Origin of the sequence: Streptococcus parasanguinis CC87K, assembly GCF_000507765.1 — a bacterium.
Taxonomy (GTDB): domain Bacteria; phylum Bacillota; class Bacilli; order Lactobacillales; family Streptococcaceae; genus Streptococcus; species Streptococcus parasanguinis_J.
Genome location: NZ_KI669402.1, coordinates 57,672 through 115,342, shown reverse-complemented (window position 1 = coordinate 115,342; position 57,671 = coordinate 57,672). Strand labels below are relative to the sequence as shown.

Annotated in this window: 56 protein-coding genes and 5 pseudogenes (2 of these 61 cut by a window edge); 51 read left to right on the top strand and 10 right to left on the bottom strand. The window is 36.0% G+C overall.

Features of this window, described 5'->3' with window-relative positions; genetic code table 11:
- The 5 genes and pseudogenes from HMPREF1195_RS07075 to HMPREF1195_RS11115 form a co-directional block, all read left to right on the top strand.
- A protein-coding gene (locus HMPREF1195_RS07075) for a C39 family peptidase (RefSeq protein ID WP_023919417.1) crosses the window boundary here: on the top strand, window positions 1-523 show its 3' portion. 182 nt of this gene lie to the left of the window's left edge; the window shows 523 of its 705 coding nt (coding positions 183-705); its start codon lies beyond the left edge, outside the window; it ends in the stop codon at window positions 521-523.
- A gap of 25 nt (window positions 524-548) precedes the next feature.
- On the top strand, window positions 549-1,682 hold the full coding sequence (locus HMPREF1195_RS07070; protein WP_023919415.1) for a hypothetical protein: 1,134 nt from the start codon (window positions 549-551) through the stop codon (window positions 1,680-1,682).
- 14 nt (window positions 1,683-1,696) lie between these two features.
- Window positions 1,697-2,587: a C39 family peptidase gene (locus tag HMPREF1195_RS07065; RefSeq protein ID WP_023919413.1), complete on the top strand. Its 891-nt coding sequence runs from the start codon at window positions 1,697-1,699 to the stop codon at window positions 2,585-2,587.
- A 36-nt stretch (window positions 2,588-2,623) separates the two neighbouring features.
- Window positions 2,624-3,754, top strand: coding sequence for a hypothetical protein (locus HMPREF1195_RS07060; protein WP_023919411.1), 1,131 nt, complete (start codon window positions 2,624-2,626; stop codon window positions 3,752-3,754).
- 69 nt (window positions 3,755-3,823) lie between these two features.
- A pseudogene (locus HMPREF1195_RS11115) lies at window positions 3,824-3,962 on the top strand (IS30 family transposase); the annotation flags it as partial.
- Here the strand turns inward: HMPREF1195_RS11115 and HMPREF1195_RS07055 are convergent.
- The 4 genes from HMPREF1195_RS07055 to HMPREF1195_RS07040 form a co-directional block, all read right to left on the bottom strand.
- Window positions 3,952-5,169 carry a site-specific integrase gene (locus tag HMPREF1195_RS07055; RefSeq protein ID WP_023919409.1) on the bottom strand — a complete coding sequence of 406 codons (1,218 nt, stop codon included), beginning with the start codon at window positions 5,167-5,169 and terminating at the stop codon, window positions 3,952-3,954. The pseudogene HMPREF1195_RS11115 and the gene HMPREF1195_RS07055 sit on opposite strands and share 11 nt — an antisense overlap.
- Window positions 5,170-5,238: 69 nt before the next feature.
- Complete coding sequence (locus HMPREF1195_RS07050) at window positions 5,239-5,499, bottom strand: helix-turn-helix transcriptional regulator (protein WP_003013637.1); 261 nt, start codon at window positions 5,497-5,499, stop codon at window positions 5,239-5,241.
- Window positions 5,500-5,732: 233 nt separating this feature from the next.
- Window positions 5,733-7,079, bottom strand: a complete 1,347-nt coding sequence (locus HMPREF1195_RS07045) for a hypothetical protein (protein ID WP_003010082.1) — start codon at window positions 7,077-7,079, stop codon at window positions 5,733-5,735.
- Between the two features lie 150 nt (window positions 7,080-7,229).
- Window positions 7,230-8,195 carry a phage integrase N-terminal SAM-like domain-containing protein gene (locus HMPREF1195_RS07040; protein WP_023919407.1) on the bottom strand — a complete coding sequence of 322 codons (966 nt, stop codon included), beginning with the start codon at window positions 8,193-8,195 and terminating at the stop codon, window positions 7,230-7,232.
- 574 nt (window positions 8,196-8,769) lie between these two features.
- Between HMPREF1195_RS07040 and HMPREF1195_RS11235 the strand changes: the two genes are divergently transcribed.
- Both HMPREF1195_RS11235 and HMPREF1195_RS07035 read left to right on the top strand, forming a co-directional pair.
- Window positions 8,770-8,934, top strand: coding sequence for a hypothetical protein (locus HMPREF1195_RS11235; RefSeq protein ID WP_023919405.1), 165 nt, complete (start codon window positions 8,770-8,772; stop codon window positions 8,932-8,934).
- Window positions 8,935-8,970: 36 nt separating this feature from the next.
- A complete protein-coding gene (locus tag HMPREF1195_RS07035; protein WP_023919403.1) occupies window positions 8,971-9,384 on the top strand; it encodes a hypothetical protein in 414 nt (137 codons plus the stop codon).
- A gap of 68 nt (window positions 9,385-9,452) precedes the next feature.
- Here the strand turns inward: HMPREF1195_RS07035 and HMPREF1195_RS07030 are convergent, their stop codons facing one another.
- Window positions 9,453-9,779 carry a helix-turn-helix domain-containing protein gene (locus HMPREF1195_RS07030; protein ID WP_003010093.1) on the bottom strand — a complete coding sequence of 109 codons (327 nt, stop codon included), beginning with the start codon at window positions 9,777-9,779 and terminating at the stop codon, window positions 9,453-9,455.
- Between the two features lie 160 nt (window positions 9,780-9,939).
- Here HMPREF1195_RS07030 and HMPREF1195_RS07025 point away from each other — a divergent pair, with 160 nt between their 5' ends.
- The 13 genes and pseudogenes from HMPREF1195_RS07025 to HMPREF1195_RS06975 all read left to right on the top strand — a co-directional run bounded on the left by HMPREF1195_RS07025 (window position 9,940) and on the right by HMPREF1195_RS06975 (window position 24,676).
- Window positions 9,940-13,770 carry an SEC10/PgrA surface exclusion domain-containing protein gene (locus HMPREF1195_RS07025; protein WP_023919401.1) on the top strand — a complete coding sequence of 1,277 codons (3,831 nt, stop codon included), beginning with the start codon at window positions 9,940-9,942 and terminating at the stop codon, window positions 13,768-13,770.
- A gap of 141 nt (window positions 13,771-13,911) precedes the next feature.
- Window positions 13,912-14,283, top strand: coding sequence for a hypothetical protein (locus tag HMPREF1195_RS07020; protein ID WP_003004846.1), 372 nt, complete (start codon window positions 13,912-13,914; stop codon window positions 14,281-14,283).
- Window positions 14,284-14,490: 207 nt separating this feature from the next.
- Window positions 14,491-15,427 (top strand): annotated as a pseudogene (locus HMPREF1195_RS07015) (IS30 family transposase).
- A 469-nt stretch (window positions 15,428-15,896) separates the two neighbouring features.
- Entirely contained in the window at window positions 15,897-16,757 is an 861-nt protein-coding gene (locus HMPREF1195_RS07010) for an Rgg/GadR/MutR family transcriptional regulator (RefSeq protein WP_023919397.1), read from the top strand.
- Window positions 16,758-16,835: 78 nt separating this feature from the next.
- Window positions 16,836-16,943, top strand: coding sequence for a streptosactin (gggA, locus tag HMPREF1195_RS11455; protein ID WP_023919395.1), 108 nt, complete (start codon window positions 16,836-16,838; stop codon window positions 16,941-16,943).
- Window positions 16,944-17,000: 57 nt separating this feature from the next.
- Complete coding sequence (gene gggB / locus HMPREF1195_RS07005; protein ID WP_023919393.1) at window positions 17,001-18,200, top strand: streptosactin maturase GggB; 1,200 nt, start codon at window positions 17,001-17,003, stop codon at window positions 18,198-18,200.
- Window positions 18,193-19,734 carry a streptosactin export ABC transporter GggC gene (gene gggC / locus HMPREF1195_RS07000; protein ID WP_023919391.1) on the top strand — a complete coding sequence of 514 codons (1,542 nt, stop codon included), beginning with the start codon at window positions 18,193-18,195 and terminating at the stop codon, window positions 19,732-19,734. Before gggB ends, gggC begins: the two co-directional genes overlap by 8 nt.
- Before the next feature lie 176 nt (window positions 19,735-19,910).
- A pseudogene (locus HMPREF1195_RS10515) lies at window positions 19,911-20,062 on the top strand (IS630 family transposase); the annotation flags it as partial.
- 92 nt (window positions 20,063-20,154) lie between these two features.
- Window positions 20,155-21,027, top strand: coding sequence for a helix-turn-helix domain-containing protein (locus tag HMPREF1195_RS06990; RefSeq protein WP_023919388.1), 873 nt, complete (start codon window positions 20,155-20,157; stop codon window positions 21,025-21,027).
- Window positions 21,028-21,230: 203 nt separating this feature from the next.
- Window positions 21,231-21,368: a hypothetical protein gene (locus tag HMPREF1195_RS11105; RefSeq protein ID WP_155167719.1), complete on the top strand. Its 138-nt coding sequence runs from the start codon at window positions 21,231-21,233 to the stop codon at window positions 21,366-21,368.
- Between the two features lie 145 nt (window positions 21,369-21,513).
- Window positions 21,514-21,807, top strand: a complete 294-nt coding sequence (locus HMPREF1195_RS06985; RefSeq protein ID WP_023919386.1) for a hypothetical protein — start codon at window positions 21,514-21,516, stop codon at window positions 21,805-21,807.
- A 6-nt stretch (window positions 21,808-21,813) separates the two neighbouring features.
- Window positions 21,814-24,015: an ABC transporter permease gene (locus HMPREF1195_RS06980; RefSeq protein WP_023919384.1), complete on the top strand. Its 2,202-nt coding sequence runs from the start codon at window positions 21,814-21,816 to the stop codon at window positions 24,013-24,015.
- Window positions 24,016-24,019: 4 nt separating this feature from the next.
- Window positions 24,020-24,676, top strand: a complete 657-nt coding sequence (locus HMPREF1195_RS06975) for an ABC transporter ATP-binding protein (protein ID WP_023919382.1) — start codon at window positions 24,020-24,022, stop codon at window positions 24,674-24,676.
- Window positions 24,677-25,582: 906 nt separating this feature from the next.
- Here the strand turns inward: HMPREF1195_RS06975 and HMPREF1195_RS06970 are convergent.
- A complete protein-coding gene (locus tag HMPREF1195_RS06970; protein ID WP_023919380.1) occupies window positions 25,583-26,482 on the bottom strand; it encodes a tyrosine-type recombinase/integrase in 900 nt (299 codons plus the stop codon).
- A 92-nt stretch (window positions 26,483-26,574) separates the two neighbouring features.
- Between HMPREF1195_RS06970 and HMPREF1195_RS06965 the strand changes: the two genes are divergently transcribed.
- Window positions 26,575-27,816, top strand: coding sequence for a hypothetical protein (locus tag HMPREF1195_RS06965; RefSeq protein ID WP_023919378.1), 1,242 nt, complete (start codon window positions 26,575-26,577; stop codon window positions 27,814-27,816).
- Window positions 27,817-27,838: 22 nt separating this feature from the next.
- Here HMPREF1195_RS06965 and HMPREF1195_RS06960 read toward each other — a convergent pair whose 3' ends face one another.
- From HMPREF1195_RS06960 to HMPREF1195_RS06950, 3 genes are read right to left on the bottom strand one after another with little or no spacing between them, the layout of a single operon-like run.
- On the bottom strand, window positions 27,839-28,819 hold the full coding sequence (locus HMPREF1195_RS06960; protein WP_023919376.1) for a caspase family protein: 981 nt from the start codon (window positions 28,817-28,819) through the stop codon (window positions 27,839-27,841).
- A gap of 10 nt (window positions 28,820-28,829) precedes the next feature.
- On the bottom strand, window positions 28,830-29,207 hold the full coding sequence (locus HMPREF1195_RS06955; RefSeq protein ID WP_023919374.1) for a TIR domain-containing protein: 378 nt from the start codon (window positions 29,205-29,207) through the stop codon (window positions 28,830-28,832).
- Window positions 29,208-29,264: 57 nt separating this feature from the next.
- Window positions 29,265-29,828 (bottom strand): hypothetical protein, encoded by a 564-nt coding sequence (locus HMPREF1195_RS06950; protein ID WP_023919373.1) that lies wholly within the window; start codon window positions 29,826-29,828, stop codon window positions 29,265-29,267.
- 247 nt (window positions 29,829-30,075) lie between these two features.
- Here HMPREF1195_RS06950 and pezA point away from each other — a divergent pair, with 247 nt between their 5' ends.
- The 17 genes and pseudogenes from pezA to HMPREF1195_RS06870 all read left to right on the top strand — a co-directional run bounded on the left by pezA (window position 30,076) and on the right by HMPREF1195_RS06870 (window position 43,391).
- On the top strand, window positions 30,076-30,552 hold the full coding sequence (gene pezA, locus HMPREF1195_RS06945; RefSeq protein ID WP_023919371.1) for a type II toxin-antitoxin system antitoxin PezA: 477 nt from the start codon (window positions 30,076-30,078) through the stop codon (window positions 30,550-30,552).
- Window positions 30,552-31,319, top strand: a complete 768-nt coding sequence (pezT, locus tag HMPREF1195_RS06940; protein ID WP_023919369.1) for a type II toxin-antitoxin system toxin PezT — start codon at window positions 30,552-30,554, stop codon at window positions 31,317-31,319. Before pezA ends, pezT begins: the two co-directional genes overlap by 1 nt.
- A gap of 268 nt (window positions 31,320-31,587) precedes the next feature.
- On the top strand, window positions 31,588-31,845 hold the full coding sequence (locus HMPREF1195_RS06935; protein WP_023919367.1) for a type II toxin-antitoxin system Phd/YefM family antitoxin: 258 nt from the start codon (window positions 31,588-31,590) through the stop codon (window positions 31,843-31,845).
- A complete protein-coding gene (locus HMPREF1195_RS06930) occupies window positions 31,842-32,213 on the top strand; it encodes a type II toxin-antitoxin system death-on-curing family toxin (protein ID WP_023919365.1) in 372 nt (123 codons plus the stop codon). Before HMPREF1195_RS06935 ends, HMPREF1195_RS06930 begins: the two co-directional genes overlap by 4 nt.
- Before the next feature lie 634 nt (window positions 32,214-32,847).
- The gene (locus HMPREF1195_RS10775) at window positions 32,848-33,150 is read left to right on the top strand and encodes a TMEM175 family protein (protein WP_004240734.1); all 303 of its coding nucleotides are present in this window, start codon (window positions 32,848-32,850) and stop codon (window positions 33,148-33,150) included.
- Entirely contained in the window at window positions 33,075-33,416 is a 342-nt protein-coding gene (locus HMPREF1195_RS06925) for a hypothetical protein (protein WP_000397556.1), read from the top strand. The genes HMPREF1195_RS10775 and HMPREF1195_RS06925 overlap by 76 nt, the downstream gene beginning before the upstream one ends.
- 13 nt (window positions 33,417-33,429) lie before the next feature.
- On the top strand, window positions 33,430-33,753 hold the full coding sequence (locus tag HMPREF1195_RS06920; protein WP_001253404.1) for a potassium channel family protein: 324 nt from the start codon (window positions 33,430-33,432) through the stop codon (window positions 33,751-33,753).
- A pseudogene (locus tag HMPREF1195_RS06915) lies at window positions 33,750-34,800 on the top strand (DUF389 domain-containing protein). Before HMPREF1195_RS06920 ends, HMPREF1195_RS06915 begins: the two are co-directional and overlap by 4 nt.
- A gap of 487 nt (window positions 34,801-35,287) precedes the next feature.
- A pseudogene (locus HMPREF1195_RS06910) lies at window positions 35,288-35,878 on the top strand (IS256 family transposase); the annotation flags it as partial.
- A 180-nt stretch (window positions 35,879-36,058) separates the two neighbouring features.
- Window positions 36,059-36,337 (top strand): DUF6110 family protein, encoded by a 279-nt coding sequence (locus HMPREF1195_RS06905; protein WP_002893755.1) that lies wholly within the window; start codon window positions 36,059-36,061, stop codon window positions 36,335-36,337.
- Between the two features lies 1 nt (window position 36,338).
- Window positions 36,339-38,402 carry a heavy metal translocating P-type ATPase gene (locus HMPREF1195_RS06900; RefSeq protein ID WP_023919359.1) on the top strand — a complete coding sequence of 688 codons (2,064 nt, stop codon included), beginning with the start codon at window positions 36,339-36,341 and terminating at the stop codon, window positions 38,400-38,402.
- A gap of 299 nt (window positions 38,403-38,701) precedes the next feature.
- A complete protein-coding gene (locus tag HMPREF1195_RS06895; protein WP_002911684.1) occupies window positions 38,702-39,316 on the top strand; it encodes a CadD family cadmium resistance transporter in 615 nt (204 codons plus the stop codon).
- Between the two features lie 11 nt (window positions 39,317-39,327).
- Window positions 39,328-39,666, top strand: a complete 339-nt coding sequence (cadX, locus tag HMPREF1195_RS06890) for a Cd(II)/Zn(II)-sensing metalloregulatory transcriptional regulator CadX (protein WP_000711078.1) — start codon at window positions 39,328-39,330, stop codon at window positions 39,664-39,666.
- Window positions 39,667-40,630: 964 nt separating this feature from the next.
- Window positions 40,631-40,834: a hypothetical protein gene (locus HMPREF1195_RS06885; protein WP_003010127.1), complete on the top strand. Its 204-nt coding sequence runs from the start codon at window positions 40,631-40,633 to the stop codon at window positions 40,832-40,834.
- Entirely contained in the window at window positions 40,827-41,813 is a 987-nt protein-coding gene (locus HMPREF1195_RS06880) for an ABC transporter ATP-binding protein (RefSeq protein WP_003010129.1), read from the top strand. Before HMPREF1195_RS06885 ends, HMPREF1195_RS06880 begins: the two co-directional genes overlap by 8 nt.
- Entirely contained in the window at window positions 41,810-42,604 is a 795-nt protein-coding gene (locus HMPREF1195_RS06875) for an ABC transporter permease (RefSeq protein WP_003010132.1), read from the top strand. The genes HMPREF1195_RS06880 and HMPREF1195_RS06875 overlap by 4 nt, the downstream gene beginning before the upstream one ends.
- A 1-nt stretch (window position 42,605) precedes the next feature.
- Window positions 42,606-43,391, top strand: coding sequence for an ABC transporter permease (locus HMPREF1195_RS06870; RefSeq protein WP_003013947.1), 786 nt, complete (start codon window positions 42,606-42,608; stop codon window positions 43,389-43,391).
- Window positions 43,392-44,188: 797 nt separating this feature from the next.
- Here the strand turns inward: HMPREF1195_RS06870 and HMPREF1195_RS06865 are convergent.
- Complete coding sequence (locus HMPREF1195_RS06865) at window positions 44,189-44,392, bottom strand: CsbD family protein (protein ID WP_023919356.1); 204 nt, start codon at window positions 44,390-44,392, stop codon at window positions 44,189-44,191.
- A 310-nt stretch (window positions 44,393-44,702) separates the two neighbouring features.
- Here HMPREF1195_RS06865 and HMPREF1195_RS06860 point away from each other — a divergent pair, with 310 nt between their 5' ends.
- From HMPREF1195_RS06860 to HMPREF1195_RS06800, 13 genes are all read left to right on the top strand, one after another.
- Window positions 44,703-45,293, top strand: a complete 591-nt coding sequence (locus tag HMPREF1195_RS06860) for a rhomboid family intramembrane serine protease (RefSeq protein ID WP_023919354.1) — start codon at window positions 44,703-44,705, stop codon at window positions 45,291-45,293.
- Window positions 45,294-45,437: 144 nt separating this feature from the next.
- Entirely contained in the window at window positions 45,438-46,559 is a 1,122-nt protein-coding gene (locus HMPREF1195_RS06855) for a VanZ family protein (RefSeq protein WP_023919353.1), read from the top strand.
- Between the two features lie 283 nt (window positions 46,560-46,842).
- On the top strand, window positions 46,843-47,109 hold the full coding sequence (locus tag HMPREF1195_RS06850) for an ACT domain-containing protein (RefSeq protein ID WP_003004214.1): 267 nt from the start codon (window positions 46,843-46,845) through the stop codon (window positions 47,107-47,109).
- An 18-nt stretch (window positions 47,110-47,127) separates the two neighbouring features.
- Window positions 47,128-48,465, top strand: a complete 1,338-nt coding sequence (locus HMPREF1195_RS06845) for a PFL family protein (RefSeq protein ID WP_023919351.1) — start codon at window positions 47,128-47,130, stop codon at window positions 48,463-48,465.
- Window positions 48,466-48,546: 81 nt separating this feature from the next.
- A complete protein-coding gene (locus HMPREF1195_RS06840; protein ID WP_023919350.1) occupies window positions 48,547-49,236 on the top strand; it encodes a histidine phosphatase family protein in 690 nt (229 codons plus the stop codon).
- Window positions 49,237-49,359: 123 nt separating this feature from the next.
- The gene (locus HMPREF1195_RS06835; protein WP_023919348.1) at window positions 49,360-50,061 is read left to right on the top strand and encodes a histidine phosphatase family protein; all 702 of its coding nucleotides are present in this window, start codon (window positions 49,360-49,362) and stop codon (window positions 50,059-50,061) included.
- The gene (locus HMPREF1195_RS06830) at window positions 50,051-50,824 is read left to right on the top strand and encodes a M15 family metallopeptidase (protein WP_023919346.1); all 774 of its coding nucleotides are present in this window, start codon (window positions 50,051-50,053) and stop codon (window positions 50,822-50,824) included. Before HMPREF1195_RS06835 ends, HMPREF1195_RS06830 begins: the two co-directional genes overlap by 11 nt.
- A 168-nt stretch (window positions 50,825-50,992) precedes the next feature.
- Window positions 50,993-52,027, top strand: coding sequence for a heat-inducible transcriptional repressor HrcA (hrcA, locus tag HMPREF1195_RS06825; RefSeq protein ID WP_003004578.1), 1,035 nt, complete (start codon window positions 50,993-50,995; stop codon window positions 52,025-52,027).
- 24 nt (window positions 52,028-52,051) lie between these two features.
- Entirely contained in the window at window positions 52,052-52,576 is a 525-nt protein-coding gene (gene grpE / locus HMPREF1195_RS06820) for a nucleotide exchange factor GrpE (protein WP_301355021.1), read from the top strand.
- A gap of 256 nt (window positions 52,577-52,832) precedes the next feature.
- A complete protein-coding gene (gene dnaK / locus HMPREF1195_RS06815; RefSeq protein WP_013904674.1) occupies window positions 52,833-54,656 on the top strand; it encodes a molecular chaperone DnaK in 1,824 nt (607 codons plus the stop codon).
- Window positions 54,657-54,854: 198 nt separating this feature from the next.
- Window positions 54,855-55,487, top strand: a complete 633-nt coding sequence (locus tag HMPREF1195_RS06810; RefSeq protein WP_023919345.1) for a DJ-1/PfpI family protein — start codon at window positions 54,855-54,857, stop codon at window positions 55,485-55,487.
- Window positions 55,488-55,703: 216 nt separating this feature from the next.
- On the top strand, window positions 55,704-56,837 hold the full coding sequence (gene dnaJ / locus HMPREF1195_RS06805; RefSeq protein WP_003004734.1) for a molecular chaperone DnaJ: 1,134 nt from the start codon (window positions 55,704-55,706) through the stop codon (window positions 56,835-56,837).
- Between the two features lie 161 nt (window positions 56,838-56,998).
- A protein-coding gene (locus HMPREF1195_RS06800) for a family 20 glycosylhydrolase (protein ID WP_023919344.1) crosses the window boundary here: on the top strand, window positions 56,999-57,671 show its 5' portion. 2,855 nt of this gene lie beyond the right edge of the window; only the first 673 of its 3,528 coding nucleotides appear in the window; its start codon is at window positions 56,999-57,001; its stop codon lies beyond the right edge, outside the window.

The window sequence follows — 57,671 nt, the reverse complement described above, 5'->3', positions numbered from 1 at the left end:
AAGACCGCGACAAAAAGAATTGCCTATAAAATTTCAAACTCAAATTAATGACTATTATTGTGGACCTGCTTCAGCCTCTATGATTGTGACGTCTTTAGGACGGCCACGTTCACAACAACAAATGGCGACACTACTGGGTACTACCGCAAATGGGACAAACGCGGGGAATAATGTATCAAATGCATTAAATACCGTCATGAAAGGAAGTCGATATAAATTCAACTGGGTTTGGCATAAGTATTCAGATATAAATACAATAAAAGATCATATTACTCATGCTATTAGCTATGGAAACCCTGTCATGGTTAATACCATGGAAAGCCCTGGTGATTGCTACTTAGCAGGTCATAATATTGGTACAACACTTTATCATTATGGTATTGTTGCGGATTACTTTGATTATGGAAATACTGTGACATATGTTGATCCAGGATATGGAAGATATAATGGTTTTCGTATGAATCAGCGTGTTTCTATTAAAGATATGAGTTATGCTACGGGTGGTCGTGGATATGCTTGGTAGATTATAAGTCAGGAGGTATAGGCTGATGAAGAAAAAAGATCTTGTCAAACAAAAATTTTTAAGTTTTATCATCATCGGTATTATCATTCTCTTATCAGCCTGCACTCTTGTAGGACCACAAAAGAAATCTCCTTCCGGTAGTACCAATGTGTCTAGGAAAATAGGATTCGAGGAAAGAAAGGCAGAAGATTTATTAAAAAATTCTATTTCTATCCCTTATCCAGATGGGAAAATCTTTACACCTACCGCACTGTCAAATGATGGGATTGCCTATGGCGAGGCTGTTGACCAAGGACATGATAATCAGAATTATCTTGCCAGTATGAATTTACATACCAAGGAATTTCAAAAGATAAAAGATGTTGAAAAGACATCTAATCTGACTCATGTGGCTGTCAGCTATGTTGATCATGATATTGTTGTTTTTGAAGAGTATGATCAACTCAATCAGACAGGGATTTACTATCTTTGGAAGATAAAGGACAAATCTTTAACGACACTGATCGATAGGAGACCTATCGGAACGGTTCCAGTTACTCAAGTAGCTCGATCCAACCAGAAACTCTTTATAAATTATGAAGTAGGCGATAGCCTATATCAAATTGAAGAATTTGACCTTGAAACAGGGTCTCATCAGACGATTGAATCAGAAAATAGCGGTTTTCCGAATGTCTTTAAAGATTACTTGTATTATGTACAAATTGATAACACGGCTTTAACTACAAAAATTGTAGCCTACTCCTTAAGTAATAGACAGAAAAAAGTTATAGATCAAACAAAGGATGATCAACGCTATTATGTCGATTTAATGACGAATGGGCACAATCTCCTATACTTGGTTGCAAATAATAAAGATGCTTCGTTTACCTTCGAAAATAAAAACCATAAAAAGATATTTTCTACTTCACAGGCAGAAACCTCCATATATCGCAATATTTATCTCACATATATGGGAGAAAGAAGAAGTGAGGAGCGTGTTAAATCTCAATATTATTTGTGGGATTTAAAGCATCGGATTCATTATTTATATGATCATGGCCCCATTTTACTATCGGATAAAGGGATTCTATGGATTCAATTCAAAAAGAAGGATAGTGAGATTCCAAAAGGTGAAATCTATCGAAATGAATACTCCGTAATGCGCTATCAGGAATGGTAGAAAGGAGAAAAATCATGAAAAAAGTTCATTTATTCCTTGTACTTCTGACTTTGCTTGGTTTATCTGGCTGCACAGAGACACCAAAAGAAAGTAAAACAAGTCCTTCCAGCTCTCGTAAGGTCACACCCTCTTCATCAACAACAGTTAGTGTAAAAACAAAGGAGCGTACAGAACCTAATCCTCCAATGCCAGCAGAGGTAGCAGAGCGATTAAAAATTAAGGAAGGCGGTGCAGAAGCTGGAACTCAGCAAACATTGCCATCTTCAAGCGAGGAACAAGCTTCATTGAAAGAGAATACGCAACCTTCTCAATCGGTCAAACAAGAAACATCGTCCAAAGAGAATCAAGGAATCCGAAAACTATTGCCTATTTCTTTAAAACTTCAAGAAGAATGGTATTTCTGTGCTCCTGCGACAGTCCATATGATGCTGGCTAGTCGAGGGGTTAGCGTCTCTCAACATCAATTGGCTAAGGAAATGGGGACTTATAATCCCTATGGGACTCATAATCGGGATGCGATTCGCGTATTGAATCAGAATCTATTTGGCTATCCAGAACCAAGTGGAAATCAAGCTGGTTATCGACTAGCTACTGTAACGGACGCTCGTCCAGATTCTGAAGATATCCGAATCTTTAAAGAACGCGTGCGCAAAGATATTGATGATGGCTATCCTCTCTATTACACCTTCAATGTAGCACAAATCTATCCTGGAAAAAGTGGGGAACATAATGTGATTGGAGTAGGCTATGAACTGACAGCAGATGGCAAGGACATCTCAGCAATCTATTATCTAGACCCCGATACACATGTACAGGATCCAACCTACGGAGGCTTGAAGAAACTGACACCAGAAGAGTTATTAGCAGCCATGGTTACATGCGGTGAGAAAAATTATGCTTGGTGAGAAAGTGAGTCAAGAAAAAGATAGTAGGAATGATATATGAAACGCTCTTATCTTTTTGGGATTTTATTTCTATTCTTCCTTTTGCTTTCTTGTTCTAAGGTCCAAATACCAATGTTTCAAGTTGATCCAGAATCGAATCTTTACTTGGTCACCTCAAAAAGTATTCAATCATATACTAAGAAAGAGAATAAGCTCGAGTTACATCGAGTAGAAAAAATTGATGTAGCAACGTATGTTAATCTCTGGTTTTCGTGTTTAAACAGTGGTGATAAGATGATCATAACTGAAGGTGATGATTTTGCACCAATAGATCATCAAAATATCATTTCAATTGATTTTTCCAAAGGCGAGATAAGGAAAAATCATACTAAGAATTATGCAATGATGGGATCAGGTATCTCTTCTAATTACTTTTATACTGCTCAAACAGATGCAAACTCAGGAATATTAACAGTCTTTTCTCTTAATGGAAAGCAAGTTTTTCAGAAAAAATTTAACCAAATGACAGCAATTTCGAGTCAGATTGTTGCAAATAATTCTAACGTATATGCTGAGATTGCTTATCAAGATCCAAAACGAAATCGTCCAGAAGGCGTGCTGGATTCAGATTTAATAGTACTAAATGAAAAAGAGCATTGGAAAGAAAAAGATAGAATTCGATTAACTTCAGATGGTAAAAAGGTTGAAATGTTAGAAGGCTTGGCAATTATCAAAGATAGGGCATTCGTAAGTATCTCTGCAATTCGTGATACAGATACTTTTGAGAAGGTGGCAGGAAACCAATTGTTGTCAATCGATTTGCACACTGGAGAAAGGAAATTATTTACCTTACCCAATTCTTATCCTAATATGCTTTATCCAAGTCCAGATAATCATTACCTTGTCGTCAAGCACGAGGTAGAAGGAAAGAATATTTTATCTGTTCTTGATTTACAAAATGAAACTATAAAAGCGATTGTGTTGGATGACAATTCAGGTGAAACACCAGAGGAAATAAATTCTTTTACAATTTCAAATGAAAATATGTTGTATCTAGCTACTGATCAACATTTATTACAATATAGTCTCAAGGATGCTAAGTTGATTGAGAAACAGAAATTAAAATTGGGAAAAGATGATTTTCCAATCGGATTAAGAATCGTAGAAAAAGACTTAGGGTCAAATTAATAATAAACAGCACCCCAAAAGATAGATGTTATAATCTATCTTTTGGGGGTGTTTTGTTATGAAAATTAAAATGAGAACTTCAATGGACTACTAAGAGAGTTCATTCCAAAAGAGGAGTTTGTTAAAAGAACTAAATCATAATCTTTTAGAGGACTATACAAATGCTACCAATGAAAGACCAAGACAAATTCACACCATTACTTTTTAAGATTACGAAAGGCAATTTCTCCAACAGCCATTGGGATTACGTTTGAAGTGTTGACATAAGTCTTAGTTGTAATCGTATCACTATGAGTGAGTGCTTCAGAAATAGCTTCCATAGAGGTTCCAGCCTGTTTAGCGAGTGTAGCTCCTGTATGTCGTAATTTATGAGGGGTTGCATGTGCGAGTTCTGGATGACGACGCTTAACAGATTTCATCTTGTTGTTAAGATAATCAGCATGGAGACAACTGTTTACATTTCCCTTTGTATCAATATACGTAAAAACATACTGTTCAGGAGTTTGCATGATGTTAAATGAAGCCAGTTCAGATTTTTGTTGCTTCTTCCAAGAATTTAACAAGTCGGTAAGTTCTTGTGGAATCGAAAAAATCGTCTTTTTATTCCCTTTAGTTGACTTTCGATTTTTATATCGATCTAAGGCTTGAAGCAATTGAATTTGTTGATTTTTGAAATCAATATGTTTCCATTGCAAAGCGTAGCTCTCTGACTTTCTATCTCCTAAAAAGAAGGTAGTATAGAACAAAACATAGTCTTTGAATAGAATTTTTTCAGTCTCCAAATCCTTTTCAAAAGCTGTAAACCATGCTTGAAGTTCTTCTTGAGATAGATATAAATCTTCATCTTTTTTAGATTCCTGTAACTTGATTTTCTTAGTGGCTTTGATACGGCTTATAGTTTTTGATAGGCGATTAGTTTCGATATACTCTAATTCTTCTGCCCAGTCAAAGATAGAGTTAACGTAGCTCCTGATAACTTTGAAATTTGCATATTCTTCAGCCTTTTGAGTCAATAGATTTAGTACAACTTGCTTATTTTGATTAAGAAAATCAATAGGATAATTTCCAAGCATAGGTAAGATATGTTTTCTAAAAACAATTTCTGTTCCGTCAATTGTTGCTTGTGATGGTGGTTTTGTAGTTGAGGTTGTTTGGCCTGCCTTGTAAGATTCCCACCAAATGTTTTGGTAGAATTCTGAAAATAGCATTGAACCGTTGTTTTCTAACAAAGCTGATTCACCATTTAGGATTCTATCAATCTTATTTTGTAATTCGAGTTCGTATTTTTTAGCATCGCTCCTTTGTTTGAATCGTTTTTCTATCACTTTTTTATCAATTCCAAGAGAAGATTTGACTTCTTCAGGAATGTAGATACGTAAGCGATAAGTTCCATTTTTAGTTTTTGAAATTGACATAGTATTCTCCTTTTTGAAATGAGCTAGAAAAATACCGTGGCTTAATTATATCAAACCACGGTTATAATGCTACTGATTTTGTAACCAGCGATTGATTTCTGTTTTATCAAATCGAACGGTTTTTCCAACTCGAATAACGGGTAATCCCTTTTTTATCCAAGAATCCAGTGTATTGTTTGAAATTCCTAGATAGTCACAGGTTTGTTTCTTATTTAAAAAAGGGCTGTCAAAATGACTATTGTGCAATTTGTTTTTAATTTCTTGTTCAATTAGATTGCCTATCAACCGTTTAATTTGATGAATTTGTTCATCGGGTAGGATAACTTGCATATTGCTCACCTTTCTTGAGTAATCTTTAATATTGTGAGATAATAGCAACAACAGAAATAGTTGTGCTATTTTTGTTGATTTTTGGGGTTATCAATGTTGGTTTGGACGCTAGAATTGATAACCTTTTTATTTTCCGCTGATTCATTTTTTTCCTCCTTATGTACACCACCTTTGTGTACATATTTTTAAATGCTTGCTGAAATGCAGGCGTTTTTGGGATTATCTACTCTATTTTAATTATCTAAAATAGCGATAAATTTTTTCTTTGAAAATCTCTCTTTAAGTTTACAATCAACTTGATATTCAATATTTCTTTTCATTTTTTTAATTGTTTTTTCAAAAGTTTTAAGTTTTTCTTTCTTAGAAAAGTTCTTAAATCTTATTTTATGGAAAATAACTGACGTAGAATTGGTATGAAAACCTAGACCAGTATTACGAGCGTCTTCTAAGCTTATAAACATTAAATTAATAATATCTAGAACTTGCCACGAAACCATTGGGGGTGATTGACAGTTTTCTTTTTGAAATGTTTTTAATAACGTTCTTTTTGTTCTAGCTTTATTTTTAATAAAAGTTGGATTCATGAAAGTTATAATTTCTTCATCGATCATCAGTGGTTTTAATTCCTCACTACTATAATTTTCTAACTCGAGAATAAATTGAGGAATATATCTTTGAGAACTATAGTTTGAAAAAGTGTCGTGCAGTTTTTTTTCACATTCTTTTATTGAACTTTTAATAGCTTTGATATATTGCAAAGAAGCCAACATTAAGTGATTCTCTAAATATTCTATTATTTTTTGATCTGTTAGATCATTGATTGTATTTAGACCCAATTCCTGTTTGATCTTTTGATTTTTTAGTGTTAATTCAAATCTTTGAACATCGACGTTCTCTAAACTAGAATTTTTTCTTCTGATCTGACGATTAACCTTAGCTTTTTCAATTTTGTTGTAAAGTACATATGATGCGTCTTTTCTACTTTTGCAAGTGAGAATTGAGTACTCACTATTATTTTTTTTATTCTTATGCTGAATAAAATTCGGGCTCCTTCCTAAAGATAGACATTCTATTAAAAATCGTCTTACCTGTAAATGTGGCTTCTTCTCAAATGAAACAGTAAATGCTAGTTCGATTAATTTGAAGATAGCATCTTTGTACGTAATACTAATTCCATATTCATTTTTAATCAATAGGATTGCATTTGCTAACCTTTGCTTTATTCCGTGAATACCGACTGTTCCGAAATTTAATGTCGGATTAATTAATTCTATCCTAGCATATTCTTTCTTATATCCCGATTCATCAAAAGAAATAGTAAGTTTACCAAATTTTTCAGATTTAATTTCTATTTGAAGAAGTTTGTGGTTAGAGTTGTAGAATACTTTTGTATCTTTTTTACTATTAATAGTAGTAAAGTTGAGAATGTCAATGTTGAAATCAATGAGAGATAATTCACATTTGTCGATTCCCCAAAAGTTAGATTTTTTTGAAAAACACTTTTTAATTTCTTTCTCATTTTCCAACATTTTTGCTTCTTTTTCTAGTTTTTGTATGGATGAACTTTTATTGTGAATCATATTTTTAAATTTCCTTTCTTTTTTTCATAAAATATCACTAATAAATTTGGATAATATTGGATAATAATAGTATGCCGCAAAAACGTTCCAAAATTGTTTTTTTCCGTTTTTTTTCTTCATTTTTCATTTTTTAGTCGAAAATGAGATACTTTAAAGAATATAGTTAGTCACTGTGACGGATAGACGCCAGTGGGAAAGATGGAAGACCGAGACAGCCATCAAGGCTAAACGATTATATTTTGTAGGCAGTGCTGAATTTAAGGCTTTTTTATAGTTTGATCCACGAATTTTATAAGGTTCATCTCTTAGTTCATTAATGAAGTTTTTCTTTTGTTTCTCAAATTTCTTTAATGAATTATCCCTTAAATTTTGGTGGCCAACCTCCCAACGTTCTATTAAAAAATTTTTTAAATTCACCTTGAAATTAGGATTATCTTGGAGTTTCTTCAAGTAGAAGTAATAACACTCTCTTGCATGTTGGGCTCTCATCCCATGTAGATTGATTAGATTATTCATTTCTACATCTGTAAAGATATAATCATCCTCTTGTTTATTTTTAAAGGTGTCGAGGACGACTGGAACATCTTGAGGAAGAATAAGTTGAGGTTGAAATTTTCCTCCCTTTCCACGCTGAACTAAAACATAGTAATTTCCATTATTATCTTTTCGAATATCTTTTCCTTTTAATTTTTTTAATTCGGATCTACGAATCCCAACTGCCCGCTGAAAATTAACCAGCCGAGAGAAGCGAGAGTCTGTTTCTTGATGCTTACCTTGTGAGTTTTTTGATTTTACACGACCTCGGATAATTTTGTCACTGGAACGCTTGTCTTTTCTAATTCTATTCATGTTGATATCAACTGCTTTGCAAATAGGTGCTAAATAAGTATGGATGGTAGCAACAGAGTATTGTTTTGGATCATCGTTTAGATCTAGTTGATATAATTGAATCACTTCTTCTGTAATATCTGAAATTTTCTTAATATTGTGTTCTTTAGCCCACTTTGTGAATCGAGTAATTGCTCTTTTATAGCTTGTCCTCGTTCGATTGTTTGTGATATTTTTTGAAGCTGCAATAAATAAATCGTGCTTGAGAGAATTCCTTTTTCTTGGCATTATACATTCCTTTCTAAAATAATTACATATTATTGTTAAACTGCCTCCCACCCTTTTTTTAAAAGCTGGGTATGCTTTTGATACTTCCCATCGAGGCTAACTCTTGAAGTTTAATGTTTGCGATAGATTTTCAGTACTCACCGTGATCTATGTTTGGAAGGATCATAAAGATGTCATTGCTTGTTCGAGCTTATAAAACTTTTCTATTTTACTTTTTTTTACATTATTCTTTTGCTTACTAAACTAGTTATTTTTTTAGTATTTACTTTTATTTTTACCTTTTTTATTTTACCTTAAACACGTTTTTCTTTACTTTTTTATCTACTAAATGGTTATTCTTTACTTCATGTTATTCAGTAGAGAATAACCATTTAGATTTTCTTTCTTTTTTTCTTAGTTTTTTCCTTTGCAATGACTAGCATATGAGAGATAAGTACGTTTACCGTGCCCAGTAACAAACTTTCTCATCATATGACTAATGGCTCTACTTGCTCAATTTAATTTACAATAATAGTATGCCATATTTTGATAAAAAAAAAGATAGAAGAAAAACATCGTTATTTTAGGAACGGAAATGTTGTTTTTATTTTTACAAAAAAATGGCATAATAATAGTGAAGAAAAAAGGCAGTGGTGAACTGTCTTTTTTTTGTTCCTTAAAAAAGGGGGTAGCAGATGCTCAAGAACAATCGTTTAATAATATTAAAGAGAGTAAGGCCACCGTGAAAATTCACGAATGAAAAATCTTTTTTTAATAATAATCGGAGGAAAACAAAATGAAAACGTATAAAAACCATGTGATTAATTTAACTCAACAATATCTTACAGAGTTAATTAATCACAATGAAGAAATTAATATTAGAATGTTTTATTCAACATTTGATGAGGATCAGTATATTTCAATCTTGAATGATCAAGAAGTATCATTCAATTTTGTAAATGATAGTATTGAAATTGAATTAATTGATCCGTTGTGTGAGAAAATTTTGATTACATTTGATACTGTAGAACAAACAGCGAAAACCCATCAAGTAATTAAATTTCTCTTAGATTTGTTTTTTAAATTCAATTGGCATGAATCAGTTGCAGCGTTATCAGTTGCAGATTTCTGGGAATTGATCAAGAATTACGAGGTAGATAACCTCGATATGACGTTTGGTTACCCAAGAATCGCATATTCTAATAGCTAATAGCTATATTTTTAGGCACAAAAAAAGTGGGAAAGGAATCGTTTTTTTACTTATCCTTTTCCACTTTTTTATTTTGTCTCGTTAATAATTGTATTAATAGCTGAAATGACTTTATTTTGTTTGTACTCTGGTAAAGATTTGATAGTGTCAATAAGCTGTGCTAAATCAGTACTTTCTTCTTTAAGTGTTAAATCAAAAAAGGTTTGTAGATCAACATTTAACGCTTCTATAATTTTCTCAAGCGTACTAATTTTTATATTGGGCTCTAAATTTTCTAACTTATACGCGTAATTGGTGCCAAGATCTGCTTTTTCTTCTAATTGTTCCTGAGTCATTCCTGACTGGGTCCGCAGAATCCGTATTCTTTTGCTTATATACTTTTGTAATTTTGACATTTGTAACCTCGTAAGACTATTTTACAGTCTTAGAAGGTTAGATTCTAGTTCTTAAAAGGTTGGATACAACTTTACAAAGTTGATAAAATGTAGTATAATTCGGGTGTTTATAATTAGATAGTGATAAATTGCTCAATACTTAATCATAAAGGTGGGAATTATGAAAAAGAAAACGATCAAAGCAACTGTATCCGCTGTATCAATAGCTGCGGGATTTTCTGTTGTACAAGCGGATGAAGTAACTGCAACTCAGCCAAATGAGTCAACATTAAGTGTTGAATCGACGTCTCCTTCGTCTACAAATATAAAACAAGTAGACGGGGTATTTGTCCATAATGGAATTGCAACTGTAACGAAAACGCCAACTTCTGAAGTTGTAGAAGAAGCAAGAACGATCAAGGAAGAAACGGATCAATCGGTTTCAAATCAAGAAAGTGCATTAGAAAACGCTAAGGCTTCGGAAGCAACCGCTGCATCAAAAGTTTCCGATGCAAATGTTGACTTAAAGAATGCTGAGGCGAATAAAGAATTAGCTACGCCTGAAAAAATTGAAAAAACGAAGAATGAAATATCAGAAGTAAAAGCTGATATTGAGAAAAAGGAAACATCACTAAAAGATGCATCTGATAAAGTTCTAGAAGCTGAGAAAGAACGTAATCAGCAATCAGAAGTTATTAAAAAAGATCAAGATAAAATTTCAGAGCAAGAAAAGAAAGTTTCGACAGCTGAGGAAGCAGTAGCAACTGCACAAAAAAATCTTGATGGTACTGGAGCATCAGAAATCATTGCCGAAAGAGACAAAGCAAAAAGTGATGTATCGGAAAAAGAATCAGCAGAAGAAGCAGCGAAAAAGGCTTTGGAAAATGCTATTAGCGAAGACAAAAATAAAGCTGAAGAACTCAGTAAAGCTTCTGCTGATGAAAAAACGCAACTTAGTGCCAGTCAAGTTTCTGCAAAACAATTAGCAGATGCTAAAAAGGTTGCAGAAGAAGCAGCAAATGCATTAGTGAAGGCTCAAAAAGAGAAAGAAACTGCTCAGAAAGTTTTAGACGGTACTGGCGTTGAAGAAATTTTAGCAGAACGTGATGCTGCTAAGAAAAATTTAGATGCTACAACAGCAACTGAAAATACAGCTAAACAAGAACTCGATCGTGCCAAAGAAGCGGATGATAAAAAAGCTACTGCATTAAAAAATGCAAAATCAGTTGAAGCAGATCAAATAAAGAAAAGCCAAGAAACGGCAGCAAATTTGTCATCTGCTGAGGAAAAACAAAAACAAGCACAAGAGAATCTAAAGAAAGCTCAAGAAAATAAGGTTTCAGCGCAAAGTAATCTTGATGCTTCTGAATCACAACTTGCCCAAACAATCGCAAATCGTGATAGCAAAGCAAATGATTTAGCAAATAAACAAAATAGTAAGATTAGTGCAGAAGAAGAGCTCAAAACAGCTAAAGAAAATGATGCTAAGAAAGCTTCGGAAATTTCTGCTTTAACTACCAAGAAAAACCAAGAAGAGGCAAAAGTAAATGAAACTTCAAATGAGCTAGCGAGTGCTACATCAGCAGCTCAGGAAGCAAAAGAGAATAAAGAGAAGGCTGGTCAAGCGGTTGAAACGCTCAATAAACAAATTGCAGCAATTAAAAATCTTACTATTCCTCAATTGCCTCAGGATGTCATTGATGCCTACAAGGCTTATCTTGCCGATGACTCAGATGCAAATAAAAATGCCTTAAACGATCTTATTCAAAAATGGTTCACAGGTAGTAAGTATGATTTTGGTACTCCAGAAACGGAATATTCTCCTGAACACCAAAATATTGTTATCAAAGGTTGGCCAAATAAGGATATTGTTTTGCCTATCGATGACTCTGAAGTCGATTTGGATAATCTTACAGATAAACAGATTGAAGCTTTGAGTCAATATTATGTGCTTCTCGCAAACAATCTGCAAGACCAAGTCTGGGGAAACCATGATTTTATAGTTACTAAAGAATCTGTTCAAGGGATTAAAAATATTGCAAAAGCTTACGCTGATGAAAATAAACCATATGGCTCAGGACACAGTGATTCAGCTCTGGCGAAAGACGGCCTTGAGTCAATTGCATGGGCTGGAGAAAATATGAGCTTCAACAACACTTTGCTCGGATATGGAGGGTACTATTCAGAAGCTAAAGAAACTCGTAAAGCTACAATGTCTCAATTATATCGTGAAGTGTATGATGCAGTGATTAGCTTTATTACAAACGATGTTCATGCTTACTTCGGTCACATGAAACTCATGATTGGTGAAAAAGCCCCTACAAAAACTTGTGCTGTCGGGGCCGCAAATAGCTTTACCGCCAATGGCGTTGGGCGCATGCACTTTATTAAATTTAAAGGTCAAGATGCTCATCTTGAATACGTTAAAGATGAACAAACTGGAGAATATCATTTTGTAAATGTTGATGATTACTATGATAAAGGAATTGCCAAACCTCTAGCTACTCCATTTGATACTTCAAAAATGGAAGATGAATTAACAGCTGCTAAAGCTAAGCAGACTGCAGCAAATACAGCAAATGATTCTGCACAGAAACGTTTGGAAAAAGCTAAATCAGAAAATGATTCAAGTACAAAAGCTCTCAAAGAAACGACAGCAAAATTAGATGCTCTGGAAGCTACTCCTGACCAAACACCTGCCGCTACTATTAAATTGGAGAACGCTACACAAAACTATAATGAAGCACAAACCCAATTTAATAAGGCTCAAAGTGCACTTGATCAATTAAATGCTGATATTCAAAGCAAGCGTCAATCTTTAGCAAGTGCAAAAGATAATTTAGACCAAGCTACAAAAGCAGAAGTAAAAGCTAAATCTGATCTTGAAAAAACAAAACTAGAAAATCAAAATGCGAATCAAAATCTGAAACAAACTCAAAAACTTGTAGAAGAATTAATGTCAGTTCCTGATCAAACTCCAAGTGCACAAAAGAAATACGACACTGCGAAACAACTAAAAGAAGAAGCTGAAACAAGATATACCAAAGCTCAAACTGCTTTGGATAACTTAAATGCAGACCTTAAAGTTAAGCAAAAAGCATTAGAAACTGCAAAAGAGGAGCTTGAAAAAGCAAAAATAGCAGATAAGACTGCAAGAAAAAATTTAGATGAAGTAACTAAAATTCATGAAAAACATTTGGCAGCCTTAACAACTACACGTCAAACGATTGCAAGATTAAATTCAATCTCAGATAAGACACCTCTTGCACAAAAGAATTTAGATGAAGCTTCTCAAAAATTGATTGCTGCCAAAACTCGTTATGTCAAAGCACAAACAGCAGTTGATAATCTTAATGCAGATATTCAAACAAAACAAAAAGTTTTAGCAGATGCGCGTGCAGAATTGGATAAAGAACTTAAAGTTCTTTCAGATCTTAAAGCTAAAAAAGCTACGGATGAAGCAGAACTCAGAAACCGTCAGAATAAAGTTGAAGAGTTAAAAGCTAAAGAAAGTCAAATTAAGAATGAAATTTCTAAATTAAAGACTAACTTAGTTGCTTTAGAAACACTTTTGGATCATCTTGAAAATGCAGATGCATATTTGATGAAAGCAAAAGGAGCATATGACAATGCAGTTGAAGAGCACCGTTTAGCACTTGAGAATGTAGCAAGAGAGGAAGCTAAACTTAAAACACTTCTACAAGATCAATTGGATGCAACTGCCCAATATGAAGCTGTTAGGGAAGCCTATTTAAATACTCGTACAAGACAAAGCGAAGTCTTTAACGATAAAGTAGATCACAAGATGATTTCTCTTAATCCTGCGTTAGAAAAGAGTATATCAGAAAATACTTCTAACGAACAAGTATATAGCTATGCTGGAAATCAAGCTAAATATGCTGCAAATAGAGCCTTGCCTAATACAGGTTCAATTGAGAATTGGTTAGTGTTTGCAATGGGAATTGTTCTTTGTAGTTTTGGTATTTCAGTATCACGGAAACAGCGTGATTAATAAAAGCTGGTAAGTATTTCTTATTGTAGTAATGAATAAAAGTTTATCATTCAAAATTTGATTTTTTACTAATGATTTTAGTGAAACTAGGTATATGAAAAAAATAATTAATATCTTTAGATATTTATAGGAGGAAAAATAATGAAAAAAATTATTGCTTTAGTTGTTTTAGTACTTGCGGTTGCCGGTGGGGTATTCTTTTTCTTGAATCAAAATTCAGGACCAGAGAAGCAAATTATTGGTACTTGGTATGATAGTAAACACGATTCAACTATCGTTTTCAATAGCGATAAAACACTAGAAGTAACAAATAATAAAGACGAATCTAGAGATGGAACTTGGAAAATCGCTGGAAAATATGTCAAATTAAAGGTTTCTAGTGCAGCGAGTGCTAAAGCTGAATTACCTGGAAAAGATGAAAAAGAAGTAAAATATTTAAAGATTCAATTTAATTCAATTGAAACTGTTAACAGTGATTTTCGTGTAGCAGACGGAACTTTTGAAAAACAGTAATATAATTTAAGTATCTATCTTAAATATAGTTAGAAGATAAATAATAAAAGGATTTGGAATTAATGTTATTGTTAACATGATTCTAAGTCTTTTTTATTGAGATTTTATCAAATGATAAATTGTAAAATATAGTGCAACAAAAAAACTCATAGCGTTTCATTGGTGTAAACTGTAAGTAACCGCACAAACAGAACCCGAGGAAAAACTATGAGCTACTCCCATCTTACCATAACCGACCGAATAAAGATAGAAACTTACTTGGATTTAGGTTTAAAATCTTGCCAAATTGCAAGTAAACTTGACTTTCATAAGTCTACCATTTCAAGAGAGTTAAGACGATGCCAAAATGGTTACTACGCCGTCTTAGCACAGGAACAGTACGACCACAGGGCTAAGCAAAAGGGTCGGAAGTCTTGTTTGACACCAAAGTTGAAAAAGGAAATTGAGAAGGGGTTAAAAGCCTCTTGGTCACCTGAACAGATTTGTGGTCGCTATCAGCTTGAACAAAAGCCAATGGTAGCTTTTAAAACCATCTATAACTGGCTCTATGCTGGTTTGATTGATCTGGATTTAAGCGTCCTGCGCCGAAAGGGAAAAAGTCGACAGCCCAAAGAAACACGTGGGGCATTTAGGATTGGCACGTCGATTGCCAAACGTCCTAAAGAGGTCAGGAATCGTGAGACTTTTGGCCACTGGGAGCTCGATACTGTGGTGTCTTCCAGAGGCAAAAGTAAGGGCTGTTTAGCGACCTTTCTAGAGCGAAAAACTCGTTTTTACTTAGCTTTCAAGATACCAGATAGAACAGCCCAAGCCATGTTTTCAGCTATCGAACAACTTTGTAGGCTATTTCCAAAAGAGGCTCTTAAAACCTTCACTTCAGACAGGGGGAAAAGAGTTTGCCTGCTATCCTCTGGTGGAGAACTTAGGAATTCCCTTTTTCTTTGCGGACGCCTATTCTTCCTGGCAGAGAGGAAGCAATGAAAACGCAAATGGCTTACTAAGAGAATATTTCCCAAAGAAAACAGATTTAGCCGTTATCTCTGATGAGGATTTGAACAAGGCTTTATTTGATATCAATCACCGACCACGAAAATGTTTAGCTTACAGAACTGCTTGTGAAGCTCTAGAGGATGAGTTCAAGTAAATGTTGCACTTATTCTTGCAATTTATCATATAAAAAAGACCCTTAAAATAATTGATTTTAAAAAGATAGTTTTCGTTAGGTTAATTTATTTGCACGTCAAACACTATAAAAAGAGAGTGGGACAGAAATCGGTAATTCGTTAGAATTCGATTTCATCGTCCCACCTCCGCACAGTTGAGTAGGGCTGTAAAAGCTGATGAAATCAGCGTAGTAGAGCCCACTCAACCACTACGTATTGCTGACAATCCAAAGACAATTGAGAGGCTAGGACTTTTGTCCCAGCCTCTTTTTATAAGAGAGTGAAATTATCCAACTCCTATAACTATGATTCCTCCAAGTATTACTAAAGATAAGTAAAAAAATAATTTTTTATTCATAATAGCAACCTCTTTTCTTTTTCTCCTATGATATAATGTTATTCAAGATATTGTAATAAATTCCCTTATACACAATTTAAGAGGTACTTTAAATGAAATACGGAAAAATTTTTAAAAAATTTAGAGAATCAAGAGGACTGTCACTAAAAGATGTTTCTAAATGTGGAGTATCAAGTTCTCACCTGTCAAGGTTTGAGCATGAAGAAGCTGACTTAACTATTACAAAATTCATTTTAGCACTTGAAGCAATTAATATGCCAATTGAAGAATTTATATACGCAGCGCGCGATTTTCATAGAGATGACTTTAATGAATTGTTAGAGAAAATTCGTTTATTAGTAGCAAAGCGAGATATCGTTGGTATGGAAAATTTACTGATTAGTTTGTTGGAAAATAAAAAGAAGAAAGGCCCTTTTTATGAGCTAAATACGATTTTGGTTAAGATTCGTTTACAGGACTTATCAGGAAAGATCTATGTGACAGATCAAGATATTAGTTTTATCAGTGAGTACTTATTTTCTGTAGAATACTGGGGGTGTTATGAATTGTTGTTGTTTATGAATACATTAGATGTTTTAAATCATGAAACTATGATGGTTTTATCAAAAGAAATGTGCCATCGCTCTGAATTTTATAGAGATATTCCAAATAATCGTCGTTTACTATCGACCATGTTGTTAAATGCCTATATAACATGTATTGAACGAAACGAGCTAATAGATGCTCTTTATTTTGAAAAACAACTAAAATTTTGTAACTTCTCAGAAACTGAAATTTATGAAAAACTAGTGTTTCATTATGCGAAAAATTTGTACGATTTAAAGAAAACTCATAATCAATATGCTTTAATTGAGATGAGAAAATGTATCGCAACAATGAAATTAGTAAATAGTCAACAGTTAGCATGTACGTTTGAACATCATTTAGAACAAGTGTTGAACGATTTAGAATAAATTGTGTATAAGGGAATTTTTTATAGCGCTCCTAAAATGGTAATATGATATCTATATAAAACATAGGAGGTGAAAATAATGGAAGAACTACAAGTTATTAACCTTGAAGATCTTTTAGAGTTTGATCAAGGTTATGTTGTTAATAATAACTGTGGACCAAGTCATTCTTGTGGTGGCGGTCGATAGTTTCTTCCGAGGTGGGGAAAAATTTCCCCATCTCTGTTTTCATTAATGAGGATTGCTATGATTAAAAAAATTGATACTGATTTTGGTACATATTATTTTGATTCCATTTCTTTTACTTTGTCTTCTTCACCTGAATATAAAAATACGTCTAATACTTTGGATAATCTTGATGATGGAATCTTGAAGAAAGTTGTAATAAATATTTCAAATAGCTGTAATCTATCGTGTTCGTACTGTTATGCTGATGGTGGAAACTATGGCATGGACAATCGAGTAATGGATTTTGATACTGCTGATAAGATAATTCAGGAAATTGTAAGTAAGGGAATAAAACAAATTAATCGATTAATACTTTTTGGAGGAGAGCCTTTTTTAAATATTGAGTTGTTTGTATATTTTATTGAGAAATTATCTAAATTTTTAAATATATTAAAAGTTGAGACTGTTACTAATGGTACTGTTTTGAATCATCGAGTAAAGCATATGTTAAATAAATTTCATCCATTTTTAACAATTAGTTTAGATGGACCAGAGGTTGTTCATGATAGGTTAAGGGGAAAAGGAAGTCACAGAAAGACTCTGAGATTCATTAAGTATTTAAAAAGTATTGATTATGATAATTTCGAAATTGCATCAACGTATACTCGTATTCATCAAAAAAATGGTATTAGTAGAGAAGCTATTTTCAAATATTTTACTGAGATGGATGTTCATTTTAATGTTAATGATGTCTTCAGTAAAAATAAAGTACTTATTGTTAAAGAAATGGAAAAAAGTTTATCGGAAAGAAAAACTTTTATAGATACATCTATTCAGAATGTAATTGATTGTAATGAGAAAGCATTTATTAGCCCAATCTTATACGATGTTTTAATATCTATGATTTACAAGAGTACAAACCATACTTTCTGCGATGATATTGATCCTTCCAATACAATTACTTTTGACGTAGATGGAAGTAAGAAGTTGTGCTTTAGATTCTGGGGGAGTCATAATAGTCCAAATGTTGAAACATTTAATAATAAGGATAATTTTTCTAAGTGTAAAGATTGCTGGTGTAGAGGTATGTGTATAGAATGTGTTGCCAATGTAATTGATGGTTATTCCACTGTCATTAACGAGAATGGAGAATTCATAGAATGCCACAAGCCAGAACTTATGGAATACTGCATACAACAAATTATATACCTTTCTAGAGATAAAGAGCGACTATCTAAGTTGGTAAATAATTTCAGGAGGTTTATACGTTATGCTTAGATCTTATGTAACCAAGAAGCACTTATTCTTCTATTTTGTAGCGATTATGATTACTTGGCTGGAGGCTATCATTACACCAGCTTTGATTCAGTATATTGTCTCTAGTTTTACCAATCACCAGTTGCATTTGCTATGGCAAGTCTTGGTTTGGGGGATTATTGGAAATTTGATTCTCTTGCTGGGTTTGGCGGGGAAACGTTATTACTATGCACGAGTACTGACAGACTTCAAGTTGGGTATTAAGAAGGATATCTTTCAGACTTTCTTATATAGTCGTCGGATTGCGGATGAGGAAGTTTTGTCAGACTTGGAAAATGATGTAAAACAGCTAGAAGATAATTATATTGAGTCGACTGTTATTATCATTTCTTCTTTGGGATTTACAACCGTCTCTATCTGTTATGCTCTTTGGACTAATTTTTATCTTGGCTTGCTCTTTATCGTTTTTTATTCGATACCTACTCTTTGTAGTGGAATTGGCTCTAAACGTTTGGATGAAATTACGAAGGAGAAGTCCCTAGCGAACCAAGTCTATGTCTCTCAAGCAACCAATATGATCGCAGGTGCTCGTTCCATACGGTATTATCGGGGGCAAAGTTTGTTTTTCAAATTGTTTTCTAAAGATTTGCATAAGACTCTAAAGGAAGAAATCGCCTATGAGAAGCAACGGACAATAAATAGTCTCTTTATCAATGGAATTGATGCTTTTTGCTCGGTCGCGCCTATTGTCATTGGTGGTTTCATGACCTATTATAACTACCTATCTGCAGCCAGCTTTGTAGGGATTTACCTAGTATCGTATAATATTGGCTATCAATTTCAGGAGTTGTCTTATTTTATCAATACTAGAAAATCAGCTAAGTCTCTCTGTGATAAATATCAAAAATTGCTGGGAGTGGGCTTTGAAATGCCTTCTGTTCTCGAAGGTTCTGTCTTTCCTATCCAGTTAAAGCAAGTAAGTGTAGTGCGTGATGGTCAAGAAATTCTAGCCCCTTGTGACCTAACTATTGAGGAAGGCGAAAAGATTGCTATTATCGGAGAAAGTGGGTCTGGGAAAACCACCTTACTGAACCTAATTTATGGTGAAATTAAGCCCAGTCATGGTCGGATTCGCTACCATGGGCAAGAGCTAACCTCGGATGAACTTTATCAGGCAGGAGCCTACATTCTCCAGTCTAGTCATATCTTTGATGGTTTGAGCCTAGAGGAAAATATTGCTTTGGGACAAGAACTGGATTCCGTAAAGATGGATGAAATCCTGCGACAAACTGGTTTGAAAGCTCTTCAAAGCAAAACCCCTAGTAACCAGACTCTGTCGGGCGGTGAGAAGCAGCGGTTAGAAATTGCACGTGCTCTCTATCACAATCGCCAATTTATCCTAGCTGATGAAGTCAAAGCCAATCTGGACCTTAAAAATCAAGAGAAAATCAGTCAACTTCTCTTCTCGCTCCCTCAAACACTCGTAGAAGTGATTCATCACTATAGTGAAGAGGACTTGAAGCGCTATGATAAGGTGATAAAACTGGAGAAATAGGTGGAGGTATAGGTTTCAGAAAGGAGTGGCAAGTTCTCTCTTTTTTGTAGGTTGGATAATAAAAACTCTGTCTAAAAATATCAGTACAATAACATCAAACTAGGGATGTAGCTAGTGAAAGTCCTACAGTAAGGAGTTGAAATATGAAATTCCATGAATTTGGGGATAAGAATTTACCTCTTGAGCAAGTCTGGGCAGAGATTCGGAAGCGAGGGTTCAAGAACAAGATGTTTAAAACTCTCAATGAAGTCATTGATAAGTTGCAAGAAGTGATTAGGAGCTTGCATTGGACAGTACTATTGTTCATAGAAGTTGGATTAGTTTTTGATTTTAGGTGAGTATGAATAATTGAAAAATAAAAGTCATAATGTTATAATTTGTGATATAAAGATAAATATTACATAGAATAGAGGTGGCCATATGGGGAAACTATTGGCGAGCCGAATGCGTAGTCGGAGAAAAGAACTGAATTTGTCTCAGGTTGAATTGGCTGCTGGTATCTGTGAACAGGCCCAAATCAGTAAAATTGAGCGAGATGCAGACTATAGTCCTGGCTCAGACTTAATATATGCCCTTGCAAAAAAGCTAAATGTATCAATGGACTACTTTTTTGACGAGGATATCCATGTCGAATCGGAGTTTTTGACTCAATTTCGTGCTGTATCTAAGAAATTCTTAGACTTACGAGATTATGATTCACTAAAATATATCTATGAGTTAGAAGCTGCGAAGACAGTAAAACTCCCTCTCTCCGATCAGTTATACCTTCAGTGGATAGAGGCTATTGTGTTGTTTAACCATGACCTTAAACAGAATGAAGCGATCAAAAAATTAGAAGCTATTTTGTCAAAATATAGCGAATATGATTGGGAATATTTGAATATCTCAAATAGTTTATTACACTTTTACTTTCAGACGGATGAACTCTCAAAATTTGAAGAAGTCTATAATCGCATGACCAATCTTTTTAAGAGTGTTAAGGTTCGGACAATTGATGAACTTGAAATTCTGATTAAATGTCGGTATAACTTTTGTCGGTATCTATGGTTAAACCAGCAAACAGAGAGAGCGATAAGTGAGACTTTTGAAACGATTGGTATTTGTCTCAAAAATAATAGTTTCTACTGTTTAGCTAATCTTTACTGTTTACTTGGGAATGTTAGTGAAGGTTTTGCCCATAAAGATGCCGTTAAACAGTACTTTGTAACAGCGCAGCGTGCATACCTGCTAGAGGGAAATGATAAGATGGCTTTAGACCTTGAGCGTTTTATCAATGAAACATTCCCAGCATAATTGTTATAGACAACTCAGTCTTTACTGTGTTGTTTTTTATATGCATTTATTATAACATCTCTTATGAAACGAGTTATTTCTACGGTTAAAATAAACATATTCATAATAAAAAAATAAAATAAAAAAATCTTTATAAATACAATTGACAAATAATTTTCTGCGTGATAGAATACAATCAAGGAATATGAAAGGGGTTGCAAGATATGAAGAAAGCAACTAAAAAGTTTGTTGTCGCAGTTTTATTAGCGGGTTTATTAGTTATTGTTGGTAAACCATCGATAAATCCCGCTCCCGCCCCTTTAGGCTTTGATCCTGGAGAATTATATTCTGTAAAATTTTAAAATATGAATTGTAAAATTTTATGAATAAGCTGGTAGTATTACCAGTTCAAAGAAAGGATAGTTGCCAATGTACTAAGTTGTCATAAGTTACTAAAAAAGAGTTGTAATTGTTAGTTTTAGTCAAAAATGAAATGGAGACTATGTTATGAAGAAAAGAATTAAGAAGATTATTTCAACATCGTTACTTGCTCTTACCCTAGCTGGTGCAGGTGGTTCAATCGCTTCTGCCGCAACAGTTTATTATAAAGGTTCTGCCGTTTATTGGAACTATGGTCGTACAGTAGGACTTTGGAGTTACTCACACGTTCAATCTGGTGTGTATGAACACGCAGCAAGTGCTAACGGAGGTTTCTCAGGTTGGAAACGGCCAGGAATTGAAGCACGTGCATCTAGATATATTGGAAGTGGTACAGCACAATGTTACTGGAATTGTAGGTAAGCGCCTATGACATACAAAAACATGTTATTAGGTAAAATGAAGTACTTAATCCTGTTTTTGATTGCCATTCAGAGCGTACTACTTGCTCTGATGGCAATTTTTTTTACAGGTGTTCAGTATGAGGAGGCATGGCAAAGTTATAACCGTAATTCTAGGACAGTTACAGTTTATCTTCAAAGATTATCTGAAGAACAGTCGCAAAGTGTATACCAATACTTTTTGGAACAAAGTGACTTGTCTATTTGGACGAAACGTACTACAAATAGTAGTAGGGATGGTTCAATAAATAGAATATATTTAGATGTTCTTGGCAATCCTGAAGGTTTTTCAGATTTTACAAACGGTGGTAAAATAATTTTATCACGCCAACAAATTTCAGATTTATTATCCCATAGTGACAATAACTTGACTATTGGACTTGATAAGGGAACTGATAATATGCTCTATGAATTACCGAGCTTGTTATTTACAACCCCTGTTGTTATTAATCGGTTAGACCATATTTTTCAAGAAACAAATACAATAAACGGGATATATCATATCAATGGTCTTCAGGACAACCTCTCAAGAGAAACGTTTTTATCAAATCTCTCATCCATTACTGGGATTTCTGTTGAAGACTTGATTAGAGAGAGTTTTGGCAGTAATACTGTTGAGGGAATTGTGCCAATCGTTTTAGCTGCTAGTATTGCAGTAAATGCTATGGTTCTTCTTGTTCTTTTCCTAATATGTGTTTTACAATCCTTTAAACATTTTGGGACATTGATACTACTTGGATGGGATAGGAAGGAGTTGTGGTCTGCCCTCTTCAAGGATTCTCTTCTGTTTTCTATTTATATTGCACCTGTTTCCGCACTAGCAACTTGGTTTTTGTCAGGTTGGGCTAGTTTTGGATTATCATCATTTGTGTTAGTCTTTGCGGGTACAAGTCTTTCAATCTTGTTACTATTGCTAACATTAATTATTCCAAGTATTGTTGTTTATTTGGTTTCTCCATTAGCTGCAATTCATAAACGGTTACCAATGAAACCATTAATGGCAACCAGTTTGTTATTCTATACTTTAGTAGCTGGTTTATTAATAGCAGTTAGTCATTCCTTAGATGCGCCAATGAATCAGTTCATTGATAATGTCAAAGTAGCTAGGGAGTGGAAAAGTGTCGAAAATATGTATGTTATTTCGGATTTTGTAGAAGGGGATGATATAGGAACCTACTCTGGTAATACAAATTCATTAGAAAGCAGCATGTATCACTTTTACCAACGAATTTCAGAGATTCCAGGTGTTTATATTGCTCAGGGAGAATATCTCGGGCAAGAATACCTTGATACAATCTATGGTACGTATCAAAATGTTCCTAAAAAACCATTTTGGTATTTAACCTATTCTTATAATTACTTATCTGAACTAGGAGTTGAGTTAAGTAATGAAGAATTATCCGAAATACGTAATGGTGCCAGATTGTACCTTATTCCTGATACTCTAGGTTCAGCGGATGTTGAAACCATGAAGGCTTATTTACAAGAAGTTGTTCGAGTAAAACCAGGGGATATAGGGACTAAGTTTACAGAAAATCCAAGATTTTTATTTAGAACCTATCAGCCATCTAAGTCCATTTTTACTTGGTCAAGATCAATCGATCGAGGTGTAACTAGTGAAGAACCTGTTATTTTTGTAGCAGCTCCTGAAAACTTGTACTTCATGGAATCAGCAAACCTATCTGTGAGTGGATATGACGGAATTTTGAAAGTTCGTGATAAGGAAACAATGAATCAGGTAAAATCAATTTTAGAAAATGAGTTCCCTGATTTATCAGACAATGCACTGAAATTTACAACGGTTAAGAATTATATCAATGGACTTCAGAAAGATCTCGGCTATACTTTCTACCTATTTGGAAGTATCATTGCTATTATTGTCTTTACTATGATGGCTATCTTTTGGAGTTTTGTCTTGATTTATCGCTTGCTTTTCGAAGAAAAACTGTATGTACAATACTTCATGGGCTTTTCTCCTTGGAAGAGGTATAGCGGTGTTCTTTCTCTTGTCGTTGGTGTTTCTGCGATAGAACTACTTGTTTCTATCTTACTAGGTTCTAAGTTGGGAATAGTTTTAACACTAGTTACATTTGCTTTCCAATTATTACTTCTTTACTTCAATCTATTCCGTAAAGAAGTAGAAAGTCTCATACAATCGTTTAAGGGGTGATTTAATGTCTATGATTTCCGTACAAAGTGTGTCAAAAAAATTTGGGTCACGTGAGATTTTAAAAGACTTAAGTTTTGATGTTGAGGAAAATGAATTTGTAGCTTTAGTAGGGCCATCTGGTTCTGGAAAATCTACGTTACTTAATATGATTGGCCTTTTGGATAATATTGATAGTGGTAAGATTTTAATCAACGGGAAGATCTTACCAAAAGTGAATTCGCGTTCTGCGGTTAACTATCGAAAGAATGTTATCAACTATCTATTTCAATCAAATGCACTCATCTCTACATCCAGTGTAAAAGATAATCTCATGCTTGCTATGAACTTTACTAATTTCTCTAAGGAAGAGAAGGAGAAAAAGATTAAAGAAACCTTGCGGTTTGTTGGTTTGGAAAATAGACTAGATAGCAAGGTCAATGAATTATCTGGAGGTGAGCAGCAGAGAATCGCCATCGTGAGAGCTATTCTAAAACCAGGTGATATCATCTTGGCAGATGAACCAACAGGTTCATTGGATCCTGATATGGCTCAAAAATCATTTGACTTAATTCGGTCGTTGAGAGATCAGTTTGGAAAAACAATTCTAATCGTCACACATAATTTAGACCATGCGAAACAATGTGATCGAATTGTCTCGTTGAAATCAGCTTTTGTAAATTAGTCTACTCACTTACAACTGAGATAATCATTTTAGTCTATAGAACAATGAAGGAAGTGGAAGTTTAAGGATGAAAAATTTTGAATACTATATGACACAACCGCCAAGTTTGTACAATCATCTAGAGTTATAAACTTATCTAGTGGTTGAAAATCATATTGATGACATCCTTTGTCTGCATATAATTTTCAACAATAAATTAGAAGATATGGTTGTTTTACATCCATTTCAAAAGAAAACTGTCCCTATCCCACATTGTTTTAAAGGCGAGACTGTGACAGTCTTAGATGACGATGAGGTTACGTGGCATTTTTTAGAATTTCAAGATTTTAGAACTTGTTTGACTCAGTGATTCAGCATGGAGTTCACTAAAATATAAGAAAAAGAATTTTATCAGGAAAAGTATTCTACTATATGTATAGTGGAAAATCGTAAAAAAGCAAAGACGAAGTAATTACCTCGTCTTTGCTTTTTTAGTATAATGAACACCTTCATGTCAATGAAGTCAATATCGGATGGCAGCCCTTTGGAGTAATCAAAAATGCCCAAATTAATTAAAACTTGCGCATCTTATTAATTTTACAAATTGGGTATTACTACTTTATGTCACCCTTTTTCAAATATATTATACAAAAAAATGAAAAGGTTTACAAGAAATTGACGGTTATAGGAATAATTCTCATCACTTTGAACATTAAAAAGGAGAGAACCGATTTAGTCCTCTCCAGATTGTAACTTTATATCAACCCACTACAGTTGACAATGAGCCAAGGATCAGTCGATATCATCTCTATGGGGCAAGCAAGGCAAGTACAGACACAACAGGGAATCCCTTTGTCTATAACGGCAAAGCCCGTGACGATACTGGACTTGACTATTCAGGATAGGGTTACCTCTATGAAGGTAGCCCTATTTTTTTGACTGTGAATGAATCGAAGCAATGGGATTACACAGAGTTAGAATTTCTTTTTGCTTTGACTGAGATACATGAGTATAGATTTGTGTGACTGAGATAGAACTATGTCCAAGAATTTGTTGAATGTATCGAATATCTACATCACTATCTAGAAGCATTGTTGCGAAACTATGTCTAAACATATGGGGGGTAATAGGTGTAGTTAAGTTATGTTGTTTAACAAGGGTATTTAGAATTAAACGTACACTTTGCTCTGACAATGGTTTGAAAGAATATTTTCCAGAGAATAGGTAGTTACTGGGTTGAAAACAGTAGTTATTTATATATGTTTCTAGTAAGCTAAATGTTATTTGATCTCCTAAAAATAGGATACGTTCTTTCTTACCTTTTCCCATAATATGGAGAGTCCTATTTGAAAGATTAATATTTTTAAGATGAATATGACAAAGTTCGGAAATCCTAATACCAGTTGAAAGCAATAGGGAAATGATTAGCAAATTTCTTTCAGCTTTTTGTTTTTGATATTTAGTTTTTGAATAGGTAATTTTCTGTTCTAGATGTAAAAAAATACTTTTCAAAATATCATAAGGAATCGTTTTAGGTAATATTTTTTCCGTTCTAAATTGATAACGTAATTGATTAAAAGGATTCTCATCAACTAAATTATGATATTTTAAGTAGCTGTAAAACACCTTCAAACTAGCAATTTTGCGACGTAATGTATTAGATTTAATATTGGATTTCGTCAAATGTTCAACATAGGTTTCCACACTGCTGTAATTTGAATTGTAAAATTGCAAAAGATCATTTTTGTAAGCTCGAATCGTATGTGAACTCAAGCGTCTATGGGTTTTGCAGTAGTCTAAGAAAGTAGAAATATGTTTATAATCCATGAATAACTCCTTTATCAATAATCATGCTATTATATACTTATTTGAATGCTTTGTATAGTGATAATAAATAGTTATCGGTAGGAGAATGATTGATGAGTAATAAAACATGCTTTGTAGTCATGGGATATGGGGTTAAAAAAATTCCTGGAACTTTAGTCAAACTGAATTTAGACGATGTTTATTTTAAGTTTATAAAGCCTGTATTATCTCGAAATCATTTAAAATCAGTCTACTCCACACAAGCATATCGAGGAGATGAAGTTCCAACTTCATTAGCTATTAATAAAAACTTCATAACATCTATTTTTTTAGCTGATATTGTGATTGCTGATATAAGCACTTTAAATCAAAATGCAATTTATGAGTTGGGACTTCGGCATGCAATGAGGCCAAAATCTACAATTATACTTTGTGAAGAACTAACTATTAGCAAATACCCATTTTTTGATATTTCAATGAATCCTCAATTAAGATATCATAGAAAGAAAATAGTATCGGATGAAAACTATAGAAAATCTCTGCAAGATGAATTAGAAGATATATTAATTTCTTGCCTAGAATCCAATACCGATTATATTGATAGTCCTGTATTTGATTTCAATTTGTATAAGATTAAACCATTAGTTCAATTAGATAAAAATGTACATGTAGCAGGAGCATCTATAAGGACAATGATTGAAAAAGCTGAAAATTTGAAGGAAAATATGCTGTTTAAAGAAGCCGAAAATCAGTACCTTCAAGTTTTAAACTTATCCTTTGATGAAGATATACTTTCTCAATATCTATTATGTAGCTATAAAAAAGATTTGTCCCTAGAAAATTTGCTTTTAACCTTATCATACGTTAATGAGAACATAGATTTAGCTACATCGACAAACGAAAACTTACTGGGTATTGTTGCAGCAATAAATAAACAAATATTTGGCCTAACTAAAGAATGCAAATTTTTAGAACAAGCTAGAAGATATTACAAAAATGGCTCAAACTTTGAAAGTGGGAATCTTTATTGTGCTAGAAACTACTGTGCACTTTTGTTAAAACAATATTGTATATCAAAAGATATTGAATCAATAAAAGAGTATTACTACTCTGCTGTTCATTTTGCTAAAACTTGCTTAACAGAATTACAATTTCTCAAACGAGAAGAAACTGATCTTGACAATACTTGGTATAATGAAAACATTAAAGATTTGACCCTAATTGCATTTGGTACTGATGAATCAATTATTGAATTTAAGCCTGTTACAAAAAGGCAAGAAGAGACGGTAAGCTCAGGTCGTAAAGAGCTAAAGCATGATTATCATGAAACTCTAAAAATAATTAAAGGGAAATGAGCAATTTTGCTCACTTCCCTTTTTAAAATCTTTTATCTCTTGATAATTTCCAATAATGTAAACCTAGTGGTGTCAAACGGCAAGACTTACTATTCATAGCAGCAAAGTACATATGCTCCTCTCCAACAGGTTCGATCAAACCTACGCTTTCATAAAGCTGTAACTCTTTAAATTTACCAACATTTTCTTCTTTCGCGAAAGGTTCTTTATATTCATGAGTTACTTCAGGAGTATTGGTAAATTCAAATGATGGATCTAATTGAAATTCTGAAGTAGCTTCTGGAAAATATTGATGAAGTTTTCGTAGCACCTTTTTTGATACTTTAGCTTCAACAGTTCTGATAGGTAAAAATCCTGTTATATTTGTTTTAAATAGCGGCCTTTGTTCCCATACTCCAAGTGACTGATCAACAAAAGAATATAAACTAGCAGGAGTGATATTCCCGCTAACATCTGCTGCTCCACCTTTTAGCCCCTGAATTAGTAATTCAGTAAACACACCATGACCAGTTATTCCATCCTCAATAGCAACCTCATCACGATCGCTGGCTGTTAGAATAGTAACACCTTTTCCAATCATGGTATTCGATGAGTCTATAGGACTACAATCTCCTAACTTTCCAGAATAACAACAATCTAAGATGATAATTTTATTTCGACTTTTTGAAGTGTTTGCTAGTCGAAGTATATCATTCATAGAAATTCCCATATCATAGCCATTAAAATCTGGTGTTACGATTTGACCAGCCATCTCATCTGTCCCATGTCCTGAGAAATAAAAGAGTGCAATGTCAGATTCTCCTTCTTTAAATAAAGAATGAAGGTCCTCCAATAACTCTGCTTTTGTTTGTATATTAAGTTTTAGCTTAACACTGAAATTAGGGGAACCATCCTCGTTCTCCTCCAATAATTTCGCTATCTCCTCTGCATCATTAGTACACCCCCCTAACGGAGCCTGAGAATATGCATCGATACCAACAATTAATGCCTTGTTTTTTAACATAAATTATACCTCACAATTGTTTTATCCAAGCGCTAATCTTTTCCCAATTCCAATCTACTACAGGAAGATAGCCACATTCATTTGGAATCGTCGCACCAATATGATCTTTGTTCCCATAAATTGCAAGTAGTGGTATCCCCTCATCTATAGCACAGTTCATTTCCCAAATTTGCCCATCTGCTTTCTTGGTATTCCTAGTAATGATAGAAATCATACCGTCACACCCTCTAATTCTTGTTCTACATTTAGTTTTCCATTGAGAATCCCAAGGTTGTTTAACAGACATATCCACAAATTCAAATGGAGAGTTTGTATTTCTTGATTGGCCCCTTAGAAAATCTCGTAAATTTTCATCCTCAATGGCAAAACTTATAAAGATTCTTTTCATCTAAATACCTCCCTTTAAAAGTATTTTTGTTTGTATTATATCACATTAGAAAGTATGCTATACGATATTTCCCTCAATTGTATTAAATATTTCTTCCAATGATTTTTTCCAACAATATATTTCTTTCTCTAAAATTTGTTCGAAGAAAGAGTCAATTTGTGTCTTATCATCCAATGAAAAATCTGATACAGATACAATTTTTTTATCATCTTTTAGAATGCCATCAATTCGCAAATTTTTTTGCTTAATGATTAGAATAGGAATATTATTTGAGATCGCCATAGCACCTTCAATTTGGCAAAACGAACTAGTAATCCATTTCCCATCTAACGACTGTTCGTCAGATTCAAAAAACTTTTTATCTTGAATTGCTCCCTTTTTTAAAACTCCAGATTGAATATACGTATGACCGAAAGCTAAGATAACCATACCATAGCATCTTTTTATCATTTCATTTAAAGCAGATAATGATTCATAGGGAGAATAATCCTTTGCTTGTAGAGTTATGCTTTCTATATTATAGTTCTCTAGAGTACTCTTTAGTTTATCTATAAAGTATTGTTGCTCATTCGTAAATGGATTAGGTCTGCTTAAAAATACTCTTATTTTTTTATTTGTCATATTCATCAATCTCCTACCGATAACTATTTATTATCACTAGTATACCATAGATTCCTATCTCTAATATGTTTTCAATTGTAGCTTTCTTATTTTTTATACTCTCAAAGACTTTTGAACAGCCTTATAGTGATTTTTTTCTTCAATAATTGAATGTGTGACATTTTATCTCTCAGCCATAACAACGCACCATTTTTGGTGCGTTTCTAAATTTTGTGCTATAATAGAAATAAATAAAAGGAGGACCTTCATGATCGGAGAAAATATTAAAGCGTTACGTAAAACACATGATCTAACCCAGCCTGAGTTCGCAAAGATTGTTGGTATCTCTCGAAATAGCCTAAGTCGTTATGAAAACGGGATAAGTTCAGTTTCGACAGAATTAATAGATCGTATCTGCCAGAAATTTAATGTTTCCTATATCGATATCGTAGGGGAGGAAAAGATGCTCACACCAGTAGAAGATTACCAGTTGACCCTGAAAATTGAAGTGATTAAAGAACGAGGGGCGAATATCTTAGCGCAACTTTATCGTTTTCAAGATGAGCTAGGTATTTCATATGATGATACTTCTAATCCTTGGGTTCTAATGAGCGATGATTTATCTGATTTGCTGAACACGAAGATTTATCTTGTGGGGACTTTTGATGAAGTAGAGCGATATAATGGCTATTTGGATGGCATTGAACGGATGCTAGAACAAGCAACTCATCTGGTGGTGGCTTAATGAAACTAGAAGAATTTAGTCAAGATGATTTTGAACGAGCATCCAGACGACTCGTTCGTTCTTTAACTCGTGGTAAAACAACTTCTTCTCAGCCCAAGGCTATCTTGCTAGGTGGACAGAGTGGTGCTGGGAAAACAACGATTCATCGTATTAAACAAAGGGAATTTCAAGGTAATATCATTATCATTGATGGAGATAGTTATCGCTCTTTTCATCCGAACTACCTTGGCCTACAGGAAAAGTATGGCAAAGATAGTGTGGATTATACCAAAGTGTTTGCGGGAAAAATGGTTGAATATCTCGTAGATGAATTGAGTAAACAAGGTTATCATTTGTTAATCGAGGGCACCTTGAGAACAACAGAAGTTCCTAGAAAAACGGCACAATTATTGGCAATTAGAGGTTACCAAGTCTCACTTGCACTGATTGCGACCAAGCCGGAATTGTCCTATCTCAGCACCTTGATACGTTATGAAGAGCTCTATGCTATAAATCCTAGTCAAGCTAGAGCAACTCCTAAAGCACACCATGATGGAATTGTAGAACATTTAGTTGATAACTTACGAGAGTTGGAAAATGATAAGATTTTTAATCAAATTCAAATTTATCAAAGAGATCAATCGTGTGTTTATGATTCGCAAGTAGACGAAACCTCAGCGGCAGAAGTTTTACAAGAATGCCTCTTCGGAAAATGGAGTAAAGTGGAGGAAGAGATGTTGAAGTTGGGACAGGAACGGTTGAGAGAGCTGGAGGAAATTGATAAGTGACGAAGGGTTAATTTATGAGTACATGATAATAAAAGCTCATAAGATTTTCTAGTAAAATAGAATTGAACGAACTAGTTACGAAAGGAAGTCTTATGAGCTGCCATCATTTTACTATAGTTGAGCATGAAAGTATTCTCATTTACCGTACGCAAGATCTAAACCCCCCCTCAAATTACTAAGTTATTTCACTTAATATAGGATAAATCCATCCTATATTTTTGCTTTTGTTGCTTAATAATGGTATGATAAACAAAAGGAGGCGATGACAATGCAAATTAATCTTGAAAATTTAATTCCAATCACGGAGGCAAATCAGAATTTCTCTAAAGTTGCTCGTATGGTTGATAGTAAGGGTACAGCTGTTATTTTGAAAAACAATAAACCTAAATATGTTTTAGTTGACTATAACACCTTGGTTCAAGTAGAACAGACAGAAGCTGTTGTTGCAGATCAAGCTAGTGTTGACGAGGTGGCAAGCTCTATCTTGTCACGCCACCTAGAAGCCTTGAAGGAATTAGCTAAATGAAGCGATTAACCGTTGAACAGGTTGTTGCCTTACATAGTCAATTGATTATATCTACGGGAGGAATGGATGGTGTACGAGACAAGGGGTTAGTTGAGGCCTCGCTTTCGAATGTTTTTGACACTTATTTTGGAGTTGATCAATATCCAACTATTGAAGAAAAGGCATCTAGGCTTTGTTATTCTTTGATTAAGAATCACGCTTTTTTAGATGGAAATAAGCGCATTGGTATTTTTGTAATGCTTGTGCTACTAGAACTTAACGATATTATGCTTGATTGTACTGATGAAGAGTTGGTTCATCTCGGATTGGGTGTAGCGGCATCAGAATTAACCTACGAAGATATTTTAGATTTTGTAAAAAGTCATTGATACAAAAAGCAAGTGACTATTAAAAATTACTTGCTTTATTTTTTAATGATTCGAAGGTAATAATGGTGTGAACTTTTTGGTAAAATCTAGCTCAATTCGTGTATTTTTAGTGTAAAATTCACACCATTCAAATGAAAGTTATTCAAATTAGATGAAATTGTTCTTTCTGAAAACGTGAGAAAACATTGATTTTAAGCGCATTTTGAAACGTATTCAAATAGAAGTGTTTCCAACCAGGCTTGAAAAAAGCTCGTAAAGCATCACAATTTAGTAAACGTTAAAACTTATTTAAACTTATTGAAAGCATTTCGTATCAAAAATACGGGATGCTTTTTCTGTTCACCCCAAATTTTTGTAACTAGGTGATACTTGAAATTAATACAAATTTGGTTGTTTTTGATAAATCTAAGCAACACTAAATGATGAAGTGAAAGGGGATGAATCTTTGATAGTATTCATTTATTGTGAAATATGATATATTTATTAATTAGATGGATGAATACTTCTAGAGTTAAATATAGCATAATAGGGACAGACTTTTTGGTTTATTTTTGTTTGTAGTCGGATTATGAAAGAATATCCAATATTATGCGATAAGATAGAATGTTACAAAAAAGAAAGGGGATGCAATCCGATGAAGAAAGACAGATTAATTGTATTGACAGATGCTGTTCTAGCAATTATTATGACCATCTTGATTTTAGAGTTAGAAAAACCAACAACACCAAGTCTTGAAGCTTTTTGGGATTTACGGCAAAATTTCTTTGCTTGTTTTCTTTCCTTTTTCTGGTTGGGATCGTTATGGATGGCACTAAACACATTATGGGAAAAGGTTGAGAAAATTTCCTCAGAAATTATTTGGTGGAATTTGTTTCTACTCTTGGAGCGGCAGGAGTTCTCTTTGGAGAATTTCATGCCATCCAAGATACCAGTCTGAATGATGTGGTGGACCGGATCTATATAAATGTCAAGGATTTACCGTTTCAGTCCTTGGGAGCTTTAGCTAATATCCTGTCTGATGTTAAGAAGGGACTGATTCAAGACAGTCATATCTGGTCTTTCTTCCAGTCATTTTTCAAACAATATCAGTTGATAATCAGCTTAAATCAGATCTATCAGTTTGTCTATCTTTCTCTGATGGAGATCATGTCCTATCTTCACTTTGATTATTGGAAAAAACGGCTCGGTCAGGAGCTAGTATGAATAAGGAGAACAAATGAGACGTTTAAAAATGTTATGGCATATTATACAGGTTACGGGTTTTACTCGGTTTGCTCTGAGTTTTGTGACCTTTGTTTTTGGGTCAGGAGGCGTGCTTTTCCTAGTTGAACCTGCTATCACAAATTACGGAGACGGTCTTTGGTATGCTTTTGTGACTTCGACGACTGTCGGCTACGGGGATCTCCTAGCTGTGACCTTGATTGGAAGGATTACCAGTGTCTTCTTGACGATTTATGGGCTCATATTTTTTGGCTGTTTATCAGCTGTTATTATTAATTATTATACCGATTTAAATAAGGAAAGAGGAGAGGACAAATGACTGCCAATTATTCAACACGGGAATACCGTGAGAAATTATACGATGACCTTCATGTTCGATTGAGAGATACAGCGATTTTGATGTGTGCAATTTTTATTGCCTCTATCGGTCTAAATATGAATTCAACAGCTGTTATTATTGGAGCCATGTTAATTTCACCTCTCATGACACCGATTGTTGGACTGGGATTCGGTTTAGCTATTTTTGATACGCGTTTAATCAAGCAATCTCTAGAGGTTTTATTGACTCAAGTGTTGGTCAGTTTGCTTGTCTCGACTCTGTATTTCTGGATTTCTCCCTTGTCTTATGCAAGTAGCGAGTTGATCGCACGAACCTCTCCAACCATTTGGGATGTTCTCATTGCTATTGCTGGTGGGATTGCTGGTGTGATCGGTTCAAGGAAAAAAGAAGCAAACAATATCGTGCCAGGAGTAGCCATTGCTACAGCTTTGATGCCGCCTATCTGTACTGCTGGCTATGGTTTAGCTAATGGGAATGTACGATTTTTATTGGGGGCTCTCTATCTTTTCTTGATCAACTGTGTCTTTATCATGCTAGCCAACATTGTTGGAACAAGAATTTTGATGAGAAAATCTCCTTTAACTTCATTTAAAGAGCTGAGCATTAAAATGAGAATTGGCTTGATTTCTTTGATTGTATTGTTGATTCTTCCAGCTAGCTATTCGGCAGTTACTCTGACAATAGAACAAGCGCGCAAAGAAGGGATCAAACAGTTTGTAGGAAAAGAGTTCGCCAAATTATACGGTTATTAATCAAGTCTACAAGTCAAGTAACAATGAATTGGTCTTGACGGTTGTTGGAGATCCGATTTCAGAAGAAGAATTAGAAACACTCCACCAAAAACAAGCCTCTTACGGTATTCAATCTGTTCAATTGAAAGTGAATCAAGTTCAGAACTCGCCAACATTAGATAGTGAAGCGACCAAGGAATTTTATGAAAACATTGACAAGTATATTGATCAAAAACTCTCTGAAAAAGATTCACAAAACGATCTCGTAAAAGAAAATGAAGCAGACAAGGATTGAGGACAATGAACTGAATCGGTTTTTACGCCGTGTTTTTCTTGTATCTTCCTCTTTCTTACTTATAGCAGGTTGTTTTTGCTTGAATAAGAAATAAATTAGAAGTTCTATCATCTAAGAAAAATGATGAAAAAAATCATTTAACTAATGGTGTGAACGTTTAGTGTTTATCAGCTCCATTCTCTGTAATTTTGGGGGTAAAATCCACACCATTTAGATAAAATTAGTTGAATTTGATTGGAAAAACGCTTTTATAAAAGCGGAGAAAAGTCTTGATATTACGCTGTTTTTAGTCCAACTGAAATTCATACTTTCCAAACCAGGCTTGAAAAAGGCCCGTAAAGCATCACAATTTAGTAAACGTTAATTCGTTACTGGACAGCAGAATACAAACGAAAACACTTTGCATCTTGCAAGGTGTTTTTTTCTATGAGAACTGGCGGTGCGCAATTAGGATAGCTCTAGCGACTTTAGTCGCATAGAGATATGCTATGCACAGTTGCCTCAAGAAAACAATGCTTCTTGGTCCACCCTGTTAGACAAGCTTCAAAACCAAGGAATCCAACAGATTTCTCTTGTAGTTACAGATGGCTTTAAGGGGCTTGAGCAGATTATCAGTCAGGCTCACCCATTAGCTAAACAACAATGTTGCTTAATTCATATTAGTCGAAATCTAGCTAGTAAAGTGAAACGAGCAGATAGAGCGGTTATTCTGGGGCAATTTATAATGATTTATCGTGCTGAAAATTTAGAAATGGCAGGACAAGCTTTAGAGGACTTTCTCGCCGAATGGAAACCAAAGTATAGGAAAGTCATGGAAAGTCTGGAGAAGACGGATAATCTTTTAACTTTTTATCAGTTTCCCTACCAGATTTGGCACAGCATGTATTCGACAAACCTCATTGAGTCTCTTAACAAAGAAATCAAACATCAAACGAAAAAGAAGGTTCTTTTTCCTAATGAGGAGGCTCTGGAACGTTACTTAGTTACGTTGTTTGAAGATTATAATTTCAAGCAAAGTCAACGAATCCATAAAGGGTTTGGTCAATGTTCTGATACACTTGAAAGCTTATTTAATTAACACTCCGTAACTCTACTTAAGTGTTTACACATAATTATTTACAGTATCAAAAAATAAAGTATATTGTTTTCATCATAATATAATTAAATATCAGTATAGAGAATTTTATCTATATATCAGATATCAGCAATTGCTTTTGCTGTCATTTTTCGCTACAATAGTTACAAGGAGGAAATAAACATGTTAAAAGAAGTATTAAACGTCGCAAAAGTTGCGAAAAAATCATCTCTCTTCTTAGGAGGGGTAGCATTTGGGACGCTTGGCTTGAAAGTCTTAGCAAGTAAAGAAGCTAAGAAAGGCTATTCTAAGGCCTTGGCTAAAGCTTACAAATTGAAAGATGGACTGGATGCATCTGTTTCTGTTGTAAAACAACACGGTGATGATGTTTTACAAGACGCTAAATATTTATACGAACAGGAAAAGAAAGAAGAACAATTAGATAGCCTGACAGGTGAATAATATGTCTTTTAAAGTGCTACACAGAGGATATCAACATATCCGATTATCGTCCTCGTTTTCACTGACCTTGGATATTCAAGATTATCTTCGTTCCTTGGCTAAAGATGAAAAAGGGATCGACTCTATTCAGTTTTATATGGATCAGCAGCACTTTACTCTACGTATGAAAGAAGGCTTCTCTGTATTAGAAAATGCAGAGGCCTTTTTAAAAAAAATTGACAAGGGGAAAGTTTCGGACTTGATGACTCTTCCCATTCGTAGAGAAGAGAGTGCTTATTCAATTGTATCGGGTGCAGCGATTAAGCGTTTGCTGTTTCGAAGTTTTGTACCCTACCCTATTCGTTATATTAGGACTTGTTATCAGGCTTTGGGTTATGTCAAAGAAGCCTATCAAACTTTAGCGCGCAAGGAACTAACCATGGAGGTCTTGGACTGTTCGGCCATTTTGTTGTCCTTGTTTATGAACCAATCCAAGACAGCTAGCAACATCATGTTTATGCTTGATTTGGGTAATCATCTGGATCAGTGGTCTTTAAAAAAAACAGCAACAGATTTGGAACAAAGCCTTCTTGCTAAAGAAAGTGATGTTTTCTTAGTGCGGGGAGACATGGTCATCAGCATCAAGAGTTCTGATGTTCAAGTAGGTGATGTATTAGTTGTCTCCCAAGGTAATGAAATCTTGTTTGACGGCCAAGTGGTTTCAGGATTAGGCATGGTCAATGAGAGTTCCTTGACTGGAGAGAGCTTCCCTGTTGAAAAGAAAGAGGGAGATTCTGTATGTGCGAATACTGTTTTGGAAACAGGAGAGTTAAGAATTCGTGTGACTGATAATCAGATAAACAGTCGTATTTTGCAACTCATCAATCTGATGAAAAAATCTGAAGAGAGTAAGAAGACAAAACAACGTCATTTTATTAGGATGGCAGACAAGGTTGTAAAATATAACTTCTTAGGTGCTGGTTTGACTTATCTGTTAACAGGTTCGTTTTCAAAAGCCATTTCCTTTTTATTGGTGGATTTTTCATGTGCTCTAAAAATATCCACACCTGTAGCCTACCTTACGGCCATAAAGGAAGGTCTAAATCGAGAAATGGTTATTAAAGATGGTGATGTATTAGAAAAATATCTGGAAGTGGATACTTTCTTGTTTGATAAAACGGGTACCATCACGACGAGTTATCCTTTGGTTGAAAAGGTTCTTCCTTTCGGAGATTATACTGAGAAAGATATTTTAAGAATAAGTGCATGTTTGGAGGAACATATCTATCATCCTATTGCCAATGCAATTGTTAAACAAGCTGAAATTGAAGGCATTGAACACGAAGAAATGCATGGCAAGCTTCAGTATGTTGCAAGCAAAGGGATTAAATCGCAAATTGATGGTCAATCGGTTGTCATTGGAAATTATGTACTAATGCAAGACGAACAGGTAAGAATTAGTTCTGAGCAGCTGGCCTTGATTGAGCAATATAAGACTCATTACAATTTATTGTTTTTGGCTTATAAGAAAGAATTAATTGGGATGTTTTGTATCCACACTCCCTTGAGAAGCGAGGCGAAAGTTGCATTGAAAAAGCTAAAGCGCCAAGGGAAAAAACTGATTCTGGCAACTGGTGATACGTTGGCTAGAACAGAAGAGTTGGTTAAAGATCTGCCATTTGACAACGTTTATACTGATTTAAAACCAGATGGTAAGTTTCAGTTGGTTCAGGAATTACAGAAAGCTGGCCGAACTATTTTGATGGTTGGAGACGGGTTAAACGACTCTGCTGCCTTGACGCTTGCAGATATTGGGGTTGTGATGAATGAAAGTGCTGATATTTCTAAGCAGATGAGTGATATTTTATTATTAGATAATCGTTTAGATTTCTTCGAGGAATTGAATTCTTTATCTGAATCGTTGCAGAAATTAATTCAAAGAAATATTCAAGAAACAGTTGTAATAAATGGAAGTTTAATTGGATTTGGGTTGTTAAATTGGTTAAGCCCATCTAATCTTTCGATATTGCACAATCTGACTACTTTAAGAATCGTCCTTCGTAGTCTTTCTATTAAAAGTAGGTAAGAGACCGAGAAGCTGAGGTTATAAAAACTAAAAGGAGTTGTCTCATTTGAGAATAACGGTTCTTTGTCAACTGTAGTGGGTTGGTGGAAAATTATACCCTGGAGAGGACCAAATTGGTTCTCTCCTTTTAAATATTGAAAAAACCATTGGCAGTGGACATACTTTAAGACTATATATTTCTGAAACTAGTTTCACAATACAAATATTGACATGCAATTATTAATTGGTGGATTTTAAGTTGACATCTACAAAGTTTAATGTTAGAATAAATTCAAAAATATATTTGAATGAGGTGTTTTATGATTCAAAATATTGTTACTTCAATAATCCTGTATTCTGGGACAGCCGTAGACTTACTTATTATCCTAATGTTATTTTTTGCCAAAAGAAAAAGCAGAAAAGACATCATTAACATCTATTTAGGACAATTTCTAGGCTCTGTTAGTCTAATATTCCTAAGTTTGCTTTTTGCATTTGTCTTAAATTATATTCCTAGTAAAGAGATTTTAGGTTTACTCGGTTTGATTCCAATTTTCCTAGGCCTCAAAGTTTTGCTTTTAGGAGATTCTGATGGAGAAGCTATTGCAAAAGATGGTTTGCGAAAAGACAATAAAAACCTGATTTTTCTAGTCGCTATGATTACTTTTGCAAGTTGTGGCGCTGACAATATTGGTGTCTTTGTCCCATATTTTACCACCTTAAATTTAGCGAATTTGATAGTGACTTTACTTACTTTTCTAGTCATGATTTATCTCTTGGTTTTTTCTGCCCAAAAATTAGCACAAGTCCCTTCTGTTGGAGAAACTTTGGAAAAATATAGCAGATGGTTTATTGCCGTTGTCTATTTAGGATTGGGGATGTATATCCTGATTGAAAACAACAGCTTTGACATGCTATGGGCTGTGTTAGGCTAGGAGAAAAAATTATGAAAAAAGATAGTATCTGTCAAGTGGATGTTATAAATCAACAAAATGTTACAACCGCAACGAACTACCTTGAAAAGGAAAAAGTCCAAAAATCACTTCGCATTTTATCAAAATTTACCGATAATAAACAGATAAATATCATCTTTTATCTCCTTGCCGTCGAAGAACTCTGTGTCTGCGATATAGCCTGTTTATTAAATCTCAGTATGGCATCTGCCTCCCACCATCTTCGTAAACTAGCCAATCAAAATATCTTGGACACTAGAAGAGAGGGGAAAATTATATATTATTTTATAAAGGATGAGGAAATCAGAGATTTTTTTAATCAACTAGGATAACAACTATTTTTACTACTTTTCCATGATTATAGGGAGATTATAATCGTTGTTGTTTCAACGGTAGCAAACTGGTTTTTACATAAAGTAATTGATAAACCCAATATAGATCAGAAAGAATTACTTGAAGCTAACGCACAATATAGAAAGTTATTGATACCTGACCAAATAATTAAAGGAGTGGGATTGATTCTATCCTTAATTCTCTATCCTCCGATTATGATGTATAGTGTTTTAATTGCGGCATTTTACATCATAACTTTAAAAACACTATCTGAAAAAAGAGTGAATAACTAAAAAATGGTGATCAAAGTTAGGTGTATTATTTTAATGCTCACAGACCTAAACTATTCCCCTATTTATAATCTATTGATTCATATTTTATGAAATTAATCAGTAGATATCGTTCTGAAAAGCCTTGATAATACGCTGTTTTTAGTCCAACTGAAACCCATACTTTCCAAACCAGGTCTTAAGAAAGCTCGTAAAGCATCACAATTATCAAAACGTTAATCAACACGCTTATATCAACGTTTACAGACATTTAAGAAATTTCTCTTGGATGTCTTTTTTTGTCTAGCTAAATTTTACAAATTGGGCAATTTAGGTTACTCAATAATATAAAAAAGATAAAAATTTAAAGTTCGAATTTTAATTTTAAAAAAAGTAATTATTATTGAATATCTGTTCAAACATTTTTTCTTTTCTAAGGTTAATATAAGTATATATAGTTTAAAAAAGGAAGTCAAACATCTTGCTCATAGATTTTTGCATTTTTAAAAAATACATTTTGTCATATAATAATGTGGAAAATTGACGGATTCCTTAAATAATCATATAATATGAAAATGTAAACCCTTACATACTATTCTACTTATACTTGATAAAATGCAAGTTCTTGAGGATCTATAAATATACAGACACTCTTCTATTTATAAAGTGAAATAAAGAATCACGGAGAAAGTTTATGGATATTAAAGAGACATTCAACCAGCTAGACAATACAAAATTTAATGATTTCAATAATCGCCTTGAAGGTTTTGAGAAACTTTTTAAAGACAAATATTATTTTACCCATCCCGAAGATTTTAGCTCAATCTTTAGCATTTTGGTAAAGTATGGAAAAAGTACAAGTAAATATATTTTATCGAAAGGAGAGATATATGAGTGAAATAGTTATTAATGCTCAGAATTTATCTAAAAATTTTTATAATTTTGATTCAAGACTCCCATTTATCAAGAGATTTTTGAAACGTAATCAAATAACGATTCGAGCTGTTCAAGATATTAGTTTTACGATTAAGAGAGGGAGTATAGTTGGCTTTATTGGGAGTAATGGAGCTGGTAAATCCACAACGATTAAAATGTTGACTGGGACTCTTTATCCTAGTTCCGGAAAATTAGAAGTGAATGGAGAAATTCCATTTAAAAGAAGTATAAATTTTAGAAAAAAAATTTCAATAGTAGTAGGAAATAAATTACAGTTATTTCAAGATGTTTCGGCTATGGATTATTTTCAATTGATTGGTACTTTATATGAGGTAGAACCGGCGATTTTACAAGAACGAATTCAGGAATTAAGCAATTTGTTGAATGTAAAAGATCAGCTTTACCAGCAGGTCCGGACCCTCTCTCTTGGACAAAAAATGAAAATGGAGTTTATCGCGGCATCTTTAACAAGTCCGGAAATATTATTTTTAGACGAGCCTACTATAGGGTTAGATATACAGTCTAAAAAAGATATCAGAACATTTTTAAAGAAAATGAATGAAGAATGTCATACTACTATTATTTTAACGAGTCATGATATGGATGATATTTCGTCTGTTTGTGACGAATTAATCGTCATTGACAAAGGAAAAATTATTTTGCAGGAGTCAATGGATGTTATTTTATCTAAATTTTCTGATTTTAAATATTTAAAGATAAAAATGACATTAGATTTGGTACCAGAGTTATGCTCTGTTAAAGGAGTAGTAGTCATTTCTCAAACAAAATCGGAATGTATACTAAAAATACCTAGAGATTTTGTCTTTGAGACATTAGAATCAATCAATAAGCTTGTAGATATAGAAGATTTTGAAATATCAAATCTTTCTTTAGAAGAAATTATTTTACAAAACTATTTTACAAAAAAGGAGCACAATTGAAAAAAGAAATGTCTATTATTCTGATATCATTTCGATCTATTTTGAACTATAAATCAAGTGTACTATTGTTAATGTTACAGGCAAGTATACAAATTATGATATCAGTATTTTTATGGACGTATATATATCAGAGTAACCAGATAAATATAGCAGGATATGATTTTACCTCAATGGTTCAATACTATTTGGGGACTATAATTTTTTCATATTTTGTTTTTTATCCAGTTGATTGGGAAATCAATGACGATGTTCATTCAGGAAATTTTTTTAGCATATTAATAAAACCTGTTACTTTTTATAAGTATTATTTTTGTAAAATGCTTGGAGATAGGCTTGCTCATTTATTATTTATCATCATTCCTGTCATTTTATTCTCCAGTGTTTATTACAAGAATAAGTTATTAACCATTGAAATTCTTATTTTAGGAAGTATTGCAATTATTCTATCTATGGTTCTATGGTTTTTAATATCATGTTGTGTAGGTATGCTTTCTTTTTGGTTAGAAAATATATTTTTTGTCCTTACTGTTAAAGAAATAGTAATTCAGTTTTTATCAGGAATATTATTGCCTTTAAGTTTTTTTTCAAATAATTTTCGTCTGTTTTTAGATGTATTACCTTTTAAATACTTAGTATATGAACCGCTTCAGATGTTTAGTAATGATACATATAAATTAATAGACTATTTGAGAATTATTTGTATTCAATTGATTTGGTGCATCATTTTTTATATTATATCAAGATTCATATTGAGAAAAGGAGTGGAGCACTTCTCAAATGTGGGAGGATAAAATGTTTAGAATAAAAGTAATTTTTAGGCTACTTCATTTTGGTTTTAAATCTGATATGAATTTTCATTTTGACTTCTTTTGTGGTCTATTTTCGTCGATACTGTGGATTGGTTTACCTATTGTATTTTTTAGATTGATTTTCTTAAACATAGACTCTTTTAATGGTTGGGACTATTATCAAATTTTATTTTTGGTAGGTTCCTACACTATTGTAGATGGAGTTATGATGGGATTGTTAATTAGAAGTATGGGAATTTTAGAATCAGATATTTTGAGTGGTAACTTGGATCAAATTTTATTGAGGCCGTTTGATACTCAGTTGTTCTATATTTTTAGATCATTTAATTTAGTTCAATTCGTGAATACTTTTTTTGGTCTTGCGATCATTTTTATAAGTTATGGAAATTTAAATGTACATTTAAATTCATTAAAAATATTATTTTATATCCTTTCTTTAATGTGTGGTTGTATTATATATTATTCAATTTGGTTTCTAATAACGATTAGTTCATTTTGGTTCCCAACTAAATTTTCAAAAGTAGATGTATTTTTGAATTATATTGGAATTTCTAAGTATCCATATAATATTTTTACAGGTATTAACAGATTGATCACTATGTTATTTGTTCCCAATTTATTAATTGCCAATCCTGCAGTATTAATATTTTTAGGGAAAGATACATTGAACCTATTTTTCTATCAAATAGTTTTTACAGTTTTTTTGATTATTATCAGTCGTACAATTTTTAGAAAAGGATTGAAAAAATATGAAAGTGCAGGAAGATAAACAATGTTGTTCAGTTATATGTTTGACTAAAGGAAGTGATTCGCTGTACTTTGTTTTGTGGTCATTGAAACATCAGATAATTATAAACTATAATTTAAAGAATAGTATTATTAACTTATAGGTGCTAAGAAAAAATTTAAAGAAATTCCCTCATTCAATCAAACTTATTCATATTTTTTAAAATAAGAAAATAGTTGGATTTTGATGATGGTTGATATAAAGCTAAACTGAAAGTACCTGAAATCCAACTGTGTCAAACCAGGTCTTAAGAAAGCTCGTAAAGCTTCACAATTTAGTAAACGTTAATTCGAAAGAATTACAATATTTACAAAGAACACCTTTCGAGGTGTTCTTTTTATGTTTTCATACTAAATTGTGGCAGTTGACGTAGTTGTTGTGGCTTTAGCCACTTACAAATACGGCTGCAATTCGACGAAGTCAATTGCCTCTAAACGTTAATTCGTTGCTGGAAAGCAGAATACAAACGAAAACACTTTGCATCTTGCAAGGTGTTTTTTGTATGAGAACTAGCGGTGCGCAATTAGGATAGCTCTAGCGACTTTAGTCGCGTAGAGATATGCTATGCACAGTTGCCCCAAGAAAACAAGCGAAGCGATATTTGAATGGATAGCAACCACTGCACGCAAAATGTTAATTCGAAAGAATTACTATACTTACAAAGAGCACCCTTCGGGGTGTTTTTTCTATACCTAAGATAAATGGAAAATAAAAACCCACCCTATCTTCCACGGTCAAACATGACTGTAGAAAATAGAGTGGGTCTAGGATGTTAAAGACTATTTGTCTTCTTTATGAAAGATATTTTTAACGCCCTTGATAGCTCCTTCGACAGCTTCTTTTGCATCTTCAGCAACTTCTTTTGCTTTTGAAGCAACTTTTTCAGCAGTGCCTTCAGCTTCTGTTTTTGTATCACCGGTTAATTTACCGAAGCCTTCTTTAACAGAACCCTTCACTTGGTTCAATTTTTCTTCTAATGACATAGCGTCACCTCCGTTAAGTAAATAGTTTTTTAATCTGAATTTAAGACAGTTCATTTAAAAAATTAAAACTATTTAGTTCAGATTAGTATAATTATATGCCCTCTGAAATGGAAAGTCAAATATCCGCTCCGGCATTCTAATAATAGGGATGAGGTCTGAATAATGATCGACTAATAGGTCACGACTTTCAGGATTTCCAGCAAAGATAACGAAAGAAGCAAAAAACTTTTCTGTCTCCATTGAATTACATGGTATAATGGTCGTGAATGGAGACATCGTAACGCTGTTTTTTGAAAAAGAGAAGATAAATATGAAAAGAATCCTTATAACCTATCCTGTTATCAGTACTTTAGCTCTAATCTGTTTGCTGCTCGGTCTATTGACTTCCTTTTATGGGGATGCTATGTATGACCTATTGGCTTTTCATTCAAAGCCGGTCTATGGTTGGCAATATGTCAGTGGGACCCTGATGCACGGTAGTAAAGGAGCCCCTATCTGGTTTTTATGGGTCCATTTGTTGTTAAATGGACTCATGCTCCTTCCCTTCGGAGGACTGCTAGAAAGAAAAATAGGCTCTAGACAAGTCTTGATCGTTTTTGTGACGGCGACAGTCCTCTCTTCCATCGTTTTTCACCTCTTAACCCAGGGGCAAGACATTCAGGCAACAGGGATCTCTGCTGTAGGATACGCCTTTGTGACCGGAGGAGTCCTGCTCCTGCCAAAGATGTGGAAAGAATTTTCACTCACCGTAAAATGGTTTTATCTATTCTTAATTTTTCTATCTGGCCTCATGCTCTTACCAGCAATCACCGGATGGATCTCAACGCTATTGCATCTTTCAGGGGTTGTGAGTTATCTATTGGTTTTTATCGGAAGTAAAGTCTTGGAGGGGAGAAGCTAACTATTAAGACGGCTCCTCAGTAAGGTTTTCATCGTACTTCCTTGACTCTTCCTTTACCAGGCCGTATAATATTCTATATCAATGAAGAAATCACCTTTTGTCATTGTACAAAGGGTGATTTTATAACGAAAAAAAGGAGACACAATGGGGTATATCTCTACTATTAAAACGGCTGTTCAGCTCTTTCCTTTCCTGGCATTTTTGCTGACCTTGCCCTACATGATTTTGAATTATCGAAAATATGGTTCGGTCAATAAATTGCGGGTGCTGATTTTCTATTCTTTTATGCTTTACTTGATGACGGTCTATCTCTTGGTGATCTTGCCTCTGCCGGATCCAAGTAAGATTCATACTAGCTACTCGGAAATGGTCAATCTCCATCCCTTTGCTTTTGTGGTGGATTTTTTCAAGGAGAGCCCCTTTGATTTAGCGCAGACTGGTACTTGGATTCAAGCTCTTAAGCATCCAACTTTTTATGTGCCTGCCTTTAATGTCCTGATGTTGATTCCTTTTGGGATGTATCTGCGCTATTATTTCAAGTGTGGTTTTAAGAAAACGATCCTCCTGACAGCCCTCTTTAGTCTCTTTTTGGAACTGACCCAGTTATCAGGTCTCTACTTTATGTATCCGGGTCCTTACCGCCTGGCAGATGTTGATGATATTATTCAAAATACTACCGGTGGTGGAGTGGGTTATCTGCTCGGTTGGTTCCTGGTTTGGTTATTGCCGACACGAGACGAAATTGACGAGCATTCTTTCCGAGTAGGAACGAAAGTATCTGGTTTTCGGATGGGTCTTGCCTTCTTGATCGACTTTGTAATGCTATCCTTGCTTTACGCGGTAATCGAGCGTTTAGAGACGATTCCTTATGTAGCGATTTTGGCTGTTTATTTTGGTTTGATTCCTTTGTGGCGGGGCAAAACCTTGGGAATGGCTTTATTGAAATTCCGCTTGCATTTTGACAAGCAAAAATGGCTTCGCACCATCTGGCGGGGAATCCTGGTAGTAGGTTATTTCTATCTGATTCCTCAAGGGTTGTTCTATTTGATTTCGCTCTTGAATAGCGATTTGACGGACAATTCTCTCTTAACCCTGTCCATGATTTTATTGCTCTTCTTTGTGGTTTTATTGTACCTGATTCTCACTCTTGCCATCGTCTTGCTCAATCGTCGCTTTCCCTTTGACCGTCTAGCTGGGGCTGAGTATGAGAGTACGGTGCGCGTGAAGAAAGAGCTCTTAAAAGATGAAACTGAATCGTCAAAATAGAGGGAGTGGGACAGAAATCAGTAATTCGTTAGAATTCGATTTCGTCGTCTCACCTCCGCACAGTTGAGTAGGGCTGTAAAAGCTGATGAAATCAGCGTAGTAGAGCCCACTCAACCACTGCGTCTTGTTCGACAATCCAAAAACAATTAAGAGGCTAGGACTTTTGTCCCAGCCTCTTTATTTTTTATGCACGCGGAAAATATACGAACGTTCCCGGTTGAGAAGGGCGATTTTAAGGGGATTGTGCTACAATGGAAGCAAATAGATAGAATGGAGCAGTGAAATGAAAGCAATTATTACAGTCGTTGGTAAAGACCAAAAAGGAATCGTAGCGGGTGTTGCAACGAAAGTGGCAGAATTAGGACTCAATATCGATGATATCTCTCAAACCGTATTGGATGAATACTTTACCATGATGGCGGTTGTATCGTCAGATGAGAAAAAAGATTTCACACAGCTTCGTTCAGAGTTGGAAGAATTCGGTCAGTCTCTGCATGTGAAAATCAATATCCAAAGCGCAGCGATTTTTGATGCTATGCACAATTTGTAAGATAGGGGTTGAGAATTTATGGACATTAAACAGGTAACAGAAACCATTGCCATGATTGAGGAGCAGAACTTCGATGTTCGGACTATCACCATGGGGATTTCGCTTCTAGATTGTATTGATCCGGATATCGAAAAGGCGGCAGAAAAAGTCTACAATAAGATTGTGAAAAAGGCTAAAGACTTAGTGGCTGTGGGGGATGAGATTGCAGCAGAACTTGGTATTCCAATTGTGAACAAACGGGTTTCAGTCACTCCAATTTCTATTATCGGTGCAGCAACGGATGCGACAGATTATGTACCCTTTGCTAAGGCACTGGATCGTGCGGCGAAGGAAGTTGGGGTCAACTTTATCGGTGGCTTCTCAGCTCTGGTTCAAAAAGGCTACCAAAAAGGGGATGAAATCCTCATTAATTCCATTCCTCGCGCCCTTGCGGAGACAGATTTTGTCTGCTCTTCAGTCAATATCGGATCGACCAAGACAGGGATCAATATGATCGCTGTCCGAGATATGGGCCGTATCATTAAAGAGGCATCCCAAGCAGATCCAATGGGGCCTGGTAAGCTCGTAGTCTTTGCCAATGCAGTAGAAGATAATCCCTTTATGGCGGGTGCCTTCCACGGTGTCGGTGAAGCGGATGTTGTCATTAACGTTGGGGTTTCAGGACCAGGTGTCGTCCAACGGGCCATCGAAAAAGTTCCCGGAGCAAGCTTTGATGTATTGGCGGAAACAGTCAAGAAGACAGCTTTCAAGATTACCCGTGTCGGTCAATTAGTCGGTCAAATGGCTAGTGAACGCCTAGGAGTAGAGTTTGGAATTGTAGACTTGTCTCTCGCACCAACACCAGCTGTTGGGGACTCGGTTGCCCGTGTCCTTGAAGCCATGGGGCTTGAAGTGGTAGGGACCCACGGGACAACAGCAGCGCTGGCTCTGCTCAATGACCAAGTGAAAAAAGGTGGCATCATGGCTTGTAACCAAGTCGGTGGTTTGTCAGGTGCCTTCATTCCTGTCTCAGAAGATGAAGGGATGATTGCGGCGGTCCAATCAGGTCATATCAACCTGGAAAAATTGGAAGCCATGACAGCCATCTGTTCCGTCGGTCTAGATATGATTGCCATCCCAGCAGATACTCCAGATACAACCATTGCGGCCATGATTGCCGACGAAGCAGCTATCGGGGTGATCAACCAAAAGACAACAGCCGTTCGGATCATTCCTTATGGGGAAGAGGGCGATATGTTAGAGCTCGGAGGGCTTCTTGGGTCTGCTCCGGTAATGAAGGTCAACAAGGCTTCGTCAGCTGATTTCATTGCCCGTGGTGGCCAAATTCCAGCTCCGGTTCATAGCTTTAAAAACTAAGAGAAATCTAGTATAATAGTAGAAAATAGAAAAGTCTGTGATGATAAAACTCCAGACTTTTTTCTTGCAAAAGGAGACAAGATGGCTAAAACAAGATTATTTGTGATTCGTCATGGGAGAACCATGTTTAATACCATCGGCCGAGCTCAAGGCTGGTCCGATACGCCCTTGACAGCAGAAGGAGAACGAGGGATTCAGGCTCTAGGAATCGGCTTGCGTGAGTCCGGTTTGGAGTTTACTCGAGCCTACTCCAGTGATTCAGGTCGTGCCATTCAGACCATGGGGATCATTCTCGATGAATTGGGCTTGAAAGATCAGATTCCTTATCGCTTTGACAAGCGGATTCGCGAGTGGTGTTTCGGAAGCTTTGATGGAGCCTACGGTGGTGAGCTCTTTCACGGTGTCGTGCCACGCGTGCTAGATGTAGAAGACTATAAGACTTTGACCTTGGAAGACTTGGCCAATGGCATCTGCCAAGTGGACACAGCGAATTGGGCTGAACCTTGGGAAGTTTTGAAAAGCCGAATCTTAGAAGGTTTTGAAGCTATTGCCAAAGAAGTAGAAGAAAATGGAGGAGGCAATGCCTTGGTGGTCAGCCATAGTTGGACCATTCAGACCTTGGTCTGCCTAATTGAAGGAAAACCAAATCTCAATCTGCCTCTTTCAAATGGTAGTGTTACCCTTGTAGAATATGAAGATGGCGCATTGACGGTAAAGGTGTTTGGAGATAGCAGTTACCGTGAGGTCGGTGAAAGCTTGCAAGAATCCTAGTCCGTCTTGAAAGGCTGACCCTTTGGTCATGGCCTTTTCTTTTTCTCAAAACTTGTAAGAGCTTTCCTACTTTCTTTTTGCAAAAAATGATATAATGAAAGAGATACATACGGAGGTAATACAATGACAAAAACCAGATTATATATTGCTCGTCATGGAAAAACCATGTTTAATACCATTGGACGGGCACAGGGCTGGTCAGACACTCCGCTGACAGAAGCAGGAGAACGTGGAATTCGAGAATTAGGACTTGGTCTCAAGGAAGCTGGGCTTTCTTTTGAAGAGGCTGTTTCGAGTGATTCTGGACGCACCATTCAAACTATGGGAATTATTCTTCAAGAACTTGGTCTGACAGGAAAAATCCCTTATCGTTATGACAAACGGATCCGCGAGTGGTGTTTTGGTAGTTTTGACGGTGCTTATGATGGTGATCTCTTTATGGGGGTCTTACCTCGTGTCTTTAAGGTCGATGATTTCCATCAGTTGAGCCTAATGGAGTTAGCAGAAGGAATCGTCGAAGTGGATACCACTGGTTGGGCTGAATCCTGGGGAGCCTTGAGTAGTCGGATCAAAGAAGGTTTTGAAGCCATCGCAAAAGAGCTAGAAGCAGCTGGCGGTGGCAATGCTATTGTGGTCAGCCATGGTATGACGATTACGACCTTGATTTATCTCATCGATCCTAAGGCTGTCGAAGAATTAGTCTTGGACAACGGAAGCGTGACGGTTTTGGCCTATGAAGATGGTGCCTTTCATATTGAAAAGATTGGGGATCTATCTTATCGTAAGGTTGGAGCAAAACTTCTAGAGGGTGGCCATGACGAATAAGTATAGACGCGCACGAAAAAAACGTAAGAAGTGGTGGCCTTACCTATTGAGTTTCTTTCTTCTTGTGGTCCTTGGATCAGGGATTGGTGTTTACTTAGCGAAACCAAGCTTGTTTTCAGGGTTTCAGTTTTGGAAGGCTAAAAAAACAGCTGTAACGACTCCCTCTTCTTCTAAGAAAAAGGAAGAAAAATCAGATTTACCAGCCGTTTCGACCAAAGACTGGCAGTTGATCTTGGTCAATCGTGATAATGTGAAGCCTGAGCTGAACCCACAATTGACAGATGTAGATGCTATCAAAGTGGATAGTCGGATTGTAGAACCAACTCGTCAATTTTTAGAAGCAGCTCGCAAAATTGCCCCAGAAGAAACCTTGATATCAGGCTATCGAAGTGTGGCCGAGCAAACAGAGCTCTATAATGAACGTGTTGCGCAACTAGAGGCTAGCGGCCTTTCGCACGAAGAAGCTGAAAAGCAGGTGCAGACCCAGGTACAGGTCCCTGGTGCGAGTGAACATCAGACGGGGCTTGCGATTGATATGAGTGTCGAAGCTGGCCAAAGTGATGAGTTGGGCATGCAGCTGGCTGCCATCGCACCGCAATATGGCTTTGTGCTTCGCTATCCAGATGGGAAGAGCAACATCACGGGTGTGAATTTTGAGAATTGGCATTTCCGTTATGTTGGCGTAGAAAATGCTCAGTATATGGCCAAGCATCAGCTAGTATTGGAAGAATATATTCAGCTCTTGAAAAAAGCTGGCAAATAAGAGGAGAGTCACTTCTCTAGGTCTTAAGAATGATTTTTAGCACTCTTGAAAAAAGAGTGCTAATTTTTTGGTTTTTTCTCTTGACTTTCTTTTGGATGGGTGTATAATAGAATCATGGTTTAGCGCTTGAGTGTTTAGAGTGCTAAAAAATGAAAGAGAGGTGAGGTCATGGTTACAGAACGTCAAAATGAGATTCTCAATCTTGTTGTCGATATCTTTACCAAGACCCACGAACCAGTCGGTTCAAAAGCGCTACAAGATGTGATTCAATCCAGTAGTGCGACCATTCGAAATGACATGGCTGCTCTCGAAAAACAAGGCTTACTAGAAAAGGCCCACACTTCGAGTGGCCGCATGCCTAGTCGAGCTGGTTTTCAATATTTTGTTCAGAACTCGCTTGATCTAGAGTTGATTGATGAGCAAGATGTCTACCAGGTGGTGAAAGCCTTTGATTTCGAAGCCTTTAAGTTAGACGATATCTTGGATGCTACAGCCAAGTTACTAGCCCAGATGACGGGTTACACCGCAGTGATTCAGGATGTTGAACCGACACGTCAGCGCTTGACTGGTTTTGAAATTGTTCCATTATCCAATCACGATGCCTTAGCAGTTCTGACCTTGGATGAATCAAAGCCTGTCACCGTCCAGTTTGCCATTCCAAAGAATTTCTTAACCAGTGACTTGGAGATCTTCCATCAGCTAGTTCAAGAACGTTTCATTGGAAATACAGTCTTGGATATCCACTACCGCTTGCGGACAGAGATTCCACAGATTGTACAGCGCTATTTCAAGACGACAGACAATGTGCTGGATCTCTTTGATTACGTCTTCTCGCAACTGTTTCAAGAACTGGTCTTTGTAGAAGGAAAGGTTTCATCCTTAACCTACGCCGATCTTCAGACCTATCAGTTCTTAGATAATCCCCAACACGTAGCTCTCGAGTTGCGAGGGGGAATGCCAGAAGACCAAATGACCCAGATCCTGGTTGCAGAATCCCAAGAGAAGGCCTTGAAGAATGTGACGGTCATTAGTCACAAGTTCCTGGTTCCTTATCGTGGGATGGCCCTCATGCATGTGATTGGTCCCGTAGAGATGGATTACAGGCGTGTGATTAGCCTGGTCAATGTCATCGGACGGGTACTGGTTATGAAGTTGACGGACTACTACCGTTACCTCAATAGCAACCATTATGAAGTAAATTAAGACCAAATGAAAGGGGTGTATGCCTTGACAGAAGATATCAAAAAAGAAGACGTGAAAGAAGAGGAAGTTGCCCAAACAACTGAAGAAGTTGTAGAGGAAAGCAACCAACCTTCTGAGTTAGAAGAAGCACAAGCGCGTGCCGAGGAATTTGAAAACAAATACCTTCGTGCTCATGCAGAAATGCAAAATATTCAGCGCCGTGCCAATGAAGAACGTCAACAATTACAAAAATACCGTAGCCAAGATTTGGCAAAAGCGATCTTACCATCACTGGACAACCTCGAACGCGCCCTTGCCGTCGAAGGATTGACAGATGATGTGAAGAAGGGCTTGGAAATGGTCCAAGAAAGTTTGGTACATGCTCTGAAAGAAGAAGGAATCGAAGAAATTCCAGCGGACGGAGCCTTTGACCATAACTACCACATGGCCATCCAAACCCTACCTGCAGATGATGAACATCCAGCAGACACCATCGCACAAGTCTTCCAAAAAGGCTACAAACTCCATGACCGTATTTTAAGACCGGCTATGGTAGTTGTCTACAATTAGGCTAGAAAACTTGAAAAATCTTGTCCGAAACGACACTAAACTATGAAAGAAAGATAAGAAACGGTTCGGCTTTACCAATAGTGAGCGTAGCGAACCAAAGGCGATACTCTTTGCAGTGGCGGTATCTTCGCAAACTTTGAGACCTTAGGCTCAAAGTTTAGTCAAAGAGATTGACGAAGTCAAGCTCTGACGGCGCCGCCACTTAAGAAGAGTATCAAAAAGAAAAAAAGAGAAAAAACAACGAGGAGAAAAACATATGTCTAAAATTATCGGTATTGACTTAGGTACAACAAACTCAGCAGTAGCAGTTCTTGAAGGAACTGAATCAAAAATCATCGCAAACCCAGAAGGTAACCGCACAACTCCATCTGTTGTGTCATTCAAAAACGGTGAAATCATCGTTGGTGACGCTGCAAAACGTCAAGCAGTCACAAACCCAGATACGATCATCTCTATCAAATCTAAGATGGGTACTTCTGAAAAAGTTTCTGCAAACGGTAAAGAATACACACCACAAGAAATCTCAGCTATGATTCTTCAATACTTGAAAGGTTATGCGGAAGATTATCTTGGTGAAAAAGTAACCAAAGCTGTTATCACCGTTCCAGCTTACTTCAACGATGCACAACGTCAAGCAACTAAAGACGCTGGTAAAATCGCTGGCCTTGAAGTAGAACGTATCGTCAACGAACCAACAGCAGCAGCCCTTGCTTATGGTTTGGATAAGACTGATAAAGAAGAAAAAATCTTGGTATTTGACCTTGGTGGTGGTACATTCGACGTATCTATCCTTGAATTGGGTGATGGTGTCTTTGATGTATTGGCAACTGCAGGGGATAACAAACTCGGTGGTGACGACTTTGACCAAAAAATCATCGACTACATGGTTGAAGAATTCAAGAAAGAAAATGGTATCGACTTGTCAACAGACAAGATGGCGCTTCAACGTTTGAAAGATGCAGCTGAAAAAGCGAAGAAAGACCTTTCTGGTGTTACTTCAACACAAATCAGCTTGCCATTCATCACTGCAGGCGCTGCTGGACCTCTTCACTTGGAAATGACCTTGACTCGTGCGAAATTCGATGATTTAACTCGTGACCTTGTAGAACGTACGAAAACTCCAGTTCGCCAAGCCCTTTCAGATGCAGGTTTGAGCTTGTCAGATATCGACGAAGTCATCCTTGTCGGTGGTTCAACTCGTATCCCTGCCGTTGTAGAAGCTGTTAAAGCTGAAACTGGTAAAGAACCAAACAAATCAGTGAACCCTGACGAAGTAGTGGCTATGGGTGCTGCTATCCAAGGTGGTGTTATTACTGGTGATGTCAAAGACGTTGTCCTTCTTGACGTAACTCCATTGTCACTTGGTATCGAAACAATGGGTGGTGTCTTCACAAAACTTATTGATCGCAACACTACGATTCCAACATCTAAATCACAAGTCTTCTCAACAGCAGCAGACAACCAACCAGCCGTTGATATCCACGTTCTTCAAGGGGAACGCCCAATGGCAGCAGATAACAAGACTCTTGGACGTTTCCAATTGACAGATATCCCAGCTGCACCTCGTGGTATCCCACAAATCGAAGTAACATTCGACATCGACAAGAACGGTATCGTATCTGTTAAAGCGAAAGACCTTGGAACTCAAAAAGAACAAACCATTGTTATCCAATCAAACTCAGGTTTGACAGATGAAGAAATCGATCGCATGATGAAAGATGCAGAAGCAAACGCTGAAGCAGATAAGAAACGTAAAGAAGAAGTAGACCTTCGTAACGAAGTAGACCAAGCTATCTTTGCGACTGAAAAGACAATCAAGGAAACTGAAGGCAAAGGCTTTGATGCAGAACGTGACGCAGCTCAAGCAGGACTTGATGATCTTAAAAAAGCTCAAGAATCAGGTAACCTTGAAGAAATGAAAGCAAAACTTGAAGCCTTGAACGAAAAAGCACAAGCATTGGCTGTTAAACTTTACGAACAAGCTGCAGCAGCGCAACAAGCACAAGCAGGAGCAGAAGGCGCACAAGCAACAGGCAACGCAGGCGATGACGTCGTAGACGGAGAGTTTACGGAAAAATAAAATAGTCCAGTGGACTATTTTATCCCGAGCTTGAAAATCGGGGAGCGAGGTGTTAAGAATGACTAATCACTAAAGTGATTGTCATTCTACGGCACTCGCTATGGCGCCTTTCCTAAACGCCTAACTAGTAAATGATAAAAAGAAATCCAGAGGTTGCAACCCAGCCTCTGTTTTTCGGTAAAATAGAGGATGTTGCCTATGAAAAAAGTACTTTGTATCATTTATCCTAATTTTTCTCTTTATGAGATAACCGCTTTAACAAGTACTTTAGCTCTGTCTTTTGATAGTACGATTGATTATGCCACTTCAGATCATTCGATGGTGGTCTCTGAGGATGGCTTGCCCTGTCAACCAACGAAAACACTAGATCAAATCCGTATAGAAGAGTATTCTTGCGTGATTTTGCCAGGAATGGTCAATATAGGACCTGCCCTACAGGATGAGAAATTGATTTCGTTCTTGAGGGATCTTGGTGAGCAAGATATCCTAATTGCAGCCATTTCTTCAGCGCCTCTTTTATTAGCGAAAGCAGGTCTGTTGAAGGACACGAAATTTACAGGTGGAATTTGGCAAAACTTCTTTGACTATTTTGAATTTCTTCCACGTGAAAATTTCCAACCGAAAGTTCTTGTGCAAGATAAACAGATCATTACAGCTATCGGTTTTGCCCATCAAGAGTTTGCAAGAAAAGTGATTCTAAGTTTAGGCTTGGCAGAGAATACGGACAACTACTTTAAGGAACAGAACGAGTACGCTGAAGAGGATTTGATATTTACTCTATCGGACCAAGAGTTTGATCAAGTGAAGCGAAGTATAGAAAACAGCCTCTAAAGATGTACATGAAAATTATAGAAAGGAACAAAGAGTGTTCGTAACTGAACACGGGTTCCAGAAATTCTTACTCAATATGAAAGAAAGGAACAAAGAGCGTTCGGGGAATTGAACTCGAGCGGAAAGCTTGGAAATTAGATAAACCGCCTAAGAAATCAGGATTTCTTGTCGGTTTCCTAAATTTCAGTCGCTTTCTGTTCGCTCTTAGTATCTTGTATGAACAATACTGAATTTTATGACCGTTTGGGCGTTTCAAAGAATGCATCTCAAGATGAGATCAAGAAAGCCTATCGGAAATTATCTAAAAAATATCACCCAGATATCAACAAGGAGCCTGGTGCTGAGGAAAAGTACAAGGAAGTTCAAGAAGCTTATGAGACTTTGAGTGACGAGCAAAAACGGGCTGCTTATGACCAATATGGTGCTGCGGGTGCCAATGGTGGCTTCGGTGGCGGAGCAGGTGGTTTTGGTGGCTTTGATGGTGCTGGTTTTGGTGGCTTTGAAGATATCTTCTCTAGCTTCTTTGGTGGTGGTGCAAGCCGTAATCCGAATGCTCCTCGCCAAGGGGATGACCTCCAATACCGCGTTAATCTCAAGTTTGAAGAAGCGATTTTTGGTGCGGAAAAAGAAGTCAAGTACCATCGGGAAGCTAGCTGTCATACCTGTCATGGTTCTGGGGCTAAGCCAGGCACTAGTCCGGTGACCTGTGGACGCTGTCATGGTTCTGGAGTCATCAATGTGGATACGCAAACCCCTCTTGGGATGATGCGCCGTCAAGTGACCTGTGATGTCTGTCATGGTCGTGGTCAAGAAATCAAAGATCCATGTACGACTTGTCGTGGAACAGGTCATGAAAAACAAGCTCATAGCGTGAATGTCAAGATTCCTGCAGGAGTTGAAACAGGTCAACAAATCCGCTTAGCTGGTCAAGGAGAAGCTGGCTTTAACGGTGGACCTTATGGTGACTTGTATGTTGTTGTCAATGTTGAGCCGAGCGATCGCTTCGAACGAGATGGCTCAACCATCTACTACAAGTTAGACTTGAACTTTGTCCAAGCAGCTCTTGGAGATACGGTCCATGTGCCAACCGTTCATGGAGATGTCGATTTGGTCATTCCTGAAGGAACCCAAACTGGTAAGAAATTCCGCCTCCGTGGAAAAGGGGCTCCAAGCTTACGTGGTGGTGCCATGGGGGATCAATATGTATCTGTCAATGTCGTCACCCCAACTGGATTAAATGATAAGCAAAAAGAAGCCCTTCAAGCCTTTGCGGAAGCAAGTGATTTGAAGGTCAACCCAAAGAAAAAAGGGTTCTTTGATAAGGTCAAAGATGCCTTGGATGATTTATAAGAAAAAACGAGTTTCCTTTTGAGTAAGGGGCTCGTTTTATTTTGGATCGAATCCAAGAACTTCCTCTCCTAATTAAAGAATAATGAGAAGCCTCATTGAATTTATTAAGATATCGTGGTAAATTTAAGAAAACGATTACAAAGACAATTTAGGAGGTCCTGATGAAATCACATCAACCACGTTATGCCATTCGAAAGTATGCAGTAGGAGCTGCTTCGGTGCTCATAGGATTTTTTGCTGGTGCTCATGTTGTAGCGGCCGATACGCCGACGACTACTGAAAGTCCTGCAACGACAGTTCCAACTCAGCCAAGCGAAGGCGAGGCGACGCTCTCCCCCAATGAGGAAGCTTCTCAGCTAACAGTAGAAAAACCAACGGCTCCTGCCCCAATCGTCGATCAAAGTCAACCGACACTGCCTGATCGTGAATTGCGGGTATCAGATCTTGACCGTTTGATTCGCGAAGAAGCGAGCTCTGTCGCAGAGTCGAATGTGGCAGCTCAACCAGCGACGGAAACGCCTGCTAAAGATCCTGACCAAGAAGAAAAATTAGCCAAGAAAAAGATTGTTTCGATCGATGCCGGTCGCAAGTACTTCTCACCAGACCAAATCAAGGAAATCATTGATGAAGCAAGTAAAACTGGCTATACAGACTTGCATCTTCTAGTCGGAAATGACGGTTTGCGCTTTGTGTTGGATGATATGTCTTTGAAAGTGGGAGATACTTCTTATTCTAGCCAAGCCGTGACGGATGCGATTGAAAAAGGGACAAAAGCTTATTACGATGATCCGAACGGGACAGCCTTGACCCAGGCTCAAATGGATGATATTTTGG

Bases quoted from the DNA above. Each gene is read 5' to 3' on its own strand.
- HMPREF1195_RS06930 (WP_023919365.1), top strand. From the start codon at position 31,842: ATGAAGCGATTAACCGTTGAACAGGTTGTTGCCTTACATAGTCAATTG.
- HMPREF1195_RS07040 (WP_023919407.1), bottom strand. From the start codon at position 8,195: ATGCCAAGAAAAAGGAATTCTCTCAAGCACGATTTATTTATTGCAGCT.
- HMPREF1195_RS07055 (WP_023919409.1), bottom strand. From the start codon at position 5,169: ATGTCAATTTCAAAAACTAAAAATGGAACTTATCGCTTACGTATCTAC.
- HMPREF1195_RS06950 (WP_023919373.1), bottom strand. From the start codon at position 29,828: ATGACAAATAAAAAAATAAGAGTATTTTTAAGCAGACCTAATCCATTT.
- dnaJ (WP_003004734.1), top strand. From the start codon at position 55,704: ATGAACAATACTGAATTTTATGACCGTTTGGGCGTTTCAAAGAATGCA.
- HMPREF1195_RS07020 (WP_003004846.1), top strand. From the start codon at position 13,912: ATGAAAAAAATTATTGCTTTAGTTGTTTTAGTACTTGCGGTTGCCGGT.
- HMPREF1195_RS06835 (WP_023919348.1), top strand. From the start codon at position 49,360: ATGACAAAAACCAGATTATATATTGCTCGTCATGGAAAAACCATGTTT.
- gggA (WP_023919395.1), top strand. From the start codon at position 16,836: ATGGAAGAACTACAAGTTATTAACCTTGAAGATCTTTTAGAGTTTGAT.
- HMPREF1195_RS11235 (WP_023919405.1), top strand. From the start codon at position 8,770: ATGTTGTTTTTATTTTTACAAAAAAATGGCATAATAATAGTGAAGAAA.
- HMPREF1195_RS07025 (WP_023919401.1), top strand. From the start codon at position 9,940: ATGAAAAAGAAAACGATCAAAGCAACTGTATCCGCTGTATCAATAGCT.
- HMPREF1195_RS07060 (WP_023919411.1), top strand. From the start codon at position 2,624: ATGAAACGCTCTTATCTTTTTGGGATTTTATTTCTATTCTTCCTTTTG.
- HMPREF1195_RS06955 (WP_023919374.1), bottom strand. From the start codon at position 29,207: ATGAAAAGAATCTTTATAAGTTTTGCCATTGAGGATGAAAATTTACGA.
- HMPREF1195_RS06960 (WP_023919376.1), bottom strand. From the start codon at position 28,819: ATGTTAAAAAACAAGGCATTAATTGTTGGTATCGATGCATATTCTCAG.
- HMPREF1195_RS06845 (WP_023919351.1), top strand. From the start codon at position 47,128: ATGGACATTAAACAGGTAACAGAAACCATTGCCATGATTGAGGAGCAG.
- HMPREF1195_RS06865 (WP_023919356.1), bottom strand. From the start codon at position 44,392: ATGTCATTAGAAGAAAAATTGAACCAAGTGAAGGGTTCTGTTAAAGAA.
- HMPREF1195_RS06985 (WP_023919386.1), top strand. From the start codon at position 21,514: ATGAAGAAAAGAATTAAGAAGATTATTTCAACATCGTTACTTGCTCTT.
- gggC (WP_023919391.1), top strand. From the start codon at position 18,193: ATGCTTAGATCTTATGTAACCAAGAAGCACTTATTCTTCTATTTTGTA.
- HMPREF1195_RS06880 (WP_003010129.1), top strand. From the start codon at position 40,827: ATGAGTGAAATAGTTATTAATGCTCAGAATTTATCTAAAAATTTTTAT.
- HMPREF1195_RS06850 (WP_003004214.1), top strand. From the start codon at position 46,843: ATGAAAGCAATTATTACAGTCGTTGGTAAAGACCAAAAAGGAATCGTA.
- HMPREF1195_RS07030 (WP_003010093.1), bottom strand. From the start codon at position 9,779: ATGTCAAAATTACAAAAGTATATAAGCAAAAGAATACGGATTCTGCGG.
- HMPREF1195_RS07070 (WP_023919415.1), top strand. From the start codon at position 549: ATGAAGAAAAAAGATCTTGTCAAACAAAAATTTTTAAGTTTTATCATC.
- HMPREF1195_RS06980 (WP_023919384.1), top strand. From the start codon at position 21,814: ATGACATACAAAAACATGTTATTAGGTAAAATGAAGTACTTAATCCTG.
- HMPREF1195_RS06900 (WP_023919359.1), top strand. From the start codon at position 36,339: ATGTCTTTTAAAGTGCTACACAGAGGATATCAACATATCCGATTATCG.
- hrcA (WP_003004578.1), top strand. From the start codon at position 50,993: ATGGTTACAGAACGTCAAAATGAGATTCTCAATCTTGTTGTCGATATC.
- HMPREF1195_RS06965 (WP_023919378.1), top strand. From the start codon at position 26,575: ATGAGTAATAAAACATGCTTTGTAGTCATGGGATATGGGGTTAAAAAA.
- HMPREF1195_RS06975 (WP_023919382.1), top strand. From the start codon at position 24,020: ATGTCTATGATTTCCGTACAAAGTGTGTCAAAAAAATTTGGGTCACGT.
- HMPREF1195_RS06920 (WP_001253404.1), top strand. From the start codon at position 33,430: ATGAGACGTTTAAAAATGTTATGGCATATTATACAGGTTACGGGTTTT.
- HMPREF1195_RS06935 (WP_023919367.1), top strand. From the start codon at position 31,588: ATGCAAATTAATCTTGAAAATTTAATTCCAATCACGGAGGCAAATCAG.
- HMPREF1195_RS07035 (WP_023919403.1), top strand. From the start codon at position 8,971: ATGAAAACGTATAAAAACCATGTGATTAATTTAACTCAACAATATCTT.
- HMPREF1195_RS10775 (WP_004240734.1), top strand. From the start codon at position 32,848: ATGAAGAAAGACAGATTAATTGTATTGACAGATGCTGTTCTAGCAATT.
- HMPREF1195_RS07050 (WP_003013637.1), bottom strand. From the start codon at position 5,499: ATGCAAGTTATCCTACCCGATGAACAAATTCATCAAATTAAACGGTTG.
- cadX (WP_000711078.1), top strand. From the start codon at position 39,328: ATGAAAAAAGATAGTATCTGTCAAGTGGATGTTATAAATCAACAAAAT.
- HMPREF1195_RS06895 (WP_002911684.1), top strand. From the start codon at position 38,702: ATGATTCAAAATATTGTTACTTCAATAATCCTGTATTCTGGGACAGCC.
- HMPREF1195_RS07065 (WP_023919413.1), top strand. From the start codon at position 1,697: ATGAAAAAAGTTCATTTATTCCTTGTACTTCTGACTTTGCTTGGTTTA.
- HMPREF1195_RS06810 (WP_023919345.1), top strand. From the start codon at position 54,855: ATGAAAAAAGTACTTTGTATCATTTATCCTAATTTTTCTCTTTATGAG.
- HMPREF1195_RS11105 (WP_155167719.1), top strand. From the start codon at position 21,231: ATGAAGAAAGCAACTAAAAAGTTTGTTGTCGCAGTTTTATTAGCGGGT.
- HMPREF1195_RS06855 (WP_023919353.1), top strand. From the start codon at position 45,438: ATGGGGTATATCTCTACTATTAAAACGGCTGTTCAGCTCTTTCCTTTC.
- HMPREF1195_RS06885 (WP_003010127.1), top strand. From the start codon at position 40,631: ATGGATATTAAAGAGACATTCAACCAGCTAGACAATACAAAATTTAAT.
- gggB (WP_023919393.1), top strand. From the start codon at position 17,001: ATGATTAAAAAAATTGATACTGATTTTGGTACATATTATTTTGATTCC.
- HMPREF1195_RS06870 (WP_003013947.1), top strand. From the start codon at position 42,606: ATGTTTAGAATAAAAGTAATTTTTAGGCTACTTCATTTTGGTTTTAAA.
- HMPREF1195_RS07010 (WP_023919397.1), top strand. From the start codon at position 15,897: ATGAAATACGGAAAAATTTTTAAAAAATTTAGAGAATCAAGAGGACTG.
- HMPREF1195_RS06990 (WP_023919388.1), top strand. From the start codon at position 20,155: ATGGGGAAACTATTGGCGAGCCGAATGCGTAGTCGGAGAAAAGAACTG.
- dnaK (WP_013904674.1), top strand. From the start codon at position 52,833: ATGTCTAAAATTATCGGTATTGACTTAGGTACAACAAACTCAGCAGTA.
- HMPREF1195_RS06970 (WP_023919380.1), bottom strand. From the start codon at position 26,482: ATGGATTATAAACATATTTCTACTTTCTTAGACTACTGCAAAACCCAT.
- HMPREF1195_RS06830 (WP_023919346.1), top strand. From the start codon at position 50,051: ATGACGAATAAGTATAGACGCGCACGAAAAAAACGTAAGAAGTGGTGG.
- HMPREF1195_RS06860 (WP_023919354.1), top strand. From the start codon at position 44,703: ATGAAAAGAATCCTTATAACCTATCCTGTTATCAGTACTTTAGCTCTA.
- pezT (WP_023919369.1), top strand. From the start codon at position 30,552: ATGAAACTAGAAGAATTTAGTCAAGATGATTTTGAACGAGCATCCAGA.
- HMPREF1195_RS07045 (WP_003010082.1), bottom strand. From the start codon at position 7,079: ATGATTCACAATAAAAGTTCATCCATACAAAAACTAGAAAAAGAAGCA.
- HMPREF1195_RS06905 (WP_002893755.1), top strand. From the start codon at position 36,059: ATGTTAAAAGAAGTATTAAACGTCGCAAAAGTTGCGAAAAAATCATCT.
- pezA (WP_023919371.1), top strand. From the start codon at position 30,076: ATGATCGGAGAAAATATTAAAGCGTTACGTAAAACACATGATCTAACC.
- HMPREF1195_RS06840 (WP_023919350.1), top strand. From the start codon at position 48,547: ATGGCTAAAACAAGATTATTTGTGATTCGTCATGGGAGAACCATGTTT.